Origin of the sequence: Polynucleobacter paludilacus (assembly GCF_018687595.1) — a bacterium.
Classification (GTDB): domain Bacteria; phylum Pseudomonadota; class Gammaproteobacteria; order Burkholderiales; family Burkholderiaceae; genus Polynucleobacter; species Polynucleobacter paludilacus.
In genome coordinates, this window is record NZ_CP061298.1 from 1541812 (window position 1) to 1597421 (window position 55610).

A 55610-nucleotide genomic window follows, 5' to 3' on the forward strand; every position below is an offset into this window, starting at 1 on the left:
TCAGATTGAGCTCATGATAGGCATGGTAGTACTCAAAGGCTTGGAAGCACAAGAAAACAAAGCCGAGGCCTACTGTTGCTGCTAAGCCAACAATAGCTTGCTTCATATGATTCTTCACTAATGCGTGGTGTGCAAATGTGATGGTGACACCAGAACTCAACAACAATAAGGTGTTGATAGTAGGAATTGGCCAAGGACCCATTGTTTCGAATGGAGCAACCAAACCAGCAGGGCCATCATTAGGCCAAACTGCGGTGAAATTGGGCCAAATCAACTTGCTTTCAACATCGCCCATCCAAGGCATCGCGATATTTCTGGCATAGAACAAGGCAGCAAAGAAAGCGCCGAAGAACATGATTTCAGAGAAGATAAACCAGGCCATCGACCAACGATAGGAGACGTCCACATTCGCGCCATTTTTACCGGCATTAGACTCTGCAATCGTATCGCCAAACCAGTTGTAAAGCACATACAAAACCCACACAATGCCAGCGATTGACAAGGGGCCGCCCCAAGCTGCGTGATTGACCCATCCGACCATGCCGAAGCCAAAACCGATCAGGCCGATCGCAGCCATCACCGGATGTCTAGATAGGCCGGGAACGAAATAATAAGGGGTTGAATTGGATGACATCTGATTCTCTCTATTCAATCAAAAAATTATTAATGGGATACCACTGCTTTCACAATTAACAAAAGGGTACCCATGAAAACCAAAGCCCCAAGCACACCCGCAATGATAATGTGAACAAAACTTATTGAAGCAACATCATCTTGAAGGCCTGCTTTTTTGCGGACCCCCAAAAAAGCCCATAAAACTGCTTTCATGGACTTCAAAAAACTACTCTTTTTCATATCGTCGTCTTTGATTTTGGCGTTGTCGCTCCTGGAGCTGCTGGAGGCACACCAACTTCAAAGAAGGTATATGACAAAGTAATGGTTTTGACATCGTCCGGCAACCCAGAGTCAATCACAAATACCACTGGCATTTTTCTAGTTTCGTTAGCAGCTAAGGTTTGCTGTTGAAAACAAAAACACTCCAGCTTGGTAAAAAATTCTGTGGCGATTTTTGGTGCATAGCTGGGAATGGCTTGGGCTTGCACTGCACGATCTAATCTATTAGAGACCTCATACACAATTTCAGTCATCTCGCCTGGATGAACTTCCAAATAATTCTTCATCGGATGAAAACTAAACGGCCCCCGGCTGTTGGAGTCAAACTCAACAGTCACTTTACGTGAGTAATCCACTTGAGTGTTGCCTACTTTATTAGCGCTATAGGCTCTGACACCATAGTCATTCTTGCTAGTAACCACATTGATACCTGTTACTTCGCATAATGCTTTGTATAGGGGAACTAGCGCATACCCAAAACCAAACATCAACACGGAAGCGATTAAGAGCTTCAGCATGATTTGGCGGTTGAGATTTTGAGAAATGGACATTGAGCAGCGTAGGTTTAACTTAAGAGGCTATGTTTAAGCACGATGCCAATGAAGAAAACAATAGCAATACTTAAAAGTACAAACCCCAACCGCCGGTTATTGGCAACTGAGGTTTGTTGTTGAGCAGATTTAAATTCCTGCTTCATGTAATTGTTCAGCGTTTGGAGGAGTCTCAAAAGTATGATGAGGCGCTGGGGAAGGAACTGTCCACTCTAGGCCTTTTGCACCATCCCAAGGCTTCATTGGCGCCTTTTGACCTTGGCCACGATAAGCAGGCAATGCTACGAAGAAAAGGAAGTAAACCTGGGACAAACCAAAACCAAGCGCGCCAATTGAGGCAATCATATTGAAGTCCGCGAACTGGGTTGGATAGTCAGCGTAACGACGTGGCATACCTGCTAAACCCAAGAAGTGCATTGGGAAGAAGGTGATGTTGAAGAAAATCATGGAAGCCCAGAAGTGAATCTTGCCACGCGTTTCGTTAGCCATCATGCCGGTCCACTTTGGACACCAGTAATAGAAACCAGCAAACATTGCAAATAAAGAACCTGCGACCAATACATAGTGGAAGTGAGCAACAACGTAATAGGTATCTTGCAAGCCAATATCGATTGGCGCCATTGCCAAAATTAAGCCAGTGAAACCGCCCATGGTAAATACGAAGATAAAGCCAACGGCCCACAACATTGGTGTTTCAAAGGTCATCGAACCCTTCCACATGGTTGCGACCCAGTTAAAAATCTTTACGCCAGTTGGTACGGCAATCAACATCGTGGCGTACATGAAGAAGAGTTGGCCTGTTACTGGCATGCCCGTTGCAAACATGTGGTGTGCCCATACGATGAAGGACAAGATAGCGATCGATGAAGTTGCATAAACCATCGAGCTGTAACCGAACAAGGTTTTTCTGGAGAAGGCTGGAACGATTTCACTAATGATTCCGAAAGCAGGAAGAATCATGATGTAAACCTCTGGGTGACCAAAGAACCAGAAAATGTGCTGGAACATCACTGGATCACCACCGCCAACTGCGGAGAAGAATGAAGTGCCGAAGTGACGATCAGTTAAGACCATCGTAATCGCGCCGGCTAAAACAGGCATCACAGCAATCAATAAATAGGCTGTAATCAACCAAGTCCAGCAGAACATTGGCATCTTCATCAGCGTCATGCCTGGAGCGCGCATATTCAAAATGGTGACAATGATGTTGATCGAACCCATGATGGAAGAAGCACCCAGCAAGTGGAGGGCAAAAATTGCCATATCCATACCAGGACCCATTTGCGAGGTCAATGGTGCATAGATGGTCCAGCCGCCCGCAGGAGCACCACCAGGAGCCAAGAATGAGCTCAATAATAAAGTTGCAGCTACCGGCAGAATCCAGAAGCTGAAGTTGTTCATCCGAGCAAATGCCATATCAGATGCGCCAATTTGCAATGGCACCATCCAGTTAGCAAATCCAACGAAAGCAGGCATGATGGCACCAAACACCATCACCAATCCGTGCATGGTGGTTAACTGATTGAAGAACTCAGGGCGGAAGAATTGCAAACCAGGCTGGAACAACTCCAAACGAATACCCAAAGCCATCGTTCCGCCAGCCAGCAAGCTAACGAAAGAAAAAATTAAGTACATCGTGCCGATGTCTTTGTGGTTAGTAGCAAACAACCAGCGACGCCAACCATGTGGCGTGTGATCATCATGCGCATGATCATGTGCGTGATCGAGAGAGCCAGTAACTGTGTTCATGTTTACTCCGGTTTCGTTTTTTCTGTATTGATAGATTAATTACTTACTTACCACTATGTGCCGTAACAATGTCTTGAGTCTGAATTACCTCACCAGTATGGTTGCCCCATGAGTTTCTGGTGTAAGTAATAACAGCAGCAATATCAGCGTCTGATAAAACACCGCCCCACTTTGGCATTGCATTTTTACCGTTGAGCAGGATATAAAACTGACCCGCTTTAGGTCCATTGACAACCTTGCTTCCATCAAGAGCAGGGAAGGCGCCAGCACCTTTACCATTAGGCTGGTGACATGCTGCGCAATTCGCTGCATACACCTTTTCACCGCGAGCTTTTTGTTCTTCAAGGGTATAAACCTTGGATGGATCTTCTCCACCTGCAGCCATGGCTTTTTGTTTCTCAGCAACCCAGGCGGTGTAATCCTCAGCAGAAACTACCTTTACAACAATAGGCATAAATGCGTGCTCTGCGCCACAGAGCTCAGAGCATTGACCGCGGAAAGTACCGATCTTGTCTGCACGGAACCAGGTATCACGCACAAAGCCAGGTATCGCATCTTGCTTGACGCCAAATGCAGGAATAGTCCAGGAGTGAATTACATCATTCGCAGTAGTGATCATGCGAATTTTTTTGCCGACTGGTACGACCATTTCATTGTCGACTTCCATCAAATAGGTATTTGATTTTGGTGCCAAGTTGTTAATGGCTTCGCGTGAAGTTGAGAGCGTGGAAAGGAAGTTAATACCTTCGCCTTCGCCTTTAATATAGTCGTATCCCCATTTCCACTGATAGCCAGTGACTTTGATAGTGATATCAGAGTTGGTGGTGTCTTTCATTGCTACAACAGTTTTGGTAGCTGGCAAAGCCATGCCAATCACAATTAATAATGGCACTACAGTCCAGATAATTTCAACAGTAGTGCTTTCATGGAAAGAGGCTGATTTGTGACCGAGTGATTTACGGTGCTTAAGAATGGAGTAAAACATCACTCCGAATACGCCAATAAAAATGACCGCACAAATGATGAGCATCATGATGTGCAAACCATGAATTTGCTCCATGATTTTTGTTGCAGGTACAGCAAAATTGATTTGATTTACGGCTGGGCCGCCAGGCATGTTTTCTGAAGCGTTTGCAAGCGTTATGCCCAAACTCGCTAAAAGTGTTAGCGCAGCCTTAGTGACTTTTCCAAATAAATTCATCTTATTCTCTATTTATTGTCCCTAGCAAATTGAACAATCTTGCTTGGGATGCTCAAAAAGCGGTATCTAGCCAATACATCCAGCGGTAATTATAGGGTGAATTAACAGCTTCAACAATTGAGCCCCTCGAAGAGCAAAAGGATGATTAGTGGCTCAAAATGATAGTAAGCACTTACATTTAATTAGGATCACGCCTTGTCTTGCGCTGAATTTGCCGGGGATCAATATAAGCCAGCTGATCTTTGGCTCTAGTGAGGTGCTTACCGATAGCCCACGCATGTCCGTAGACCACCTCAAGTGTCATTTTTTTTGGTAAATCTGGAGAAGCCGCCTGCATTTGAGGTGCTTGAGTCATTAATTGCAAAGCAACAGAGTCTGCGATCAAAAGAGTATTTGATTCGTATTCCAAATGAACATACTCCATGTCCATCACCGGCTCTGAAAAGCCTTCTGATAGCACTGCGTCACCCATATCGTGCATATCCCAAGGACTCGCCAACTTTTGTAGAACCCCCTCTAGCCCAGGTATGCCAATCAACTCTTTACCAGTATCAGGGCCTAAGTAGGCAAAGGTCAGAAGCCCACCCTCCCGCAGCACTCTCCAACATTCCTGTAAAAAATGTTTTGGGTCAGGAAGGTTTTGTAGAAGCAAATCGCTAAAGACCACATCAACCGAATCATCCGGAAGATCAATGTGCCCAGTCTGTCGATAACGCTCTAAAGAAAACTGATTTCCTCCGCAAAATATTGCGCGCGATTTTCGAAACATCTGAAAGCACCACGAATCCCAAGCACTCATGGTGGGTTCTGAAGCGCTATTGATACTCACACCCGGAAATCGCTTAGCTAAAAGTGCAGCATGCTTCCCCGGAAAATCCGGAATCACCAGCAGATCATTTACATCAAGCTTAACGATTTCTAGCTTTTGCATCATCCGACTTGCAATTTCGGATTGAAGCCATCTTAAGGGTCGGGTCATGTGCTCAGTATACTCAGCGGCCCATGTTTTCAATAGCAAAACTATTGCCCAACGCTTGCATTATTTGCGAGTCTTTTCAGGATGATCTCGTTTGCCTAGGATGCTTGAAAAAACTCTCTGATGAGGCTCTTTGTCATTATGAATGTTGCAGACAATGCGGCATCTGCTTAACTGCAGTCGAACTTAGTGCAGGCAAGTGTGATGAATGTCGACTAGAACCACCCCACTTTGATGAGAGCGTTTGTCTTGCATCTTACGAAAGCGGTTTGCAAAAATCCCTACATAATTTGAAATACACCAAGCGCATCAGTGTGGCGCATGGCTTAGCCAGCACTTGGAATCACATTCTGGCATCGCGCTTAGATTATGTTGAAATTGACTTAGCAATGCCTGTGCCGCTGAGTCAGAAAAAATTATGCGAGAGAGGTTTCAACCAAAGCTGGGAAATTCTGCGTCGCATACAAGTACCCAAAACCATTCAAAAATTAGCGTGTGTGCTGCAAAGACATCATGCGCCACATGACCTTGTAGGATCTGACAGCACTTCACGAGCAGAAACGGTCAAAGATATGTTTTATCTCAATCCCCGCTTTAAAGATTCCATCAAAGGCCGGCACGTGGTGATTTTTGATGATGTGATGACAAGCAAAGCCACTTTGAATGAAATTGCTGCTGTTCTGAAGGACAATGGAGCTTCACGAGTTCTGAATTGGGTTTTACTCAGAACCCCAAGATACATGACCAAAAGATTGCAGCATGTTTAATATTGTTTTATTCCAACCTGAAATCCCACCTAACACTGGCAATATCATCCGCCTGTGTGCGAACACTGGAGCATCGCTTCATTTAATTGAGCCTCTAGGTTTTCCGATGGAGGACGCAAAGCTTCGGAGAGCGGGTTTGGATTACCACGAATTTGCTAGCGTCAAAGTACATCAAAACTGGCAAGTTTTTCTCATGAATGAACAGCCCAAAATGGAGCGGGTGTTTGCGCTGACCACGAAAGGCTCTGGGCATTTTCATGCTGGCCATTATCAGCCAGGCGATTATTTTGTCTTTGGCTCTGAAACCAAAGGCATTACTGACGAAGTGAGAGATTCCATTTCTGCCCAAAACCGGATGCGCCTAGCGATGCAAGAGAGCAGTCGCAGTCTTAATCTTTCCAATACGGTTGCCATTGTTGTCTACGAAGCCTGGCGACAAAATGGTTTGCAAGGCGGTAGCTAGAAAATGAGCTGAATCAGACTTCTGTTGTTGGATCGCGACCCATTAATTTCTGCAAAGCTTCTTGCGCACCAACATGACCGGATAAAACTTCCGTCATCGCATTCGTAATAGGCATTTCTACCCCCAGGCGCGCCGCCAAATTGCTCACTGCCGAGGCACATAAAACGCCTTCAGCTACATGCCCTAGTCTATCTAATATTGTTTGTAGTGGCTGGCCAGTAGCAAGCGCTAAGCCCACTTGTCGATTTCTTGAAAGGTCACCGGTAGCTGTCAAGATCAAATCGCCAACACCCGTTAATCCCATACAGGTTTCTGAGCGTCCGCCGGCTGCTTTGACCAAACGCATCATTTCTGCCAAGCCTCGCGTGAGAACTGCTGCACGCGCATTCAGCCCCAAATTTAAGCCATCACTAATACCTGCCACAATCGCTAGTACATTTTTAATTGCGCCACCCAACTCAACGCCGATCAAATCATCGCTCGCATAGATTCGCATATTGCCATGATGAAAAGCGGTTTGCACAATCGTACATAGTTCATCTGATTGACTGGCCACCGTCAAAGCACAAGGCATTCCATTGGCTACCTCTTTGGCAAAACTGGGTCCAGACAACACACCGTATGCATGCTTAATACCTTTGTTATGCAAACGATCTTCTCGCTCTACGACTTGATGTGGCAAAAAGGTCGAGCTTGACTCTAAGCCCTTACAAAGCCAAACAATGTTTAAAGCATGTTTTGCAACTTGCAATACTTGAACAAGTGTCTCTGCTAAACCAGCCATCGGTGTTGCAATCACCAATAGATCATGCGAGCCTAAGCGATGAATCGCCTCAGAAAAGTTGGCTTCTAGACGAAGGCTCTTGGGTAATGTGAAACCAGGTAAGTAGGTGCGGTTCTCACCCTGTTTTTGGATATGCTCAATCTGCTCCAAGGAGCGCGACCATAAACAGACTTTGTCATGCTCAAGAAAACGAGCAGCCTGAACGGCCATCGCCGTTCCCCAGGCTCCAGCTCCAAGCAGCGTCACTTTCATGATCTGTTGGCCTTTTTAAGCAGCTTAGTTAGGAAGAATGATTTTGCTTTCTTCGGCGGAACTATCTTCTGAGCCCGCAGCAGCCTGTTGAGCCTGCATTAAGCGATGCTCATACATTCCGTGGAAATTGACTTCATTCAAATGAATTGGCTGGAAGCCAGCGCGGCTGATGGTGTCAGCAATATTGGAGCGCAAATAAGGATACAAAATCGTTGGGCAAGCAATGCCTAACATGGGATCAATTTGCTCAGGAGGGATATTGGCAAATTCAAAAATACCGGCTTGATTGGCTTCAATCAGAAACAATACTTTGCCTTCAATGCGAGCGGTAACAGTCCCAATAACGCAGACCTCAAATAATCCATCTGAAAGACGGGTGACTGCAATATCGATTTCCACTTGAACTTGTGGTTCTTTTGGAATCAATAATATTTCTGGCGCATTTGGCTGCTCCAAGGAAAGATCTTTTAGATAGACACGTTGAATCCGAAAGCTCGGGGCCTGATCTTGATCCAAACCGTCTTGAGTTGAAGTGGCTTTATCGCTCATGAAAATTCTCTCTATTGAATATTTACGCTAAAAGAAGGTCTAACTGTCCAGCACGATCTAGGGCTACCAGATCATCATATCCACCAACATGGGTATCGCCAATATAGATTTGTGGCACGGTTCTACGACCCGTTTTTGTCATCATGATTTCGCGCTGAGCTGGATCTTTGTCGATCAAAATCTTCTCTAGATTGCTTATACCTTTTTTCTGCAAAAGCTTTTCGGCCATCACGCAGTAAGGGCAAACTTGGGTGCTATACATCAAGACTTGTGGCATATTTTTTACTTAACTAAAGGCAAAGCGGCTGCTTTCCAAGCAGCGATTCCGCCGTCTAAGACGGCTACTTCAGCAAATCCAAGCGTTTTGACCACTGCAACAGCCTTGCGGGAGTCGCTACCATTCTCACAAATTAAGACCACTGGATGCTTGCGATCCAGCTTGAGCTTACCCATCTCAGCCCCCAAGGTGGCTGCAGCGACGAATTTCGCCCCAGGCAAGTGACCTGCTTTAAAGGCATCTTCAGAGCGCAAATCAAAGACATAGGCCTTACGACGATTGATCCAAATCGTCGCCTCGGTTGGAGAGAGGCCCTTTCCACTGATAAGCGTAGATAATGTGGGTAGGAAGAGTGCGATACCTGAAACAGCTAGTAAGGCAATCAGCGCTAAATTGTCAATTTGAGTGAAAAAGTTCATCACCAGATTATAGAATGGCTCTATGAAACAACTTGTTCTTATTCGTCACGGCGAATCCGCTTGGAATCTTGAAAACCGCTTCACCGGCTGGGCCGATGTTGATTTGACCCCAAATGGGGCAAAACAAGCGCATGCTGCAGGTGAAAAGCTTCTCAAAGCGGGTTACGTATTTGACATCGCCTATACCTCCGTTCTCAAGCGTGCGATCCGAACCTTGTGGGGCGTTCAAGATGCTATGGACCTCATGTGGATTCCGGTGGTCCATAGTTGGCGTTTAAATGAGCGTCACTATGGCGCATTAACGGGTTTGAATAAAGCAGAGACTGCAACTCAGTATGGTGACGAGCAAGTCCATATTTGGAGAAGGTCATATAACATCCGCCCTCCTCTATTAGAGACGCATGATGAACGCAATCCCCAAAAAGATCGCCGCTATGAAAAACTCCACCCCTCTGAAGTGCCGCTTGGAGAATGCCTGGAAGACAATGTCGAGCGGGTCCTACCATTGTGGAATGAGTCGATCGCCCCTGCACTCAAGGGTGGCAAGCGAATTGTCTTGGTTGCACACGGCAATAGCATCCGGGCACTCATCAAATACTTAGATCAACTTTCTGATGAAGCCATCATGGAAGTGAACATTCCCAATGGTATGCCCTTGGTATATGAGCTTGATGACAATCTCAAGCCCATTCGCCATTTCTATTTAGATTAAAAAAGAAAAAATATGCGCCAATTTTTAAAGAATTTTGCCCTCATTGCAATTGGCTTAATTGCTGGAGTTGCAGCAACGATTCAATTGTCGGCAACTGCCCAACAAAATACAACTCTGCCTTTAGATGAGCTTCGCACCCTCTCTAACGTATTTGCCCAGATCAAACGTGAATATGTTGAACCAATCGAAGATAAGCAATTATTAACAGATGCAGTAAAGGGTATGGTCAGTAGCCTTGACCCTCACTCCACATTTCTAGATAAAAAAGATTTTGAAGAGATGCAGGAGCTAACTACAGGTAAGTTTGCTGGTCTCGGAATTGAAATCACCTCTGAGGATGGCTTGGTGAAAGTCTTGAATCCCATTGAAGGCAGTCCCGCAGAGCGTGCTGGCCTTCAGGCTGGGGATTTAATTACTCGCTTAGACGACAAGCCTGTCCGTGGCATGTCTCTTGATAAAGCCGTTCGAACCATGCGTGGCACTCCTGGTACAAAAATTACTTTGACCATTTATCGCAAGAGCGAAGAACGGACATTTCCTGTCACAATCACTCGCGCAGAAATTAAAGTGCAATCAGTCAAAGCCAAGATTTTAGATAAGGATATTGCTTGGGTGCGCGTCACCAGCTTTCAAGAGCGAACCGTTCCAGATCTTGCTAAAAAACTGACTGAGTTGGCAGCGCAAGATCCCAAGCTAAAAGGGATTATCTTGGACCTTCGCAATAATGGTGGTGGCCTCTTACAAGGTGCAGTCGGTGTTGCAGCGGCATTTTTACCAAACGATGCAGTGATTGTTTCTACCAAAGGTCAAACGCAAGATTCAAAGCAAGTATTTAATGCCACTCCAGCCATGTATCGATTAAATGAGCCTGGCGATCCCCTTGCTGGCGTCCCTGAAATCTTTAAGAAACTTCCGATGGTAGTTTTGGTAAACGCCTACTCTGCTTCAGCCTCTGAAATTGTGGCAGGTGCTCTACAAGATTACAAACGTGCAACGATTATCGGTAAGACCACCTTTGGTAAAGGTTCCGTACAAACTGTGCGCCCCCTCACCAATGACAGCGCCCTCAAGATTACGACTGCTTACTACTACACACCTAATGGCAGATCTATTCAAGCTTTTGGTATTAAGCCTGACATTGCGGTAGATCAAAGTAAAGATGGCGATCCAGATGATGTCCTGATTACTCGCGAGGTAGATAGCGAGAAACATCTTCGTAATAAACAGGCATCTGAAGAAAAATTAATTGCTGATCGTGAAAAGCGTCGTTTAGAAGAGATGCAGCGCATTGAAGAAAAAAATGCAAAGAAGACCGATCAAGAAAAAGAAGCTGAAAAGGCTAAGGCTAAAAAGCCTATCGAACTTGGTAGTCCTGATGACTTTATGCTCGAGCAAGCTGTCTCCTACTTAAATGGTGGCACTGTTAAGCGTTCTGCTTCCAAACTCGAATAAATCCGTTAGCACCTCTCGAGATAGAAAATGAATGATGAACAGCTACTGCGCTATTCAAGGCACTTGCTTCTCGAAGAGATTGATGTTGCTGGCCAAGAAAAACTGCTTGCCTCACACGCAGTCATTATTGGTGCAGGAGGACTTGGCAGTGCTGCAACCCCCTACCTAGCTGCAGCAGGTATCGGCAAACTGACTTTGGTTGATCATGACCAGGTTGATTTAACCAATCTTCAACGGCAAGTGATGCACTCCCACAAAACGATTGGGCAAAATAAAGCTGCATCTGGAAAACAATTTCTGGAGCAGCTGAATAGCACGATTGAACTCATTGCTGTTGAGGAAAGGGCAAGCGCCGAGTTGCTGAATCTACTTCTGCCAACAGCACAGATTGTCTTGGATTGCACTGATAACTATGCGACAAGACAGCTCATCAATCTCGCTTGTGTCGAGCACCAGTTGCCCTTGGTTTCAGGAGCTGCGCTTCGCTTTGACGGCCAGGTGAATGTCTTTGATATTCGTAGTCCTGAATCACCCTGCTATGCCTGTATCTTTTCTCCAGAGGAGCAGTTTGAAGAAACAAATTGTGCAAGTATGGGTGTCTTTGCCCCACTAGTAGGCATCATTGGGAGCATTCAAGCAGCCCAAGCCCTTCAACTCCTGATCGGCTTTGGTGATCCATTGATCGGCAGAATGCTGCTTTGGAATGCGCTCACCACCCAAATCGATGAAATTCGCTTAAAACGCAATCCTGAATGCTCAGTTTGTGGCAATCGTCACTAAACCGATTTACTAAGTGAATCTAACTCGCTAAGAGGTGCTCAAGCGCGATCGCCTGAGCCTCTGGCTCAACTGCTTTCAGTATTTCAGGGAGGTGAGATTTGAGCTCACTGACATTGGCCTTCAGTATCTCACGCTTCACCAGTAAAAGTTGACTGAAGTGCATGGAGAAGTCAGTTAAGCCCATTGCCAGTAATAGCTTAGTCAATGTAGGGTCGCCAGCCATCTCACCACAAATAGCAATCGGTGTCTTCGCTTCATTTGCCTGGGTGATGATGGTGTAAAGCAAACTCAAGATGGCGGGATGCAAAGGGTCATACAAATGTGCCACGGCATGATCAGCCCGGTCAATTGCTAGAGTGTATTGAATTAAATCGTTTGTCCCAATCGATAAAAAATCAAAGTGGTGAATGAATAAAGGAAGCGTCAAAGCAGCCGCAGGGATCTCAATCATGGCTCCAACTTGGATGTTGGGATTAAATGATTGGCCTCGTTGATGCAACTGCAGTTTGGCCTTTTCAATCAAGCGAAATGTTTCATGAATCTCTTTTGCATGCGCCAGCATCGGAATCATGATCCGAGCCTGTCCATGAGCTGATGCCCGCAAAATTGCTCTTAATTGCGTTAGGAAAATTTCTGGTTCAGTGAGGGACCAACGAATCGCTCGCAAGCCTAATGGTGAAGTTCCTGTTTGCGATAAATCACTGCCAGCCCCAAGGGCTTTATCTGCGCCCACGTCTATCGTCCTGATATTCACTGGCAAGCCATGCATTAATTCGATAACGCGCCGATATTCCTCGTATTGTTGCTCTTCATCTGGCAATGCCTGATTACGATCCATGAATAAGAATTCAGAACGAAATAAACCCACACCGACCGCCCCAAACTCAACAGCCTGAATAGCATCTTCAGGAAGCTCAATATTGGCAAATAATTCAATGGCTACTCCATCTGCTGTACAGGTTTTGGAGTGCTTCAGATTCTGTAACTTACTAGTTTCTTCGATTGCTTTGACTTGAAGAGCGCGATACTCAGCTAATAATTGCTCATCTGGAGCAACGATCACTACCCCATGCTCTCCATCCAAAATGAGCCAATCGCCATGCCGAATCATTTCACTAGCGTGTCGCACGCCAAGCACTGCAGGTATTTCCATACTGCGCGCCACAATGGCGGTATGCGAGGTCTTACCTCCGAGATCCGTTACAAAGCCCGTGAAAGCATGTTCTTTAAAACGCAACATATCATGCGGAGCAATGTCATGCGCAACGATAATGGCATCTGCTCCAAGCTCGCTCGTTGGTAGAGCATCGGGTTCTTGTAAAGAATCGGATTGCTGATTACTAAGAGCCTTTAAAACACGCTCAGCCACCTGACGAATATCATTTGCACGCTCTTTGAGATAGGCATCCTCAATCTCAGAAAACTGCTCGAGTAAATCATTCAATTCGGTTGTCAGGGCCCAGGCTGCATTTAAGCGCTCAGTCCGAATCAGCTTGAGTGGTTTTTCAGCAAGTGCAGGATCGGCCAGAATCATGCCATGAACATCCAAGAAAGCCGCCATCTCCTGAGGGGCATCTTTAGGCAGGCCTTTGCGCAACTGATCTAGCTCTAAACGAACTTGCTCAAAGGCATCTAATAATTTTTGCGCTTCCGCTTCTTCTTTGCCCGGCTCAATCACATGGTGACTGACCTCTAATGCCGCACGCGAAATCAACACTGCCTTGCCAATTGCAATACCCTTCGATACCGGAATACCGTGCAAGGCAAATGTCATGGTTATTCAGCCTCACCAAAACGATTATTAATCAGCTCGGTTAAGGCCTGCATGGCCTCATCCGCTTTATCACCAATCGTTTCAAGCGTCACAGTACTGCCAATACCGGCGGCTAACATCATGACACCCATAATACTTTTTGCATTAATTTGACGTCCATTGCGTGATAGCAATATTTCACAGGGAAACTCAGCCGCTAGTTGAGAGAGCTTAGCAGAGGCCCGAGCATGTAATCCAAGCTTATTCACAATCTGAATATCGGCAACTGGCATTTATGTTTGCTCCTGAATTTTTTCTGTGGCAACTTTATTTCCCAAGCGAAGGATTCCGTTTTGACCGCCTTGCAAGGCCTTGAGGGCCAAAGAATCTAGCCCATCTTCTCGGTGTGAAATACAACGCATCAACATTGGCAGATTTAAGCCTGCCAAAACAATGACTTTTGGATGCAGACCAGATGACGAGCCACTGGTCTCTAATTTAGTGGCCACATTAGCAGGAGTGGCGCCCATCACATCGGTTAGTACTAGAACTCCATTGCCATTATCAACTTCATTCGCCGCTTGTAGCACCCGCTCAAAACTGACCTTTGTATCCTCATAAGGTGGAATATCAATTGCCCTGACTCGCTCAGGCGATTTACCAAAAATGTGCTCTGCAAACCCGTACATGGCACTTGCTACCGGAGTATGCGCAACAATAATAATTCCAGCCATTTTTATTTCAATGCTTTCTCTAAAGCCTCTAGCCAAAACTGAGCTACATCAAAGCCACTTTGCTCAGTTATCTCAACAAAACAAGTCGGGCTTGTGACATTGATTTCAGTCAAATACCCGCCAATTAAATCTAATCCTACTAAAAATAAACCGCGTTGATTCAGCAATGGGGCCAACTTTTGTGCAAGGCCTAATTCTTGAGGAGTGAGCTGCATTGCCACCCCCTTACCTCCAGCAGCTAAGTTACCCCGAATCTCACTCCCCTGCGGGATACGGGCCAAGGCAAAAGGCACTACCTCACCGCCAATCAAAAGCACCCGCTTGTCACCCTGCGCAATCTCTGGCAAGAAACGCTGAATCATTAAGGTTCTAGAGCCATTCTCTCCCAGCGTTTCAACAATACTTGCCAAGTTGAGGCCATCAGCCCCGACACGAAACACACCCATTCCACCCATACCATCCAATGGCTTAATGACAATATCGCGATGCGCTTCATGAAACTTCACTACGGCAGAAAGTTCACGAGTCACTAAAGTTGGGGGGGTAAGCTCAGGAAATTCAGTGATCGACAACTTTTCTGAATGATCACGAATGGCGTTTGGGTCGTTGAATACCTTCGCACCTTGACGTACAGCCGCCGACAAGAGCCAAGTGGTATTCAGGTATTCAATATCAAAAGGAGGATCGGTACGCATCAGTACTGCAGAAAAATCTTTTAGAGCACGTGCCTCGGTTTTGCTCAACTCAAACCAAGAATGTCCACTGGGCTTGATTGCTAGCGCTTGGCAATCAGCAATGACTGTCTCGCCGCTCCAAAGAATATTGCGACTTTCTGCAAACCATAATTGATGCCCTGCTGTCTGGGCAGCGCGCATCATCGCCAAGGTGGAGTCTTTCGAGACCTTAAAACTCTCGAGTGGATCGGCAATAAATAAAAAATCCATTCATCTACCTCTATATCGCCATTAGCAATGCAGGCACATTAAACGACTTCAGCATCAGGATCGGTCCGCTCCAACTCCAGAGAGGCGGCCAATAAAGCCAGACGAGCAACAACGCCATACAGATAAAAACGGTTTGGTGCTGCGCTACCGGGCTTGGCCTGCAGATCAGGCATTGAGTTTTGCTCAAAAGCCAGTGGTACGAAATGCATTCCAGGGGCATTGAGGTTTTCATCTGGTCCACGATCAGTATGAACACGATAGAAGCCACCAATGACATAACGATCAATCATATAAACCACCGGCTCCGCCACAGCTTCATTAACTTTCTCAAAGGTGTAGACACCCTCTTGGATCAATACATCGTTGACCTCAAGACCTTCCTTGATAACGCTCATTTTGTTGCGATCTTTGCGATTGAGATCTTTTAGCTGCGCAGGATCATGTACCACCATGACTCCCATGCCGTAGGTGCCAGCATCGGCTTTGACTACGACATAAGGTTTCTCTTTAATGCCGTACTCACGATATTTCTTGGCAGTCTTTTTCAGAATCTGCTCAACAGCTGTTTGTAGCTCGTCTTCACCCCTGCGCTCATGAAAGTTCACATTCTTACAGCTCGTGAAAAAGGGGCTAATCATCCAAGGATCGATATCGACCACTTTAGAAAACTTCTTCGCAACCTCTTCGTAGGCTGCAAAGTGATTTGATTTACGACGAGTCTGCCAGCCTGCGTGCAAGCCGGGCAATAAATACTGCTCATAAATATTTTCTAGAACAGGAGGAATTCCTGCAGATAAATCATTGTTGAGCAAAATGGAACAAGGATCAAAATCTTTCAAGCCGAGGCGCTGCTTCTTCAAACCCAAGCGCTCTAAAGGCTCCATCAATAAACGATTGCCGTCGGGCAACTCAATCCAAGTTGGTTTCTGAATCTCGTCTGACAAAGTACCTAAACGGACATTCAAACCTGCTTGACGCAAGATAGAAGATAAGCGAGCAATATTTTGCAGATAGAAGGTATTGCGGGTATGACGCTCCGGAATCAATAATAGATTCTTTGCTTCAGGGCAGATCTTCTCAATTGCAGCCATCGCTGCCTGAACGGCAAGAGGCAACATCTGGGGCGATAAATTATTAAATCCGCCTGGGAATAGATTGGTATCTACTGGCGCGAGCTTGAAACCCGAATTTCGGAGATCAACTGAGCAGTAAAACGGAGGGGTGTGCTCTTGCCACTCCAGCCTAAACCAGCGCTCAATTGTTGGGGTTGCTTCTAGAACCTTGGACTCGAGCTCGAGCAAGGGACCGCTAAGGGCTGTGATGAGATGTGGAACCATTTCACCATTGTAAGATTATTAAAAGAAAGACGCGGAATCCAAGGATTCCGCGCTTAAAAATCAGGCAACCTGAAGGCCGCCTGATTGAGGGGTAATGAACTAATTAAGACTCGTAAGCTGATTCTTCGTGGGAAGCAATATCCAGGCCTTCGCGCTCTTCTTCTTCCTTAACACGCAGACCAATAACCATATCGATCAACTTAAAGGCGATGAAAGAAACTACGCCAGACCAGATCAAGGTAGTAATCACGCCTTGAGCTTGGATCCACAATTGGCTGGCAATAGAGTAATCAGGGGCAACTGCATTAGCAACATAATCCCAGATACCTGTGCCACCCAATGCTGGGTCAGCAAACACACCGGTTAACAAGGCGCCCAAGATACCACCAACGCCGTGTACACCGAATACATCTAAGCTATCGTCAGAGCCCAAGATTTTCTTGAGTCCTGTTACGCCCCACAAGCAAACTACACCTGCAGCAACACCGATAGCGAGAGCACCCATTGGGCCTACAAAGCCAGCAGCTGGAGTAATAGCAACCAAACCTGCTACGCAACCAGATGCGCCACCTAACATGGATGGCTTGCCTTTGAGAATCCACTCAGCACATGACCAGCCGATAACAGCTGCAGCAGTTGCCAAATAGGTGTTAACGAAAGCCAATGCAGCACTACCGTTAGCCTCAAGAGCTGATCCAGCATTAAAGCCAAACCAACCGAACCACAAGAGTGCAGCACCAGACATAACGTAAACCAAGTTATGTGGCTTCATTGGCTCTTTGCCGTAACCCAAACGCTTACCGATAACGAAGGAGCCAACCAAACCAGCGATAGCAGCGTTGATATGAACAACGGTGCCACCAGCAAAGTCGAGAATACCCTTCTGCCACAACCAACCAGCACGAGCTGTAATAGCGTCGAGTGATGCGGCATCTTTGATGTCATCAGGACCAGGCCAGAACCAAACCATGTGTGCGATTGGCAAGTAGCTGAATGTGAACCAGAGGATCATGAAAATCAAAATTGCAGAGAACTTAGCGCGCTCAGCGAATGAACCAATGATCAAACAGCAAGTAATTGTCGCGAACACAGCTTGGAAAGCCATGAATACGTACTCAGGAATACCAACACCCTTTGAGAAGGTTGCTGCAATAGAGTCTGGAGTCAAGCCAGCCAAAAAGAGTCGATCTGTTCCACCGATGAATGCTCCGCCTTCCGTGAACGCCAAACTGTATCCATAAAGCGACCAGAGTACCGTTATCACTGAGAAGATCATGAAGCACTGCATACAAATAGACAGTACGTTTTTGCTACGTGTCAGACCGCCGTAGAACAAAGCCAAACCAGGAAGGGTCATCAACAGCACGAGTGCTGTAGAAATCAACATCCAAGCGGTATCGCCTTTGTTTACTGTGTCGGCAGGAGCCGCAGCAGCTGGAGCGGCAGCAGGCGCAGAAACAGCAGGCTTCGCTGTATCAGCAAATACTGGTGCGCTAACCATGACACCGGTTGCGCCGATAGCCATAGCCATCGCGCTACCAGCGATAAGTCGTTTCATCCAAGTTAACATTTTCAACCTCTCTTTAAAGTGCTGACGCGCCGGTTTCACCGGTACGAATGCGAATGACGTGTTCAACAGGGGAGACGAAAATCTTGCCGTCGCCAATCTTGCCAGTTTTGGCGGACTTCTCAATCGCCTCAATAGCTTTTTCTAAGATGCCATCTTCAACAGCAGCTTCGATCTTTACCTTAGGCAAAAAGTCGACAACATACTCAGCGCCACGATACAACTCTGTGTGGCCCTTTTGACGACCGAAACCTTTAACTTCAGTAACGGTAATGCCCGAAACTCCCACTTCTGAGAGAGCTTCGCGCACTTCGTCAAGCTTGAATGGCTTGATGATTGCGGTGATTAATTTCATGCGTTTCTCCGTTCAGGGAAAGAATTAGAAAGTTTTTGTCAGAGCTACAACTGCGTTACCGCGACCTTGGTTACCACCGTTAGGAGTGGCATAAATGTAAGTGCTTCCAACCTTCTGAGCACTTGTACCAGTGTAGTAAGCAGAACCAGATAAGCCACCACCGAAGTCTTTAGTCAAGCCAAGCTTCCAGTCAGCGTAGCTTGAATTCCAAGTACCGGCATATGCACCGCTATTAACAACGATGTTATTTGGTACATATTGGTAACCAACGTGTGCATTTACAGTTACGCCGAACATGCCTGTGTCATAGTTTGCTGTCAAGTCTGGGTAGAAAGACCCGCTTGAATTGTAGATACCGAAGAGGTTAGTTACTGCATAGGAAAACTTCAAGAATCCAGTTGCAGGGCCAAATGTAAAGTTTTGCGCTGCATATAACTCAGTAGTGCTGGGATTTACACCGGCAGCTTGACGTGCTGTTGGATTTGCATTAACGGTAGCACTTGACTGAATTCCTGGCAGGCCAGATGTTGAGTAGTAATACTGCAAGACGCCGACGTCAGACGCAAAACCTTCACCGATCAATTCCTTCTTGAAGCCAGCATAAAAGTCCATCTCAATTGGTGCTGATACTCCAGCGACAGTTTTTGGATTACTAGAGGCACCATAACCATCATTGATCCAGCTAATGTTCGAGTTCCAGTTACCAATATATAAACCACTCTCATGAGCGTAATCAAATCCGCCCTGAATAGCTGGTTTGTTATTGGTTTGTGTCAAGCCACGATAAATATAGTTGCTTGCGACAGTCACGTTGGCAGTGATTGGGCTGACTTCAGGCGCATCAGCTGCTGGTGCGTCTTCCGCGAATGCTGATGCACACGCCAAGCCAGTCAACAAGCCTACAGCTACTGCAGAGATTGCTTTCTTTTGTAAAGATTTCATAAAATTACTCCTACTGGTTGTAAATAAAAAAGGGGTTAATGCATATTGCATGGTGCAATCATGAGGGTTTGTCATGAGACTGAAACTTTAGAATTCACCAATTCAATGCATATGCACCAAAATGGGACATAAATTACATTGAAAACTGCCATTTAGGCCAGTTTTAGGGTCTTTTTAGGCACGGCCACCTTAAATTCCCATCCAAATTAAAATGAATCCTGTGACTTTTAAGCAACATTAACCAATTTGGGCCCTTTAGATCATGCAAAAACCCGGTGAAATCCTCGAGCAAATTCAACGTATCGCAGGTGATATGCAAAACAAAGTGAGTGAGGCGATTAAAAATTCACCGGCGCAAGAGATCGAAAAGAATGTGCGCGCCATGATGAATCAAGGTTTTCAAAAAATGGATCTGGTTACTCGCGAAGAGTTTGAATTGCAATCCAAAGTACTTGCAAAGACTCGTGAGAAATTAGAAGCACTCGAAGCTAAAGTGGCTGCCCTGGAAAAGGCTTAATCGAGTTTGAACTCTTCAAAAAACGGTGAGAATGCTTCATTCGTTAAAACTGTTTTTGGATCTTCTTTGCTAGCGCCAGTTCTTAATACAGCCAGCTGATAAATCCATACGCCATTATTTTCAACAGCACTCTCAACCCACATTACGCGCATGAGTTGATGAGTTGGATTATTTTTTTCGCTTGATGGAAATTCTAAAAAATAATTCTTTGCCGCAATACGTTGTTGATTTGCATTGCGATAGTAGCTCTCTTGAGTCACTGCATTTTGCAGATTAACCCCGGCTCTGTTCAATACATTATTTTGCAGTTGCTCCAAAATCTTTGGCAAGAACTCTACTTGCTTTCCAACCAGATGAATACTGCTAACCGAGTAGATATCGTCACCAACTTTAGCAGCTTGGAGCACCTGATGAATCTCTTGATCTTGAAACGGAAGATTTCTTTCTAGCTTATCGGGCTTCGCTGGAAATAAAGTCGAATAACTTTCTTCAGGGGCTTGAACAGTGCGCCAATTCAAGCTTGGACTGCAAGCCAGCATTCCAAACGTTAATGCAATGCTCAATAGGGCTTGAGCAATCTTTGCTCTAAACAAGCCCAGCCTCGTGAGCTTGTTGATCGGCATGATAACTAGAACGTACCATAGCGCCAACAGCCGCATGGGAGAAGCCCATCTTGTAAGCTTCTTCTTCAAAATGCTTAAAGACATCAGGGTGCACATAGCGCATGACAGGCAAGTGGTGACCTGAAGGCGCCAAGTACTGACCAATCGTAAGCATGTCAATATTGTGCTCGCGCATATCGCGCATCACTGCCAAGATTTCTTCATCGGTTTCACCGAGACCCACCATCAGACCACTCTTAGTGGGAATATGGGGGAAGCGAGCCTTGAAATCTTTTAATAACTTTAGCGAGTGTAAATAGTCTGCGCCAGGACGCGCTTCCTTGTATAGACGAGGAACTGTTTCTAAATTGTGATTCATCACGTCAGGCAGACCCATGGGCGCATGCTCTGAAAAAATATCCAGGGCTTTATCTAGGCGCCCCCGAAAGTCTGGCACCAACACTTCAATGCGGGTCTTCGGTGAGAGCGCTCTACTTTGAGTAATGCAGTCAACATAATGCATCGCACCACCATCACGTAGATCATCACGATCCACGCTAGTAATCACGACGTAGTTGAGCTTGAGTGCAGCAATCGTCCTAGCTAAATTGTGAGGCTCTTTCTGGTCAAGTGGATCCGGCCTTCCATGACCGACATCACAAAATGGGCAACGGCGTGTGCACTTATCACCCATGATCATGAAAGTTGCAGTACCTTTACCAAAGCACTCGCCAATATTCGGACAGCTCGCTTCTTCGCAAACGGTTACCAACTCGTTCTCACGTAAAATCTTTTTGATCTCTGAAAAACGAGAATTGCCAGAGGCTGCCTTAACTCGAATCCAATCTGGCTTTTTTAGCATCTGCTCGAGCGGGACAATCTTGATCGGAATACGCGCCGTCTTCTCGCTCGACTTTTGCTTGCGAGAGGCGTCATAGTTCAGATCTTTGCGCTCTTCAATCTGGGGGTCGTTTTTATTGGTAGTCATTGATGAAGTCATTACTTCTGTAGGTGTCGCTTTAAGTTCTCCACTAACTTTTGGGAAACATTCTCTATATTGTCCTTGATCCCTAAGGTTTGCATATCCACTGTCCGCAAACCCTCATATCCACAAGGGTGGATACGGCCAAAAGCCGCCAAATCAGTCGATACATTTAAGGCTAAGCCATGATAAGAATAGCTTTTGGAGACTTTCAGACCCAAGGCAGCAATCTTCGCGCCTACCCACTCCTGTGGCACTTTTTCTTGCGCTGCTATATAGATACCGGGGGCGCCTGCCTGGCGCTCTGCTTGCAGTCCATATTCAGCCAGGGTATCCATCAGGGCTTGCTCAATCCTCGAGACTAGCTCTTTCACAAATATCCCAAGACGCTTCAGATCCAGAAGTAAATAGATCACGATTTGCCCAGGGCCATGATAGGTAATCTCACCACCTCGATCGACTTCAACCAGAGGTATATCAGCACTAGGCGAATGCAGGTTCTGTGGATCACCCGCGAGACCTAAAGTAAAGACAGGGTGATGCTCTAGCACCCAAATCTCATCAGAAGCATCGGCTGTTCGTTTCTGGGTAAATTCACGCATCGCTTCATAGGTTGCGGAATAGTCTACTAAGCCCAATTGCTTTACAAGAATACGCATTGATAAGATTAATTGCCGGTACTTGGCTCTTACAACACCATACTCACGAGGGGATGGGTTGATAGCGTTCTATATAACTCATCGAGTTGCTCACGACTTGTTGCATTAATAGGCAAAGTAATACCTAGGTAATTACCATCCTTAGAAGGCCTTTGCTCAACCTTGCTCTCATCAAAAATGGGGTCGAATTGTTTAGCGATGTGAATAATCGCTGGCAAATATTCAGGAACTGATTTACCCATCACCTTAATCGGAAAAACAGATGGGTATTCAATCAGGGATTTTTCTTCAGCCATTATTGACTCCGGTGATCAGGCATACCTAACCAGGCGCCTGTAATGATGTTACGAATCAAGTGAAGGCGCCGATGAAAAAAATGATCTGCTCCAGGAACCACTTGGACAATGAGCTCTTGAGGGCGCGCCCAATTTAAAACATCGATTAGGGGGATCGTTTCATCTAACTCGCCATGAATCAAAATCGTATCCGCCGGGACAGGAGCTAGCTCCCATTTGCCCGCAGCACTACCCACCATCACCAGGCGCTCGGCCGGACGCCCCAAGTCAATGAGTCGTTGGATTAAATGGCTACCTACAAAGCTCCCAAAGGAAAAGCCTGACACCACAAAAGGCAAATCATTCGCAGCGTTTACCCAATTCTGAGCTTGCGTCACTGGAAGGTTTGCCCAAGAAGATGGGGTTCGCATCCAGTCACTAATATGCAACAGGTCTTCCAGCTCACCGCGACCATCATCATGCACGCCAGCCGTTTCACCAACCCCCCGAAAGTTTGGGCGGACGCTAACATAGCCGAGCTGATTGAAGGCGCGCGCCATCGTTTGCGCAACCTTGTTGTCCATTGTGCCGCCCAGTAAGGGGTGAGGGTGTGCCACCAAAGCCAAGCCCCTGACAGGAAATGCGGGGTCAACTTTGAGCTCATCAGGCAGATCAATCGAGATTTGAATCGGACCAACAAGGCCGGCAATCGTCATCACTTGGGTGCGACTATTCATAAAAATATTCTTTAAATTAATTGCAAACGTTCAACTACACGTCCTTCAATTAGATGAGACTGAATGACCTCTTCAACATCTTCAGTATCTACAAAGGTGTACCAAATTCCTTCTGGATAAACGACCATCACAGGACCATCATTGCAACGGTCTAGGCAGCCGGCTTTATTCACACGAATCTTTCCAGGCCCGGCTAAGCCCAATTCTTTTACTCGGTTTTTGGCATATTCAAATAGTGCGAATGCATTGTGTTGAGCACAACAATTGTCACCGTTGCTACGCTCATTGAGACAAAAAAATAGATGGTGTGAGAAGCTCATAAGAAATTATATCGATCAATATTTCAGGCGAATGCTCAATTTATCCCACAATAGCCAAACTAAGGCTAGGGGTAGCCATGCTATGGAGACCCATTGCATTAAATCATTAAAGTGCAGTAAGCGTCCTTGATACCAATGGCGCAAGGTCAAAATAAAATAGGGGTTATCAGGTAATACATACATTGCTAAAGAACTCCCGAGTAAGCAGACCAAAGCCAGCCACGTTTTGAGAACTTTCGGTAACTGCAATGCCCATTTCAAAGTTACGCTAGCGATCAGCATCCCCCAGAGTGCGCCATCGGTCAACCAAAGCAAGCTGTACTCAGCGCCAAACTGTAAGGCGGTGAAGAGCGTCTTAATGAGAATAGTCAGCAATAGCAAGCCATTGAGGATGCGCCACTGTGGCGCCTTTGGTCTCATCCCCAGGGAAAGGAGTAAAGCAGCGCCCAGCCAGCAGATTGAGGTAATCAATGTCTCCTGCAAAAAATGGTTAACCACCGTCGTGCCCCAATCAATCGAGCCAAAAATGGCTTGCCCCCATACCCCAGTACCCAGCCAAGAGCTTTGCGGGTAAATCTGAGCCCAAGGAAAAAGCAGCAGTAAGGCACAAGCAATCCAATTCAGACCAAACCATTGGTCAAAACATCGCCTAATGACGCTTCCGGAAAGCCATTCTGGCCCCAAGGGGATAGCTAGCAAGCCTCCCAAGACACCACCCAGGATATTTGCCCACCAATCCATCTGACTCGGAATACGGGTCGGCAACCAGGTTTGAAGAGATTCCACGAGGAATGCCAATCCAGCGCTAGCCAAGAGCGCTAATCCCAAGGCTACAAAATTGCGCCAACGTGGATAGGCAGCAAAAACCAGCAAAAATCCCAGCGGGATATAAGCCAGGATATTGACCGAAACATCAAAGAGGGTAATGAATCGGGGTAATGGGGCATCCAACCAGGCCCAGGGGGCTAGGCTAGTTTCAAAGTCAAAATCAAAGGGATTCAGGCTCACATACAGAATTAATAGTGCATAGGCCAAACTCAATACCCTAGCCATAGGCATGGCCTGTACTGGCCAAACCAACTTCCGGGGTCTTTGATCTTGAGCTTGCATTCCCCCAATTCTAGGCTAGACCTTTCTACAATAGCCTAATGAGTAGCCATTGCATCCTTGAACGCGTCGCAGAGACCGAATCCACTAATGATGATCTTATGGCGCGCTGGCGTGCTGGTGAGTTAATTGATCCAATTGCGCGTCTGGCTCAACATCAGACCGCCGGCAAAGGTAGAGCAGGGAGATCTTGGTTAGCCAGTCCAAAGGATTCACTATGTTTTTCCTTGGCATACCCCTTCCACAGAAAACTCGCAGACCTCTCTGGTTTGAGCCTACTGGTCGGATTAGCAGCAATCTCAGGGATTTCGAAAGCACTAAATCTTTCAGAAGATATTCTCTACCAAAGGGGATTACGCCTCAAATGGCCAAACGATTTATTGCTAAATCAAGGAAAGCTAGGCGGCATTTTGATTGAAGGTGGTCAAACAAAAATCGGTGATCCAAGCTGGATGATTATTGGCATTGGGATCAATCTACAAAATGCGCATGCTTTTAATGAGGCATTGCAGCAAGAATATCCCATTACCGCATTAGATCAACTCCTCAATCCGCAAGAAACAGTGCCCGATGCAGAATGGATTTGGTTAAAAATGGTTGAGGAATTGGAATTTGTACTGTCTTATTTTGATCAAGCAGGTTTTAGCCAATATCAAAAACTTTGGATGCATTGGGATGCTTACCAAAATCATCCTGTCCGCATTACTGGAGCAGGCCAAGAAGTGATTGAGGGCATTGCGCGAGGAATCGATGCTTCTGGCGCTCTTAGATTAGAGACTGAAGAAAAAATGATCAGCATTCATGCGGGAGATGTTTCCTTGAGGATTACAAAATGAGTCTCTACTTATTGTTTGATATTGGCAATACCCGAATGAAATGGGCTGCGATTGAATCCACTCATAATCCCTCTGATCGTCAGAAAAAATTATGGGCTTACTCTGGTTCAATCAGTAGTAAATCTTTAGAGTCTGCTGAACATCGGGCTGAACTTGCTGACTACATTGCTAAGACCCTTCCCAAACCTGATGCCATTGCTTTTGCTTGCGTCGCCGGCGACAAAGCAATCGCCAATCTGAAAACGCTGTTTCCGCAATGGGATGATCTGGTCTGGCAAGAACTCACTGGCAACACTACATTCAATGGAATGCGGACGCTGTATCAAGAGCCTAAGAAGCTTGGGGCAGACCGCTGGGCTGGCCTCATCGGTGCTCGCGCACTATCCAGCGCCAATACTTTAGTGGTCAATAGTGGAACGGCAACGACGATTGATTTACTGGGAGCGAATGGCATACATTACGGCGGCTGGATTCTGCCAGGCTTAGATTTGATGCAATCCGGGCTGCAAGTAAATACTGCTCAGCTACCTCTAGCTATTCGTTCAGCCGAGCACTCCGGCTTTGGACTCAATACAAATGATGCAATCATTTCTGGCTGTGATGCAGCACAGCTTGGCGCAATTGAATATGCTGCACAGATTGCTAAGTCAATCAATCATCCAATTGAGCGGATTTATTTAGATGGCGGTAATGCCAAAATTTTGCATCAAGCGATTCAAAAAGGCTTAACGCCAAGCTTAGGCCTTGTTGAATGCGTTGATGGTTTGGTACTGCGCGGACTATGGTCCTGGCTACTGCAGTCTCAAAAGTCTTAAGACCGAATACGCCCTAATAAGGTAGTGGTTGAGCGCTCATACACGAAAGGGATCGCAATCGCTTTGCCACCCCAAGTCTTAACCAGTTTTGTCTCATCGAGCGTATCAATTTCATAATCACCGCCCTTGACATAAATATCGGGACGAATCTGCTCAATGAGCTTCACAGGGGTTTTCTCAGTAAAGATCACTACCAGATCTACGCTTTCTAATGCTGCTAATAAGGCTAAGCGATCGGCTTCACTGTTAATCGGACGATCATCGCCTTTGCCCAACATCTTGACAGAGGCATCTGAGTTGACTCCAACCACCAAACTAGCGCCCAAGGATTTTGCTTGCGCAAGGTAGCTTGCATGGCCGCGGTGAAGAATATCGAAAACCCCATTAGTAAAAACCAGAGATCTGGGCAATTGTGCAATCCGCTCGTGTAACTGCTCAGGCGGGCAGATTTTTTCCTCAAAAGATGGCATTGGCAGCGAAGTCATGACTCAATATTAAAGGCTTTTGATACTGTCAAACGACATTCCCCAGAATGTCTTAGACTTGCACACCTAGACACCTTATTTACAGGCGCACCATGACCCGATTTCATAGATTAATAGCACTTCTGAGCATGACTCCATTTTTACTAGGATTAGGCATGGATTCCGTTAAAGCTGCGCCAGCAAGTTGCAGCCCCTTGCTTTCTCATACCTTCCCTCGCCTTCAGGACGAAGCGCCTCAAAATCTTTGCCAATACCAAGGCAAGGTGCTATTGGTCGTCAATACTGCCAGCTACTGTGGCTTTACGGGTCAATACGAAGACTTAGAGAAGATTTATGCCAAATATAAGGATCAAGGCTTTGTCGTTTTAGGATTCCCATCGAATGATTTTGGCCAGCAAGAACCGGGCAGTAATAAAGAGATTGCCGACTTTTGTAAAAATACCTACGATGTCAAATTTCCGATGTTTGCCAAGAGCTCTGTGAGCGGCTCAACTGCGAATCCTTTGTTCAAAATGCTAATCGCTAAAACTGGTACAACTCCTAAATGGAATTTCTATAAATACTTAATCGATCGTAATGGCAATGTTGTAGATTCTTTTGGGAGCATGACCAAGCCAACAAGTAGCAGTGTGCTTGATGAAATCCAAAAGCTATTAGGGGAAAAGGTTCAGTGAGTAAAAAAAGAATTGCCATCATTGGCGCGGGTATTTCTGGGCTTGGTTGCGCCTATGCATTAAGACAGTGTCCTGAGACTGAAATTACCCTCTATGAAGGCGGCGATCATATTGGCGGCCATAGCAATACGGTAGATTTTTCTTTAGATACGCCAAGCGGCAAAATTCAATATGGCATTGATACTGGTTTCTTAGTTTTTAATCGCAAAACCTATCCTCGCTTACTGCGCTTATTTGAGCAAATCAAAGCACCGATCGCGAATTCTGAGATGTCTTTTTCTGTTTCGATCTCGCCCGATGATCAACACCGCGGTGACCGCAAGATTGAATGGGCTGGCAATGATCTCAATTCCTTTTTTGGACAAAGAGCAAACCTATTCTCTAGATCATTCTGGACAATGGCTTTCGATATTTTGCGCTTTAATCGTCTTGCCACTAAGTTGGCTCAGAAACAAATTCTTGCTGGGCAAGAATATGCAGAACCCGATGAGCCTATCGCTGATTTTTTAAATCGCAATCGCTTCAGCCAAAGCTTTAGAGAGAATTATTTTCTTCCGATGATTGGTGCGATCTGGTCTTGCTCGGTTGAGCAAATGCTGGAGTTCCCAATTCAAACGATGGTGCGCTTCTGTCATAACCATGGACTATTACAAATCCAGAATCGCCCTCAGTGGCTTACAGTCCAGGGTGGATCGAGAGAATATGTAAAGCGTATCGTAGCTGTGCTCGAGCAGCATCAAGTAAAAATTCAGCGGGAAGCAGTGATTCAAGTCAATGCTAGTCAAGATGGTGATTCGCCAGTCGAAGTCATCAGTTTAAATGGCAGCGCTCTATTTGATGAAGTGGTGATGGCCTGCCATAGTGATCAAAGTTTGGAACTCGTCAAAGGGATCGATCAGACTGCACAAAACATTTTGGCTGCCATTCCTTATCAAAAGAACCGCGCCTTTTTGCACACGGATCAGCATTTCCTACCCAAAACACAACGCTGTTGGGCAGCCTGGAATTACACCGCGAAATCTGGCGCAGCACCTTCTTCAAAGAAACACGTGAGCGTGAATTACCTCATCAATCGTTTGCAGCCTTTGCCTGATGCACTTAAAAATACACCCATCATTGTCAGCCTCAACCCATCGACTGATCCGGATCCTCGATTGGTACATTCAGAGATTGAATACTCCCATCCCGTTTTTGATATGGCAGCCATTCAGGCGCAAAAGCAATTACCGTTGATTCAAGGAAATAATGGAATTTGGTATTGCGGTGCATGGACTGGCTTTGGCTTTCATGAAGATGGCTTGCGCTCGGGTGAACTGGTTGCAGAAGACTTACTTGAAAATATTCACTCGCCCTCACAATCTCGTCGGACCCAAGACGCCCAATAAATGAATCAAGCCAAGATCAATTTTGGATTAGTTCAACATCGTCGTTTTAGACCAGCTCAAAATGCGTTTTCTTATGGAGTCTTTACGCTATCTATACCGATGCGCTCCAGAAAACAAGCGCCCCAACTGTTAAGCAAGCATGGGGTTAGCGATAACCAAGCCGGATTATTTGCTTTTCATGATCGAGATCATGGCCTAGGAGGCAGCTGCTCCCTCCAATGGATTGAAAAAATTCTAGAGGTAAATCACATTCCAAATGTTGATGGCGAAATCTGGCTGCAAACCTTCCCCAGAATATTGGGCTACGTTTTTAATCCTGTCAGTTTTTGGCTATGCACTCGCGCCAATGGTGAAGTTCAAGCAGTTCTGGCAGAGGTGAATAATACTTTTGGCGAGCGACATTGCTATCTTCTATTTAAGGATTCTGGTGAACCTCTCTGCTCCGGGGAGACCCTGCTCTCTCAGAAAGTCTTTCATGTTTCTCCATTTTGCTCGGTGAGCGGCGAATACCACTTCCGCTTTCTCTTTCCTAACGATAGCAATAGCAAACATCACTCCCTATACCGTATTGAATTGCATGACGATGGCTTGCCCTTAATCAATACCAGCATCAGCGGGGAGGCTCGCGAGCTGAGTCGAAAAATGCTTTACATAGCATTCTTGCGTTATCCTTTAATGAGCTTAGGTGTAATTTTTAGGATTCACTGGCAAGCATTGAAGTTGTGGCTTAAAGGCGTTCCTTTTCACTCAAAACCCAAACCTCCTGAACTTGAAGTTAGTAGATGAATCGTCCTGGTCAATCCCTTCTCTCTCGTCTGAGCTTCTCGCGTCCTGAGAGAAAAAATAACAAGCCCCATCAGGGAGGCTTTGCTGCAAGCTCATTACTGAAGCTTCTAGAAAAGCTCCAGACTGGGTTTTTGGTGATGCGCCTTCCGGATGGCAGCACTCGCCAATTTGGATCATCGTCGGACATCCTGCATGCTGAAATTCAAATTCTGGATTGGTCTGTATTTAAGGCCACCCTTTCTCATGGCGATATTGGTTTTGCCGAAAGCTATATCAAGGGTCACTGGGATACACCAGATTTAAAAGCAATACTAGATTTGGCTGTTTGTAACCGTGCTTTACTAGAAAAAGTGATCTACGGTAGCTGGTACGGATCTCTGTTTTATCGCATCAAACATTTTCTGCGCGATAACACCAAATCAGGTAGCCGAAAAAATATTCATGCTCATTACGATCTTGGAAATGCCTTCTACACGCTTTGGCTCGATCCAACCATGAGCTATTCCAGCGCATGGTTTGCAAATGACGACAAACAAACATTAGCTAGCGCCCAAAAAGCCAAGATTAAGCGCATTCTTCAATCTCTTAATATCAAGCCCAATAGCGAAATCTTAGAAATTGGCTGTGGCTGGGGTGGCTTTATGGAAGAAGCCATTCATGCAGGCATGAATGTCATCGGGCTGACGCTATCAACTGAACAAAAGCGCTTCGCAGAAGAAAGACTGAAAAACCTTGGTAGTCAGAATCAGTTTGAAGTCCATCTTCAGGACTATCGAGACTGCAAAGAGCGATTTGACGGTATTGCCTCGATTGAAATGTTCGAAGCAGTTGGCGAGAATCACTGGCCTGAATATTTTCAAACGATTGCGGATTGCCTCAAGGTAGGTGGTAAAGCCTGTATACAGACAATTGTGATTGCTGACGAACTCTTTGCACGCTACCGCAATAGCACAGACTTTATCCAGCAATATGTTTTCCCGGGCGGAATGCTGCCATCGCGTTCAGTATTTAAATCCTATGCTGAAAAGGCAGGGTTGAAAATTGAATCTGAATTTGCATTTGGTCTGGACTATGCAAAAACACTTTGTATTTGGCGCGATAGCTTTAATGGCAAGCTACAAGAGGTAAGACGTCTTGGGTTTGATGAAGCATTTATTCGCTTATGGAATTTCTACTTAATGTACTGTGCGGCAGGTTTTGCTCAGGGCAGTATTGACGTCATTCAATTCACACTCAGCCATCAATCCGGGTTAAAAGCCCAAGGGGCCCCTCACTGATGAAGCAAAAAGGCATTGAGCAATTCGCAGGTAAACGAGTCTGGGTCATTGGGGCTTCTAGCGGAATTGGTGAAGCCTGCGCCAAGGCCTTACTTTCACAATCCGCCAAAGTCGCCTTATCTAGTCGTCGTGTTGAGCGACTGAATACGATTGCAGCGGAATATTCCCAATCTCAGAGCTTGGTTCTTCCTCTAGATGTTACTAATACAGAGCAAATGCAAGCTGCCTATCAAACCATCTCGAATCAATGGGGAGGAATTGATTTACTCCTCTTTGTTTCGGGCCTATATATTCCACTAAGAGCGGATCAATTTGGGATAGATGCTGCTGAAAAAACAATCGATGCGAATTTACTAGGCCCGATGAGGGCCGTATCGATTGTCTTACCTGCTATGCTCAAGGCACATGATGGACATATCGCAATTGTGGGGAGTGTAGCGGGCTATAGTGGCTTACCTAAAGCACTAGCTTATGGTCCAAGTAAAGCGGGCATCATCAATTTTTGCGAGACCCTCTATTACGACTTGCTTCCTGATGGAGTGAGCGTGCATATGATTTCCCCTGGATTTGTCGCTACCGAGGCTACAGCCCAAAATGATTTCGAAATGCCTGCACTCATCACTGCTGAAAAGGCTGCCCAAGAAATCTTATCTGGCATTCAAAAGGGGGAGTTTGACATTCACTTCCCAAAGCAATTCTCAGGTTTTTTGAAGTTCCTCAGAATTTTGCCCTACCCTATTTACTTTTGGATCGTCAGACGCTTCGTGAAGATTTAATATCACCTCTAGCAAGAGCTAGATTATTTGTAACGATCCTTGCGAATCTTGTCTTCCAAGAAAGTTATCACTTCGATTGCCTTTGCTTTGGAGCCAGCAATAGAAGGTGAAGTAACGTAGCGACCTTGCATCACAATCGTTGGCACACCATCAATGCGGTATTGCATCACCAATTGGTTGGCCGCTTTTGCTTTTGAAACCACTGCAAACGAGCGATAGTTCGTTAAAAACGCATTTCGATCGATGCCCTGTGAGGCTACCCAATCTGCAATTTCATTTTCAGTTAAGAGGCGTTTATTTTCTTTATGAATTGCATAGAAAACTTTGTCATTCAGAGCATCGGCCTTACCCATGGCCAATAGCGCATAGTAAAGCTGGCTATGCGGTAAAAAATCCTCTCTAAAGGCAACTGGTACCCTATGAAAAGCAACATCTTTGGGCTGGCTCTTAACCCAGGCACTTAATTCAGGTTCAAAGTCATAACAGTGTGGGCATCCGTACCAAAAGAATTCGATAACCTCAACCTTTCCCTTTGCAGTAACTGGCTGCGCATCAGGCAATACTCGATATTCAAATCCTTCTTCAATTTTTCCGCCAGGTATTTTGCCTTGCGCGTTTGCTACCCCAACTAATAGTAAGCAGGAAATAAAAAGGATTGCTCTTCTATTGAATGTGATCATGATTTATTGGATTTAATCAGAGTAGTTTTGATGCCCATTTTACTTAGCTTATCGCTGACCGCTTTACTGTCATCGGCTGAGTTGAATGGACCAACTCTGACGCGCCACACCGTATTGCCATCAGTTGTGAGCTCGCTGAGCTGCGATTGCACTCCCTGAATCGCTAAGTTTGCTTTTTGAGCATCTGCATCTGCTTGCTTACTAAAAGCGCCGACTTGCAAAAAGAATTCAGCCTCTGCTTTGGCCGCTGGGGCCGGATCAGGAGCCTTCTTGCCACTAACTAAATCCCCAATCGGATCTAAAGCCGGTGCAGTCGTTTTACCTTGCAAGGGTTTATTTAAATCTAGTGGCGCTGGCGGTGTTGAATCCTGGCCATCCGAGCTTGGAGCAGATTTGATATTTAAGGGGAGATTTGGGGCGCGTACTCCAGGTCTTTCCTGGGGTGTATTTTTGGACAAGTAAAACGCAATCAAAAGAGCGGCCCCAAGACCGACTGCGAGACCAAGCACGAATCCGATGAGAGTCCCACCATGTTCAGAATGGTCTTGAGTTGTGAAGCGTGACAATTGATTCGATTTTTTCATCATATCCTCATCTTACATTTTCACTGCAAGCCTTGCTCACATCTTAGTGGGTGCTGAAACCCCTAGCAATTTCAGGCCATTTTGCAGCACTTGCCGCGTTGCAGAAAGCAAAGCGATGCGCGCTAACTTTAAGGCTGGATCATCGACCAAGACCCGGTCAGCATTGTAAAAAGTATGGAAATCTCCTGCTAAATCTCGCAGATAAAAAGCGAGGGCATGAGGTGCTAGCTCTGTTGCTGCCGTTGCCAGCATTTCCGGATATTCGGCCAAGCGCCTTAAAAGATGATCAGAAGCTTTGCTATTGAGTAAAGATAAATCTGCAGTCATCAACTCACTAGGCTGACCACCCCACTGTTGGAGGATCGAACAAATCCGTGCGTGGGCATATTGCACATAAAACACAGGGTTCTCATCATTTTGTTGCAGAGCTAAATCAATATCGAATACGAATTCAGTATCAGCTTTGCGCGAAATTAAGAAGAAACGCACTGCATCACGACCACGCTGCAAAGCAAGGGCACGATCTGCCTCGTTCATCTCATCACTAACACCACCAGACCATTCAACCAGATCTCGGACGGTGACATAAGATCCTGCGCGCTTAGAAATCTTGACTTCCTCGCCATTGCGCATCACGGTTACCATCTTATGCAAGACATATTCAGGATAGGTTTTGGGAATAGTCCATCCCCGCTTTTGTGCTACACCCTGAAGACCTGAGCGAACTCGTGCGATCGTACCGTGGTGATCGCTTCCCTGAACATTAATCACCTTCTCAAAGCCACGTTGCCACTTGCTGGTATGGTAGGCAACATCAGGCACAAAGTAAGTAAAACTTCCATCAGACTTGCGCATCACACGATCTTTATCGTCTCCATCCGAAGTCGTATTGAGCCATAAGGCGCCCTCAGACTCATAGGTCTTTCCGACCTGACTTAAGTCTTGCACGATTTGAGCAACACTGCCATCGGTATATAAAGAAGATTCAAGATAGTAACAATCAAATTGCACACCAAACGTTTTAAGATCAATATCTTGTTCATTGCGCAAATAGGCAACTGCAAACTGACGAATTGCCTCCAAGCGATCTTCTGTGGAAGCGCTAGATATATCTGCTGCAGACCCTTTAAATGCCTGTGCAATATCAGCAATATATTCACCGTTATAAGCCTGCTCCGGCCACTCTGAATCGCCAGGCTTTAGTCCATCAAGACGTGCCTTAACTGATAGCGCCAGATTGGCGATTTGTACGCCTGCATCGTTGTAATAAAACTCTCGATGTACACGTATACCTTGGGTAGCCAATAAATTAGCCAGAGCATCACCAAGTGCGGCCTGTCTTCCATGTCCAACATGCAAAGGTCCCGTTGGGTTAGCAGAGACAAACTCGATCATGGCTTTAGGAGAATTTGGGCCAACCGGTACAACTCCAAAAGCTTCGCCAGCAGTCAAGACCTCATTGATCACTGAAGTCTTGGCCGCATTACTCAAACGAAAGTTAATAAATCCTGGACCAGCAATCTCACAAGCTTGAATTAACTCATCATAGCCAGCCTGTATTTTGAGGCGCTCGACTAGAGCTTGAGCCAATTCCCGAGGATTCATTTGCCATGCTTTAGCAATCTGTAGTGCAATATTGCAAGCAACATCACCATGTTCAACCGCTTTAGGCCGCTCTAGGCGTGGCTGAGCCGACTGCGCTTGGCCATGCTCTAGGGCCAAACTCTTTAAAGCGGCGCTCAGCATTGCGACTAAACGATTTTTATTGGTTAGCAACATAGAAGAGTGAGTTTATCAGGTGGTAAGCTATCAGAATGATCTATCAATTTCGCTCCAAGGCGGGCCCCGATGTGATTATGCTCAGCGATTTGACTGAGCGGATTTTTGCTATTCTGGGGCGCCAACTCGAAGCTCAGGGTATCTTTACCGTTGAGCAGCTCCCCAGCTTAATCACTTTGCTAGAAACTGCCATTTTGAATGACCTAGAGGAGCGCAAAGAAAACGATAAACCTAAACAAAGCGATCGCTTGGGGCAGCGCGCCTACCCTTTTTTAGAACTTCTAAAAGAATCGAGCGCTAAAAAAGAGCCGGTAATGTGGGGTGTTTAGGCTAATTTAGCTTAATCAAGTGAGCTGGATAATTGGCGCCGAACATCTTCAATTGCCTCACCACGACGCAGCGCTAAATCAGCTAACTGATCTTCAGAAACCCTACCCACATTAAAGTAACGGGCCTCAGGATGGGCGAGGTAAAAACCGCTCACGCTCGACGCCGGATTCATGGCCATCGATTCAGTCAAAGTCATTCCAATGTCCTCCGAACCCAGAACCCGTAATAAATCCTCTTTTACTTCATGCGCAGGGCAGGCGGGGTAACCAGGGGCCGGACGAATGCCTCGATACTCTTCATCGATCATTTGTTCATTAGTCAAAATCTCATCAGTGGCGTAGCCCCACAAATCGGTTCGTACTCGGTGATGCATTAACTCGGCAAAAGCCTCAGCCAATCGATCCGCCAAGGCCTTCAACATAATTGCGCTGTAGTCATCATGCTTAGCCTGAAACTCAGAAACTTTCTTTTCCACACCATGACCTGTGGTAACAGCAAAGCATCCCAGATAATCAGCAACACCAGAATCCTTGGGAGCAACATAATCCGCTAAACAACGATTGGGGCGACGTACTCCATCGACAATTGGCCGCTCGGATTGTTGGCGTAAGTTATGCCACACGAATAGAGGATGCTCTTTCGACTCATCGCTATATAAAACAATATCATCGCCAACTGTAGCGGCTGGGTAAAACGCTACTACAGCGTCAGCTTGTAACCACTGGCCCTGAATGAGTTTTTTCAATAAGACTTGGGCATCTTCAAAGACTTTGCGAGCCTCAACTCCAACGACCTCGTCATCCAAGATTGCTGGAAACTTGCCAGCTAAATCCCAAGTTTGAAAAAATGGTGTCCAGTCAATGTACTTGGCAATCTCACTGAGAGCAAAGTTCTTAAACACTCTACGCCCAATAAATTTGGGCTTCTCTGGCGTGTAATGCGCCCAATCAATTAATTCACGATTCTTGCGGGCTGCTTCTAACGAAATGGTTGGGGCGGCCTTTCGATTGGCGTGCTGTTTACGAATCCGCTCATAGTCATCGCGCAAATCTTGAATAAACTTTTTGGCACTCTCATCAGAGAGCAGACTAGAAGCAACCGAGACTGAGCGGGATGCATCTGGTACATATACAACTGGACCATCATAGTGAGGAGCAATCTTGACTGCAGTATGCACGCGCGATGTAGTAGCGCCACCAATCATGAGCGGAATCTGCTTCTCACGGAAATATGGATCGCGCTGCATTTCTTGCGCGACATAGGTCATCTCTTCTAAAGATGGAGTAATCAAGCCCGATAAGCCTACGATGTCTGCATTCTCATCTTTGGCTTTCTGTAAGATTTGAGCGCAAGGTACCATCACCCCCATATTAGCTACTTCAAAGTTATTACATTGCAACACTACAGTCACAATATTCTTACCAATGTCATGCACATCGCCCTTGACGGTAGCCATCACAATTTTGCCCTTGGCTTTAGCTTCTCCACCAGCGGCAACATGCTGACGCTTCTCTTCTTCAATATAGGGGATCAGTAAAGCAACAGCTTGCTTCATGACGCGAGCGCTCTTTACGACTTGGGGCAAAAACATCTTGCCTTCTCCAAATAAATCACCAACTACATTCATACCATCCATTAATGGACCTTCGATCACCTCGATCGGTCTACCGCCACCGCCCATGATCTCGGCCCGTAATTCTTCGGTATCTTCTTCAATAAAGCTGGTAATGCCGTTGACAAGCGCATGCGTTAAACGGGATCGCACAGGATCATCACGCCAAACCAAGTTCTCGACCTGTTTTGTGCCATCCCCTTTAAATTGATCAGCGATGGCCAACAATCTCTCGGTTGGAGTCTGACCATCTTTTTCTTTAAAGCGATTGAGAACAACATCTTCAACTCGCTCTTTGAGCTCGGGGTCGAGATCCTCATAAACACCCAACTGACCCGCATTGACGATACCCATGTCCATGCCGGCTTTAACAGCGTGATATAGAAAAACGGTATGAATTGCTTCACGAACCCGTTCATTGCCTCTAAATGAGAAGCTCACATTCGAAACACCGCCACTGATTTTGGCTCCAGGTAAGTTTTCCTTAATCCACCGAGTCGCATTAATGAAATCCACCGCATAGTTATCGTGCTCTTCAATACCAGTCGCAATCGCAAAAATATTGGGATCAAAAATAATGTCTTCTGCTGGAAATCCCACTTCATTGACGAGGATGTCATAGCAGCGCTTACAAATCTCCGTTTTGCGCTCATAGGTGTCCGCTTGACCCTGTTCATCGAAGGCCATTACTACTGTGGCGGCACCATAACGACGAATCAATTTTGCCTGCGCCCTAAAAGATGCTTCGCCTTCTTTTAAGGAAATCGAGTTAACAATTGGCTTGCCTTGAATACATTTCAAGCCCGCCTCAATCACACTCCATTTAGAGGAGTCGATCATGATCGGTACGCGGGCAATATCGGGTTCTGAGGCAATCAGATTGAGGAAGCGGGTCATGGCTGCTTCAGAATCCAACATGGCTTCGTCCATGTTGATATCAATAATCTGAGCGCCATTCTCAACTTGCTGTCGAGCAACCGTTAAGGCCTCATCAAATTGATTATTCAAAATCATCCGTGCAAAAGCTTTTGAGCCGGTGACGTTGGTTCGCTCGCCGATGTTTACAAAGCGTAAGTCTGCTGAAAGATTGAAGGCCTCAAGACCGGAGAGCTTCATCGTCATTCATCTACCTCAACAGTTTCTCGATAAAACGCCCGCGGCTTTCTTTTGGCAACCGCTTGAGCAATTGCCCGAATATGTTCTGGGGTTGTGCCACAGCACCCGCCTACGAGATTGACTAAGCCGTCTTTGGCAAAGCCATCAACCAAACTAGAAGTGATATCCGGCGTTTCATCAAAGCCGGTATCGCTCATCGGATTGGGCAAGCCTGCATTGGGATAGCAAGAGACTGCGGTATTACAGATTTTTGCGAGCTCAGCAATATAAGGGCGCATTAATGCGGCACCTAGAGCGCAATTTAATCCAAAGGTTAAAGGTTGTATATGACGCAGGCTATTCCAGAAAGCTTCAACAGTTTGCCCAGAAAGAATCCGGCCCGAGGCATCGGTCACCGTGCCAGAGATCATGACTGGTAGGCGCTCACCGGTTTCTTCAAAAAATTCATCCAAGGCAAACAAAGCGGCTTTTGCATTTAAGGTATCAAAGATAGTTTCTACTAGAAACAAATCCACGCCACCATCAAACAAGCCCTCAATCTGTTCACGATAAGAAGTGCGTAAGGTATCGAAACTCACATTACGCGCACCTGGATCATTAACATCGGGAGAGATACTAGCTGTCTTTGGTGTAGGTCCAATCGCGCCCGCAACAAAACGGGGCTTATCTGAAGTGCTGTATTTGTCACAAGCTAGGCGCGCCAACTTGGCTGAGACTTCATTCATCTCACGAGCCAATTCTGGCATTTTGTAATCCTCTTGGGCTACCGAAGTAGCGCCAAAAGTATTGGTCTCGATAATGTCTGCGCCAGCCTCCAAGTACTCCTCATGAATCTTCTGAATGATCTGGGGTTGGGTTAAAACCAATAACTCGTTATTTCCTTTAAGGTCGCCTGGGTGATTCTCAAAACGGGTATTACTAGGCAAACCCCGATAATCTTGTTCTGTAAGCTTGTACTGCTGGATCATGGTGCCCATTGCCCCATCCAGAATCAGAATGCGCTGTTTCAACAGCTCAGGCAGCGTCTGGCCACGCGTATAAGATGGAAAATGGGCTTTAGATTGCATTGTTACCAAACGAAGATTAATCTCTAGAATCCCTTATTCTATCGGCTTTAGCCACTTTTATCTGAATCGGAGCATATATGTTCGGAACTATCCCTGAATTTAATCAAAGCCTTGAAATGTTTAAAACCATGTGGGGTCAAAATGCCGCTGGTCAGATGCCGGGGCAATTCCCCTTTACCGCCGATTCCAGCAAGGCTAGCAATGGTTTTGCTGCAGCATTTCCAGGCCTAGATGTCGATGAGCTAGAAAAGCGTATTAAGGACCTCAAGAGCGTCGAAAACTGGCTCAATCTCAATCTCAATATCCTGAAATCAACTATTCAGGGTCTTGAAGTACAACATGCCACCATGATGGCTCTGAAATCTTTTGGAGATGCTGTTTCAGCCTCGACCAACGACCTCAAACAAAAGAGCGCTGCACCTAAGGCTGCGGCTAAACCACGGAAAACCGCAAAACCCCGTCGTCGCAAAGCTGGCGACGCAACTTTCCTCGACGCAGTAGGTAATTCAGATGAGCAATAGATTCACCCATGGCAAAAGTCATTTGGTGAATATCGAGTTCTCGTCTAAATAAGACGGACACGATCTCTCTCGCATGCGCAGGTTTTTGGCATGCGGCCATCGTTTCCGCGAGACGCTCATCGTGATGTTTCTTGAGCTGAGCTACTCTTACTTTGATTCCTGTAAAAGGTTTGCCATGGGAAGGCAAGACTAGCGTTTCATCAGGTAATGGTAAAAATCGCTCCAAAGAATCTAAATACAAACCCAATGGATCGGCATCGGGGTCTGCATCGTAGACACTCACATTGGTGGAGATGCGGGGTAATAACATGTCCCCTGATATTAAAACGCCTAAGTCTTTACAAAAAAGAGATGCATGTTCGGGCGCATGTCCAAACCCCATAATGACTTGCCAATCATGTCCCCCAATGATAATTTGCTCGCCATCAATAATGCGGCGATATTGTCTTGGTACACCAGGAACCATCTTGCTGTAGTAACTTGAGCGTCCCCGAATTTTTTCTAGGTCTTCTGGAGTGGTCAAACCATGTTTCTGAAAATGATCAGCTGAGCCTCCGCTGCCCGCCCTGTTACCATCTGCAGCCCCGCCCTCTTTGTGACTTAACCACTGCGCTGTCAAATAATCCGTCATTGAAATCCACAAAGGAGCATTCCAACGTTCGCATAGCCACTGTGATAAACCGATGTGATCAGGATGCATATGCGTCACGATGACACGCAAGACTGGCAAACCTTTCAACTGAGTGGCAAAGATCTGCTCCCACCCCGCCTGAGTCTCTTCATTAGCGATTCCGCAATCCACAATTGTCCAACCAGCAATACCATCAATTTGATCTTTTAAGAGCCACAAATTAATATGATCTAAAGCAAACGGCAGTCGCATTCTGAGCCAATACACTCCTGTTGCCACCTCAATACATTCGCCCATCTGGGGCAATTGATCGGCTAAGGGATAATGAATGGCGCGCTCTTGATCTGCTTTGCTTTGACTTTGTGTATTCATATTGATTGGTCTTGCTTTGACAACCGTTCCATCACCTTGTAATAACCATTGCAAAATTGACCCTCATAATGGATATTGCCGTGGTTGTTATCGATCGCTTCCAGAAATCACAAGCTGGTCCGTAATGACTGATGAGGAAAAACTTGGGGTCTACGCTCACATCTCTGAACGTAGACCCAAATAAAATTAGCTTACTTATTTACATCCACAATTAAGCGTCCACGCACATTGCCAGCCATCAACTTTTGCGCATACTCAATAGAGTCTGCCAGGCTGATTTCGTGAGAAATCTCATCTAGTGTTTTTAGATCTAGCAACTTGCTGAGTTGCTCGTAAGCAGCAATCCGTTTTCCACGTGGCACAGTAACGCTATTAATGCCATACAAAGTGACGCCACGCAAGATAAATGGCGCAACGGTTGAAGGAAAGTCCATGCCTTGTGCAAGACCGCAAGCGGCTACCGCGCCATCACTCTTAGTCTGGGCGCAAGCATTTGCAAGAGTATGACTGCCCACACTATCAACCACGGCAGCCCAACGCTCTTTAGCCAGTGGCTTGCCTGGGGCAGATAAGCTTGCGCGGTCAATCACTTCAGTGGCGCCCAGCTTTTTCAAGTAATCTGCCTCTGCCATCCGCCCAGTACTTGCAACTACCTTGAAACCCAACTTACTGAGTAAGGCGATCGCAATGCTCCCAACACCGCCAGCCGCACCTGTCACCAAGACCTCGCCATCGCTAGGTTTGGTTCCATGCTTTTCCAGCGCCATGATGCATAACATGGCCGTATACCCAGCAGTTCCAATAGCAAGCGCTTGCTTGGCAGTTAAGCCCTTGGGTATTGGAATCAACCAATCTGACTTCACTCGAGCCTGTTGCGCCAAACCACCCCAATGACCCTCACCTACACCCCAGCCATTCAGAAGCACCATATCGCCCACCTTAAAGTCGGGACTACTGCTCTCCAAGACCTCGCCGGCAAAATCAATGCCGGGCACCATCGGAAAACTTCGCACTACTGGGCCTTTGCCAGTAATCGCTAAGCCATCTTTGTAATTTAGGGTGGAATACAGCACTTTTACCCTGACATCCCCCTCAGGCAGGCTAGATTCATCGACTTGAGCCAACTCAGCCCGATACCCCTGATCATCCTTATTTACTAAAATGGCCTTAAACATATCCTATCCTTATATAAAATCCCGTTTTACGATAAACAAACTGCTTAAAAGGTTTATCCTAGCAAGCATTATTGACGATGGACGTTCCCATGAAAAAAATTCTACTCTTAAGTATTGTTTCAAGCTTCATTCTCACTGGATGCTACCCAGCTTCAGTAGACATGTCCCTGGGTAATATGCGTCTGATTACCTCTAGCGCAGATCCTCAAGATACCGAGAACTTTGCCATGAAGACTTGTAAGAACGATTTTTATGAAGGGGCTAGCTTCTTATCTAAGGCTGGCAAAGAATATCGCTTTAAGTGCGTTAAGGCTGAAGAGAATGAAGTCTTGATTCCGATTCCTGGTACCACCATCAACCCAGAAAACACAGCCGGAGCGAAGTGAGTCCTTTTACCTCACAAGAACTTCGCAAGGGCTTTTCTTCTTTCGCAACTGGGGTGACTGTCATCACCTGTTTAGATGACAGTCATCAAGCTCATGGCATCACCATCAGCTCCTTTAATACGGTCTCTCTTGAGCCGCCACTCATCTTGTGGAGCTTAAAAAAGCATTCTCGTTTAATGCCCTTCTTTGAAGTTGGGCATCTACAGCTAATTCACGTTCTTGCAAGAGGTCAGGAAGATCTTGCGATGCATTTTGCTACTGTCAAAGAAAATCAGTTTGATGGCGTAGCCCACTGTGTCACTGCAAACGGACTGACACAGGTTAATGATTGTGTTGCTTATTATGAGTGCGAGACCATCTCTGTATATGCCGGCGGCGATCACAACATTATTGTTGCTAAAGTACTGCAGCTCCAAAATCATCCGGAGCGTGAGCCCCTCATTTTTGCCAAGAGCAAATTTGTTGGTCTTGATTTAGCAACGAATAACTAAATCGTCGAACCAAGCAGGATTACTCGACAGTTACACTCTTTGCAAGATTGCGAGGTTTGTCGACATCCGTTCCGCGTGCACAGGCAGTGTGATATGCGAGTAACTGCAAAGGTACAACGTGCAGGATAGGGGATAAATTGCCGTAGTGCTCAGGCAATCGAATCACATGAATTTCGTCAGTGTTCACAATATCAGTATCGTGATCAGCAAATACGTAGAGCATTCCACCACGCGCCTTAACTTCTTGCATGTTCGACTTGAGCTTCTCGAGCAATTCATCCTTTGGCGCGATGGTGACTACAGGCATCTTGTCGGTGACTAATGCCAAAGGGCCATGTTTAAGCTCTCCAGCGGGATAAGCTTCAGCATGAATATAAGAAATTTCTTTGAGCTTGAGTGCGCCTTCTAAAGCAATTGGGTAATGCATGCCTCTTCCCAAAAACAGCGCATTCTCACATTTAGCAAAGGCCTCACTCCACGCAATGATTTGGGGCTCGAGCGCTAAAACGGAATGTAGCGCTTTAGGCAAATGCCGCAACTCTCTTAAGAGTTTCTTTTCTTGATCAGCATTTAACTTACCAGCGCGCTTTGCAATCGACAATGTCAGTAGGTAAAGCGCGAGTAATTGGGTTGTAAATGCTTTGGTAGAGGCAACACCAATCTCAGCTCCAGCCTTGGTCAAAAAATGCCAATCGGTTTCGCGCACCATCGCACTAGAAGCGACGTTACAAATTGCCAGAGTAAAGCGATGTCCCAGGCTTTTAGCATGCCGCAGGGCCGCCAAAGTGTCAGCCGTTTCACCCGACTGGGAAACCACAATGACTAGAGTGTTAGGAAAAGATACTGTTTTGCGATAGCGATATTCACTCGCAATTTCTACTTGAGTAGGAATACCCGCAATCTCTTCTAACCAATACTTCGCAACGCAAGCCGAGTAATAACTTGTACCGCAGGCCAAAATCAAAATCTGATCAAAGGTATTCCAATCTGCTGGCTTCGCTCCAAATAATTCAGCTCCAAATTGAGTAATGTTGGCAAGGGTATCGCCGATTGCACGAGGTTGCTCAAAAATCTCTTTTTGCATGTAATGCTGGTATGGGCCCAGATCGACCGCTTCTGATTGAGTAGGCATGGGCTTAGAGGCCCTCTTCACTTCTTGTCCAGCCTGGTCCAGAATCTGGATAGTGCTCGCTTTAATGACTGCTACATCACCCTCTTCTAGATACACCATAGAGTGGGCGCGTCCAGCTAATGCAAGAGCATCTGAGGCCAGGAAGTTTTCGCTCTCACCCAATGCGATGACTAAGGGCGACCCTACGCGAGCCCCGATCAGAAGCTCTGGCTGATCTTGCGCAATGACGCCGACGGCATATGCGCCATGCAATCTCGGTAGTACTGATCTCACAGCGAATCCAAGATCTTTTTGTCCTTCAGCTACATAAGCTTGATGAATTAAATGGGCAATGACCTCAGTATCTGTTTCTGAGGTAAATACGTAGCCTGCGGACTGAAGCTCTGACCTAAGAGCTTCATAATTCTCGATGATGCCGTTATGGACGACTGCAATCAGTCCATTTGAAATATGGGGATGAGCGTTCTGTGTATCAGGCTTGCCATGGGTTGCCCAGCGTGTATGCGCAATGCCTAAGGTGCCAATAAATTGCTTACCTTGCTCAGCCAACTCAGCAACACGCGCAGTGGTTCTAGCACGCTCAATAGGATGTTTGGTGTCAGCACTATTAATAACAGCAAAGCCGCAAGAGTCATAACCGCGGTACTCTAAGCGACGCAAGCCCTCAATCAATACTTCGACAATATTTTTACTAGAGACAGCGCCGACGATTCCGCACATTACTTGCGACCCTTCAGTACCTTCTTGGCTACCTTCTTCACTGCTTGCTTAGTAGCGGCTTTAACGGTGACTTTTTTTGTAGGTCGCTTCCACTCTAAAGAGATTTGCTTCACTCTCGAAATCGTCAATTGATTAGCGGGCGCATCTTTGGTCAGAGTGGTACCGGCACCCAAGGTCGCTCCACGCTTCACCCGAATTGGTGCCACTAACTGAGTGTCGGAGCCAATGAAGACATCATCTTCAATAATCGTTTGATGTTTATTGACGCCATCGTAGTTACAGGTAATAGTACCCGCCCCAATATTGACGCGGGCACCCACAACTGAATCGCCAACATAAGATAAGTGATTGGCCTTACTATTGCTTCCAATCTTGCTATTTTTCACTTCGACGAAGTTCCCGATATGCACTTCATTGGCGAGCTCGGCACCAGGACGTAAGCGAGCATAAGGGCCAATCACCGCATTTGCCCCCACCTTTGCGCCATCTAAGTGGCTGAAGGGGTGAATGGAAACGTCTTTACCAATGTCGCAATCGCGAACGATGCAATAGGGTCCGATCTTCACTCCCGAGGCTAGGCGCACGCTTCCCTCAAAAACACAACCTACATCAATGAAAACATCACTTCCGCAATCGAGCTTGCCACGAATATCAATCCGAGCAGGGTCAGCCAAAGATACGCCGCCCTCCATTAAGTCTTTTGCCAATTGCAGTTGATATACCCGCTCTAGGCTAGCCAATTGCTCACGGCTATTCACCCCAATGATTTCAAACTCACGATCAGCTTGCGCTGTCCGAATGGGAACGCCATCCTTCACTGCCATGGCGATGACGTCAGTTAAATAGTATTCCCCTTGAGCATTATTAGCACTTAATGACTTCAGCCATTTTTTTAGGGGAGTCGTTGGCAACACCATGATGCCGGTATTAATTTCAGTAATCTGCTTTTGTGCAAACGTCGCATCTTTCTCTTCAACAATGGCACATACTGCACCATTGGAACCTCGGATGATGCGGCCGTAGCCTGTTGGTACATCAACATTTTGGGTCAATAAAGCTAGGGCAGATTCCTGACCACGAGCGCCATCTGCTAATTTAGCGAGGATGCTGAGCGTTCTCTTACTAGTCAGCGGAACATCTCCATAAAGAACTAAAGTGGGCTCTTGGGAATCCAGCTTACTCAAGGTCTGCAAAAGCGCGTGGCCGGTCCCTTTTTGCTCTGCCTGCAAAACAGTGCTGACTTTATTAAAGACAGGATGTTGGGCTAAAAACTGCTTGACGTCTCCTGCGCCGTGACCAACAACAACAATCGGGCCTTGTTTAACCTGCTTTCCCAGCAAAGATAAAGCGGTATCCAGCACATATTGCAAGAGGGGCTTGCCAGCGAGATTTTGCAAAACTTTGGGCAATGCGGATTTCATCCGCTTACCCTGTCCTGCAGCCAAAATGACGATGTTCATATCAAAGGATTATAAGTCCCTGGAATCAGGGTTCCACAAGCCAATTCATCCAATTCAGCCTCATCGATCGCCTTGTCTCCAGCCGATCTAGCGGCAATTCCAGACAGAACTGAAGAAATATCAAGGTTTTTAAAATCAAAGGCCTCTGCGTCCATTAAGTGCGAAGGGACGATGTGATGCATTGCTCGAAATATATTCTCTACGCGGCCCGGATATTGCTTTTCCCATTCGCGCAACATTTGTTTCATAGCCTGCCGCTGTAAATTTGGCTGGCTACCGCACAAGTCACATGGAATGATTGGGAAGTTCATATCAGCCGCATACCGCTCTAATAATTTCTCTGGCACATACGCTAATGGACGAATCACAATATGCTTGCCATCATCCGAACGGAGTTTAGGTGGCATACCCTTAAGTTTGCCCGCATGAAATAAATTAAGTAATAAGGTTTGCAAAATGTCATCACGATGATGGCCAAGTGCAATTTTTGTGGCACCCAACTCATCCGCTACGCGGTACAAAATGCCACGACGCAAGCGTGAACATAATCCACAAGTTGTTTTGCCTTCTGGAATCACCCGCTTCACAATGCTATAGGTGTCTTGCTCTTCAATATGAAAAGGCACGCCCAATGCAGACAAGTAATTTGGCAAAGTCTCCGCGGGAAAGTTAGGTTGTTTCTGATCTAAGTTAACAGCGACAATCTCAAACTGAATCGGGGCTCGCTCACGCAACTTGAGCAATATATCAAGCATGGCAAAACTATCTTTTCCACCCGATACACAAACCATGACTTTGTCACCATCTTCAATCATGCCAAAGTCGCCAATGGCTTGACCGGCCAAACGACAAAGCTTTTTCTCTAGCTTATTTTCTTCGAAGGCGACTTTACGAATATCGTTCATAGCATTTAAAAATTAGCCCGGCTTGATGCGAAAAACTTCTACGCCTACTGAATGGCAGTCAGGATAGACATCTGGCTTGGCAGTGCTAACACGAACCGCCAACACTTTTGGGTGAGCCAGCATAGCGGCAACAATATCATCACAAAAAGTTTCTTGTAAGTGGATATGGCCCTGCAAAGCCCTATTCTTAATGGTTTCGCGGATAAAGTCATAGTCAACCACCTCTCCCAATAAATCTTGTTTAGGAGTATTGAGTCCAAGTGGAATATATAAATCCACATTGAGAATCACGCGTTGTTCCGCTTTCTTCTCAAAATCATGAACGCCGATATTGATGTAAATCTCGTAGTCGCGCAAATATAAACGGCGGCAGTCAATCAGACTAGGATGGGAGAGAATGGCTTGCATGAGTTAATTTACCTTGGTCATTTAGTGAGTCTTGAACATCACATCTCGCTCCGATGGCAACAAATGTTGCCCACCATCAACGTAGAGTGTCGTTCCAGTAATTGCAGATGACTCTGCTAAAAATATAGCGGCTTTAGCCACATCGATTGCCTTAGAAGAGCGACCGAGCGGGGTCATTTGATGCGCCTTTGAAAATCCCTCTGCTGTTTGATCGCCAGAAGGGAGCGTAATTCCAGGAGCTAGTCCAATCACGCGGAGTAAAGGGGCAAAATCGACTGCCAAAATTTCGATTGAGCTGAGTAAGGCGCTTTTTGATAGCGTGTAAGACAAGTAATCTGGATTGGGATTAATGAGTTTTTGATCTAGTAGCTGTATCACTGACGGAATACATTCCCCTTGTAACTGATATTGCTTCTGATGTTCAAAAAACATTTGCGAAAGAATGATTGGCGCTGTCAAGTTCACCTGCATATGTGCCAATACATTTTTTCCACTTAAAGGAGTATCTGAATTCGCCCGATCATATTCAAAAATTGAAGCACTATTAATGATGCAGCCTAGATTCGGAAATGCCTTAGCTACAGCTGTAAATAGTTCTTTTGCTTCTACCTCGTTACTCAAGTCAGCCTGAAAAGCTAGCGCCTTGACCCCGAGGGCAAGGATATCGGAAACCGTCTGCTTTGCTTCAGTAGCGGATCGACCATAATGAATAGCAATGTCCCAACCCTGACGAGCAAATTCCAAAGCAATTTCTCGACCCAAACGCTTTGCAGCGCCGGTCACTAAAACGGCTTTATTTGACGTAAATTGGGACGCAGAACTCATGTGCAGTTAAATTCTCTTAGACTAGCGAGCTATGGATATTACCTTGACCAGCCTAGAAGCGGAGCATAGCCAACTGCTCAGCAGCAAAATTCGTGCTGAAATCAATGCTAAAGGCGGCTGGATCCCCTTCTCCCACTTTATGCAAATGGCCCTGTACGAACCCGGCATGGGCTATTACAGCGCTGGCGCCCATAAACTGGGAGCAGGGGGTGACTTTACGACAGCTCCTGAATTAAGCCCATTATTTGGCTCCGCAGTTGCCAATACCCTCTTACCGGTTCTGGAAGGGTTTAAATCAAAAGGTCTGCCAAGCAAAATTTTAGAATTTGGAGCTGGCACCGGAAAATTGGCTGAGGCGATTTTGCAGCACCTGGGCAAACAGGGCTTTAGCCTCGATGCTTACGAAATTATCGAAATCTCTCCAGACTTGGCTGCCAGACAGCAATCGCGTCTAAACCACCTAATCGCTAGTCAAGAGAGCAGCACTACTTGTCACTGGCTAGATGAATTACCCCAAAACTATCAGGGGGTGATTATTGCTAACGAGGTCATCGACGCCATTCCTTGTGAGCTGATTATTTTTGAGAACGGCTTTTGGCATTGGCGCGGAGTCTCTGATGAGAATGGGCAGTTTCTTTGGAAGACCGGTAAACCGGTTAACCAAAATGCATTACCCACAATCTTATTAAATGGAAATTTTCCCGAAGGCTACACGACTGAACTGCATCCGCAAGCTCACGCTTGGATGCGTCAAGTCGCACAGCAACTTCAGACTGGATTATTTCTGACTTTAGATTATGGCTTTCCAGAGTCTGAGTACTATCACGCTCAAAGACAAGAAGGTACTTTGATTACGCATCACCGCCACCATGCAATACCCGACCCCTTTCATTTGCCGGGTCTTTGTGATTTAACGACACATGTGGAGTGGCTTGAGCTTGCTCGTATTGCTCTCGCAGAACAAGCAGATGACGTTTTCCTGACTAATCAAGGGGCTTATCTGCTAGACGCAGGGATCGGTGAACTGGCTTTAGAGCTTGCTGATCCAAAAGACGCTGAAACATTTTTGCCAATCTCCAACGCCTTACAAAAACTACTCTCTGAAGCAGAGATGGGCGAGCTCTTTAAAGCGTTTGCTTTCTCAAAGAATTTGAGTGATCTCATTCCAGGACAACATCTTCAAGACTTGCCCGGTTTGGGTGGTCGTAATCGCCTCTAGCTAAAGAGCTGCAGCAATCGCTGCTAAGCGCGCCTTTTCCACCACTAGCCGAATCTTCTCGCCGTTATTTCTATCGGAGGAGTCAAGATCAGCAATGCATTGCGCTAACTCTAGGGCTTGGGCTTTTTGTAAGGCCTGAATCAGATCGCTCACCTCAAAGCCGATTTGTTTGGCCAGGGTCAAAACCATCATCGCTCGCTCTGGCTTGCGCCACACATCAGCACGATTAAACCAAGCCAGAATCTCTTGAGCAGTATTTTTCTGATCTCCTCTTTGCTTTAACAAGAGATTCAGTTCGCTAAAAATTTCACTGAAGTCGCGAACTTCATTTGGCATCTTTACCGCCTCTGACCATGCTCGAATTTCAGTAGCAGGTAAATTCATGAGCACCACTGCACAACGCTCCTCTAATGTTGGAGGGACAATCCGCAAATAGTCTCGCAAGCTCTCTCGTTGTGGTTCATCGATGAGCTGCGCATTTAGACTGCTTGGTAACAGCAATTTTGCAGCGCCAGCATCCAGTAAGACCTGAAACATCCGCATGGGCTTAGTGGCTGTTAGACCTCTTGATAGCTCTTGCCAAATTCTTTCCGATGAGAGTGCTGCCAGCTCGCCAGATCGAACGATTGCTTGAATTGCGAGGAGGGTTTCCTCGGCTACGATAAATTCAGGAAAGCGGGCGGCAAAGCGGGCCACCCGAAGTAAACGTAGAGGGTCCTCAGCAAAAGCATCGGAGACATGACGCAAAATCTTTTTCGCTAAATCTGCTTGTCCATTAAATGGATCAATGATGGGGCCCACCCACTCGCCATTTTCAGAGAGCTCTTGTGCCATGGCATTGATGGTTAAATCACGACGCTCAAGGTCTTGCTCCAGGGTGACAGAAGGATCTGTATGGAATACAAAACCTTTATACCCAGCGCCTGTTTTGCGCTCTGTTCTAGCCAAGGCATATTCAGCTTGAGTGGCGGGATGTAAAAAAACAGGGAAGTCCTTGCCGACTGGACGAAAACCTTTTGCAAGCATTTCCTCTACAGAACTTCCTACCACCACATAATCGATATCGTGGGCTGGGATGCCCATCAGGGTATCTCGTATTGCGCCACCAACAGCGTAGGTTTTCACGAACTAGCCCATTCCTTCAAGCGTATGGCGACTCATTCCAAAGACATCCACTAAGGCATCTTGACTATTAACAGGCAAAGTATTGGGCAAACTCATCGAAGCAATATTATCTCGAGACATTAGCGTAGGTCCCGGTAAATATTCAAATGCAAGGGCTTGCAAATACCCGACTAGATTGGGCACAGGAATAATTAAACACTTTGTCTTGGCTTTACGAGCCGCAAACTCCACAATGGCCTTCATCGTTAATACATCTGGTCCAACTAAATCATAGGACTGGTGAATTGTCTGGGGCATAGTGAGCGATTTCACAAATGCACTGGCTACATCATCAACGCTGACAGGCTGAAACTGTGCATCACAATGCGCTAAAGGCAAAGCCGGAAATAATGTTGTTAGCTTAGAAAATAAATTAATGAACTGATCGGCCGCACCAAAAATGACAGAGGGTCTAAAGATTGTCCAATCGAGATTGCTCGCCTTCACTGCAGCCTCTCCAGCGCCTTTACTCCGCTGGTACATCGAAGGGCCGTGCTCGTCGGCACCTAAAGCACTCATATGAAGATAGCGCTTCAGGCCATGCAATTGCATTGCGGTAATAATGTTTTTGGGCAGCTCGACATGCGCCGCCTTAAATACTTTGCCATAGGGTTTGTCGGGCTGATCATGCAGAACGCCTACCAAATTAATCACGGCTCCATGAGAGCGCACGCGACCGCATAAATTTTGTAGCTCATCAAAATCATGAATATCAGCATCCTCAAGATGCACCTTAGGTAACATTCTGAGTTCACGAGCCGCGCTTAAATGTCGAGTAGGCAGCAATACTGAATAACCCGCATTTTGTAGTTTTGCCGATAAAACGCGGCCCACAAATCCATTGCCACCGATGAGTAAGATGTCGTATTTCATAAGATTGATTATCTTCTTAAGGTAAATCGCTTTGCGTTGCCGCTTTTGGAGTAATGGTGCCCAAGCGCTGTTTTAAGGATTGTGACTGCCCTTGCATGACAGATGCGTAATAACTGGAATTAGACAATACGTTCTTGACGTAGGTGCGAGTCTCGTTAAAAGGAATAGTCTCAGCAAAAATAGCGCCTTCAACTGGCCCATCCAATTTCTCGCGCCACTGTTTTGAGCGGCCCGGGCCAGCATTGTAGGCAGCCGAGGCTAGCACCCACGAGCCATCCAAATCATTTAGAACCATATTGAGGTAATTGCTACCGAGCGTCAAGTTGGTATTTCTATCTTGGAGCTGTTGGCTGGTATATGAAGTCATCCCGATTTTCTTGGCAACATACTTTGCAGTATTTGGCATGACTTGCATCAAGCCTGCCGCGCCGACATTCGATGAAGCATTCATAATGAAACGGGACTCTTGGCGGATGAGTCCATATGCCCAAGCCAAATTCAAATCAATCTGTTTAGCAATCGGTGCCAAGTCATCCTTAAAAGGGGTTGGGTAGCGCAAGGTGAAATCATGCTCTTGCTTGGTTCGATCAGCAGTATTGACAACACGATCATATAAATTCACCCTCTTTCCATACTCCGCAGCAGCTAACAATTGCTTATCAGACATATTACGCAGCTCCCAATTCCACTCTCGATTGCCTTCAAATCGAAGATTCATTGCGTAAAGATGTTGTGCCCGAATAAAACCATTGCGATTTGCCATCACATCAATTTCTTGCTCAGAAACTTTAGTTCGAGCTGGAGCATGATTCGATTTACCCAACTCTTCGCGCGCTAGTTGTCCGTAAAAATTAAATTGATCCTGAATCAGCTCAAAGGATTCGCGAGCTTTGGCGTCTTGTCCATCTGCCTTCAGTGCACGACCATACCAGTAGGTCCAGGCCGGATCTCGACTGCGGACCGCAGGATTCATGCCCTCGATGGCCTGCTTCACTAAAGTCCAATCTTTCACTCTCAAGCCTGCTCGAACCTTCCACTCTTGACTCTCTGTAGAGAGGAGCTCGTTATAACCTAAAGCCTGCTGCAGTCGATAGGCATCATCGGCATTGGGATCCAGCTTCTTAGCCAAAAATTGGCCGATCACTCCCCAGGCGACAGCCTGGTTCTCTTTGCTGTAGCGATTACCGATTTGCTGAAAATCCTTATATGCTCTAGCTGGATCCGTTTTCGCCATCTTCACCACATCAGCAATGGGATCTTCGCCACCTAAACGACGCGACATCGTATCAAAGCCCATTTCATTAGCAGCGCGACCGATGGCCCTACCCTCGCTTGGCGTCATGCCTCCAGCCTGAACTAGAAGTGGCACCAATTCTTGACAAGATTGCCCAAAGTAACGAGGGTCAATCAAAATGCTGCGCGCATCAAATGCAACCTTGCTAGTATTCTCACCTTGAGCTAAATGCGATTGCAATACATAGCATTTGACCGTTGTATCGTCATCGACTACAAACTTGGCGTACTCAGCATCAAAATTACTCCAATCTTTTCGCTTACCCAATACCAGCAACCAGTCATTGCGCATTCGATCCGCAATCGCACTCCCTTGATACTGATTCAAAAAAGCGTTGACTTGAGTATCTGCACCAGTATCTGCGCGGGCGCCGCCTCCACTATCAAATAATTGGGGCTTAATTCGAAAGTAAGCAACGTAATCGTCGTAAGGGTAATTTGCTAAAGCTGCAGCCAATTGCTGCGACCTGAAGACATCATTTTTTTTCGCGGCTTCCCGTAACTCTATAAAAGTCCGGTCTGCATCGGTAATTTCCTCTGGGGCAAGCTTACTTTCATAAGACTTAGGCAAATGGACTTTCTTTGACTTGTCTGCAAACGCGCCTGGACTCATCAGGGCTGCCCATAGGATCAGGAATCCAGAAAGGATTTTCAATGCTGGTGGTGGGTTTTGGTGCGACTTTCTCACTATGTAACCTTGTTTACTATATTTCTTAATTTTCACCTGATAATGCTCAATATGCACGGTAATTCAACCAAATCTCTCCGCCAAGACTTACTCAGGCAACGCAGTGAGTTTATGGCATCGCCAGACTATGCTCAAACCGAAGCCAGGCTAATTGGGGTATTGAATCAATTTTTGACAAACCATTCTCCAGAACTTAAATCTATCGCCTTATATTGCCCCATCCAAAATGAAATTGATTTACGGCCTACCCTATTGGATTGGGCAAATAATCAGGCTGATCGACAACTAGCGCTGCCATTTGCAAAAGAAGATAAGCATTTGGATTTTTATCTTTGGCAAGCGGGTGATGTTTTAAGCCCAAGCAAGCATGGGGTGCCAGAGCCGATTCCCAGCAACTCTCAAAGACCCCAAATTCTTCCTGACTGTATTTTGCTGCCCTGTGTTGGCTGGTCAGAGTCACAGGACAAGAAAAAGCATTGGCGACTAGGTTATGGTGGAGGCTACTTTGACAGAACCCTGGCTCTTTTGAAAAAACTGGGGCGCCAGCCGATCTGTATCGGCATCGGCTTTGATTGGCAAAAACTAGGTGACACCAAGTGGTCTGCTCAAACCCATGATGAGCCTCTGACCTACATGCTGACCGAGTCTGGCTTAAGACCCTAGACTGAGGTTGTCTGCAATAGCCAAAACGGCTTCTGCCTGGTTCAATGAATAAAAGTGCAATCCCGGGGCGCCGGCTACTAACAGTTGATCACAGAGATCAGTAACCACTTGTTCACCAAAAGCTCGAATCGAGGCTACATCATCGCCATAGGACTGTAGGCGCAATCGAATCCAGCGAGGAATTTCAGCGCCACAGGCATCTGAAAAACGCAGTAACTGCGTACTGTTAGTGATGGGCATAATCCCCGCAATGATAGGCTGCGTAACACCCATTTCGTAGGCTTCATCTACAAAGCGAAAGTAGGCGTCGGTATTGTAAAAATACTGAGTCACAGCAGAATTCGCGCCCGCCTTCATTTTCTGAACAAAAAAGTCAATGTCACTCGCTGGTGATTTCGCTTGAGGATGGGTTTCTGGATAAGCAGCTACATCGATATGAAACCAGTCGCCTGTCTCCGAACGAATAAATTCCACCAGCTCATTCGCATGATGGAACTCACCGTATTGGCCCATGCCCGATGGCAGATCACCACGCAAGGCAACGATGCGCTTAATACCCAGCGCTTGATATTGCTTCAGCATCTGACGCACACTCTCACGCGAACTACCCACACAAGACAAGTGTGGAGCAACCATTGCACCTGCCGCATGAATATCACTAACCACTTTTAAAGTCCCAGACTGGGTAGAGCCACCAGCACCAAAAGTAACAGAATAAAACGCGGGCTTGAGAGTTTCACTCAAGCGCTCGCGTACTAAACGTAATTTATTCTCACCTTCTGGTGTTTTAGGGGGAAAGAATTCAACGCTCAGTTCCATTACCTTAGCCTAGTCTTTTTAGTAGCTTGATTAATAACGATAGTGATCAGGCTTGTAAGGCCCTTGCTTAGTGACGCCAATATAAGAAGCCTGCTGATCACTTAACTCCGTTAACTGTGCATTGAGCTTCTTCAACTGTAAGCGTGCCACCTTCTCATCAAGATGCTTAGGCAAGGTATAAACACCAACAGGGTACTTGTCTGTACCGACCGCATTCCACAATTCAATCTGAGCAATCACTTGATTGGCGAAAGAAGAGCTCATGACATAGGAAGGATGGCCAGTTCCGCAACCCAGATTTACCAAACGACCCTTAGCCAAAATAATGATGCGCTTTTCAGGCACCCCATTAGCGGCCGGGAAAATCACATGATCAACCTGAGGCTTAATTTCTTCCCAACGGTACTTTTCAATACCAGCCACATCAATCTCATTATCGAAGTGGCCAATATTACAAACGATCGCTTGATCTTTCATCTTGACCATATGGTCATGAGTGATGACATGGTAATTGCCTGTCGCAGAAACAAAGATATCTGCCTTATCAGCAGCGTAGTCCATTGTCACAACACGATAGCCTTCCATTGCAGCTTGTAGGGCACAAATGGGATCGACTTCAGTGACCCAAACCTGGGCAGATAAAGCACGCAAAGCTTGTGCAGAGCCCTTACCCACGTCACCATAACCACAAACTACAGCTACCTTACCGGCAATCATTACATCCGTTGCACGCTTAATCGCATCTACCAATGACTCACGGCAACCATAAAGATTATCAAACTTACTCTTGGTGACGGAGTCGTTCACATTGATCGCAGGAAACTTGAGTTCTCCCTTTGCAAACATTTGATAGAGACGATGCACGCCTGTTGTAGTTTCCTCTGTAACACCTTTGACTTTCTCCAGACGAGTTGAATACCAAGTTGGATCAATAGCCAATTTATTTTTAATGGTGGCGAACAGAATGGTTTCTTCTTCGCTGGTTGGATGACTAATACAGGCTTGA

General features: G+C 46.2%; 64 protein-coding genes (2 of these 64 only partly in view). 20 read left to right on the forward strand and 44 right to left on the reverse strand.

Annotated elements, in window-relative coordinates:
- From AOC06_RS08055 to AOC06_RS08085, 7 genes are all read right to left on the reverse strand, one after another.
- On the reverse strand, nt 1-634 hold the 5' portion of the coding sequence (locus AOC06_RS08055; RefSeq protein ID WP_215380061.1) for a cytochrome c oxidase subunit 3. The gene continues 221 nt to the left of window position 1, outside the view; only the first 634 of its 855 coding nucleotides appear in the window; its start codon is at nt 632-634; the stop codon falls past the left edge of the window.
- 29 nt (nt 635-663) lie between these two features.
- On the reverse strand, nt 664-855 hold the full coding sequence (locus AOC06_RS08060; RefSeq protein WP_215271902.1) for a DUF2970 domain-containing protein: 192 nt from the start codon (nt 853-855) through the stop codon (nt 664-666).
- Nucleotides 852-1445 carry a cytochrome c oxidase assembly protein gene (locus tag AOC06_RS08065; protein WP_215380063.1) on the reverse strand — a complete coding sequence of 198 codons (594 nt, stop codon included), beginning with the start codon at nt 1443-1445 and terminating at the stop codon, nt 852-854. The genes AOC06_RS08060 and AOC06_RS08065 overlap by 4 nt, the downstream gene beginning before the upstream one ends.
- A gap of 14 nt (nt 1446-1459) precedes the next feature.
- The gene (locus tag AOC06_RS08070) at nt 1460-1591 is read right to left on the reverse strand and encodes a cytochrome oxidase small assembly protein (RefSeq protein WP_215380065.1); all 132 of its coding nucleotides are present in this window, start codon (nt 1589-1591) and stop codon (nt 1460-1462) included.
- On the reverse strand, nt 1575-3194 hold the full coding sequence (ctaD, locus tag AOC06_RS08075; protein WP_215380067.1) for a cytochrome c oxidase subunit I: 1620 nt from the start codon (nt 3192-3194) through the stop codon (nt 1575-1577). The genes AOC06_RS08070 and ctaD overlap by 17 nt, the downstream gene beginning before the upstream one ends.
- A 43-nt stretch (nt 3195-3237) precedes the next feature.
- Nucleotides 3238-4395 (reverse strand): cytochrome c oxidase subunit II, encoded by a 1158-nt coding sequence (gene coxB / locus AOC06_RS08080; protein WP_215380069.1) that lies wholly within the window; start codon nt 4393-4395, stop codon nt 3238-3240.
- A 178-nt stretch (nt 4396-4573) separates the two neighbouring features.
- Nucleotides 4574-5374, reverse strand: coding sequence for a methyltransferase domain-containing protein (locus AOC06_RS08085; protein ID WP_255879944.1), 801 nt, complete (start codon nt 5372-5374; stop codon nt 4574-4576).
- A gap of 23 nt (nt 5375-5397) precedes the next feature.
- Here AOC06_RS08085 and AOC06_RS08090 point away from each other — a divergent pair, with 23 nt between their 5' ends.
- The gene (locus tag AOC06_RS08090; RefSeq protein WP_215380073.1) at nt 5398-6138 is read left to right on the forward strand and encodes a ComF family protein; all 741 of its coding nucleotides are present in this window, start codon (nt 5398-5400) and stop codon (nt 6136-6138) included.
- A complete protein-coding gene (gene trmL / locus AOC06_RS08095; protein ID WP_215380076.1) occupies nt 6131-6601 on the forward strand; it encodes a tRNA (uridine(34)/cytosine(34)/5-carboxymethylaminomethyluridine(34)-2'-O)-methyltransferase TrmL in 471 nt (156 codons plus the stop codon). The genes AOC06_RS08090 and trmL overlap by 8 nt, the downstream gene beginning before the upstream one ends.
- Before the next feature lie 13 nt (nt 6602-6614).
- Here the strand turns inward: trmL and AOC06_RS08100 are convergent, their stop codons facing one another.
- The 4 genes from AOC06_RS08100 to AOC06_RS08115 are packed head-to-tail and all read right to left on the reverse strand — an operon-like array spanning nt 6615 to nt 8882.
- Nucleotides 6615-7637 carry an NAD(P)H-dependent glycerol-3-phosphate dehydrogenase gene (locus AOC06_RS08100; RefSeq protein WP_215380079.1) on the reverse strand — a complete coding sequence of 341 codons (1023 nt, stop codon included), beginning with the start codon at nt 7635-7637 and terminating at the stop codon, nt 6615-6617.
- 24 nt (nt 7638-7661) lie between these two features.
- Entirely contained in the window at nt 7662-8186 is a 525-nt protein-coding gene (gene secB / locus AOC06_RS08105) for a protein-export chaperone SecB (RefSeq protein WP_215380081.1), read from the reverse strand.
- A 22-nt stretch (nt 8187-8208) separates the two neighbouring features.
- Nucleotides 8209-8463: a glutaredoxin 3 gene (gene grxC / locus AOC06_RS08110; protein ID WP_215380082.1), complete on the reverse strand. Its 255-nt coding sequence runs from the start codon at nt 8461-8463 to the stop codon at nt 8209-8211.
- A 5-nt stretch (nt 8464-8468) separates the two neighbouring features.
- Entirely contained in the window at nt 8469-8882 is a 414-nt protein-coding gene (locus AOC06_RS08115; RefSeq protein ID WP_215380084.1) for a rhodanese-like domain-containing protein, read from the reverse strand.
- Nucleotides 8883-8904: 22 nt separating this feature from the next.
- On the opposite strand from AOC06_RS08115, the gene gpmA reads away from it, so the two are divergent.
- The 3 genes from gpmA to AOC06_RS08130 are packed head-to-tail and all read left to right on the forward strand — an operon-like array spanning nt 8905 to nt 11826.
- Nucleotides 8905-9594 carry a 2,3-diphosphoglycerate-dependent phosphoglycerate mutase gene (gene gpmA, locus AOC06_RS08120; RefSeq protein ID WP_215380086.1) on the forward strand — a complete coding sequence of 230 codons (690 nt, stop codon included), beginning with the start codon at nt 8905-8907 and terminating at the stop codon, nt 9592-9594.
- A gap of 12 nt (nt 9595-9606) precedes the next feature.
- Nucleotides 9607-11046, forward strand: coding sequence for a S41 family peptidase (locus tag AOC06_RS08125; RefSeq protein ID WP_215380088.1), 1440 nt, complete (start codon nt 9607-9609; stop codon nt 11044-11046).
- A 27-nt stretch (nt 11047-11073) separates the two neighbouring features.
- Nucleotides 11074-11826 carry a HesA/MoeB/ThiF family protein gene (locus AOC06_RS08130; RefSeq protein WP_215380090.1) on the forward strand — a complete coding sequence of 251 codons (753 nt, stop codon included), beginning with the start codon at nt 11074-11076 and terminating at the stop codon, nt 11824-11826.
- Between the two features lie 19 nt (nt 11827-11845).
- Here the strand turns inward: AOC06_RS08130 and ptsP are convergent, their stop codons facing one another.
- The 8 genes from ptsP to AOC06_RS08170 all read right to left on the reverse strand — a co-directional run bounded on the left by ptsP (nt 11846) and on the right by AOC06_RS08170 (nt 19458).
- Entirely contained in the window at nt 11846-13600 is a 1755-nt protein-coding gene (gene ptsP / locus AOC06_RS08135) for a phosphoenolpyruvate--protein phosphotransferase (protein ID WP_215380092.1), read from the reverse strand.
- 2 nt (nt 13601-13602) lie between these two features.
- Entirely contained in the window at nt 13603-13872 is a 270-nt protein-coding gene (locus AOC06_RS08140; RefSeq protein WP_215336438.1) for an HPr family phosphocarrier protein, read from the reverse strand.
- Complete coding sequence (locus AOC06_RS08145; RefSeq protein WP_215380095.1) at nt 13873-14313, reverse strand: PTS sugar transporter subunit IIA; 441 nt, start codon at nt 14311-14313, stop codon at nt 13873-13875.
- Between the two features lie 2 nt (nt 14314-14315).
- Complete coding sequence (gshB, locus tag AOC06_RS08150; protein ID WP_215380097.1) at nt 14316-15257, reverse strand: glutathione synthase; 942 nt, start codon at nt 15255-15257, stop codon at nt 14316-14318.
- A 38-nt stretch (nt 15258-15295) separates the two neighbouring features.
- On the reverse strand, nt 15296-16594 hold the full coding sequence (gene gshA, locus AOC06_RS08155; protein ID WP_215380099.1) for a glutamate--cysteine ligase: 1299 nt from the start codon (nt 16592-16594) through the stop codon (nt 15296-15298).
- 103 nt (nt 16595-16697) lie between these two features.
- Nucleotides 16698-18164: an ammonium transporter gene (locus AOC06_RS08160; RefSeq protein WP_215272747.1), complete on the reverse strand. Its 1467-nt coding sequence runs from the start codon at nt 18162-18164 to the stop codon at nt 16698-16700.
- Between the two features lie 13 nt (nt 18165-18177).
- Nucleotides 18178-18516 (reverse strand): P-II family nitrogen regulator, encoded by a 339-nt coding sequence (locus AOC06_RS08165; RefSeq protein ID WP_112205519.1) that lies wholly within the window; start codon nt 18514-18516, stop codon nt 18178-18180.
- A gap of 24 nt (nt 18517-18540) precedes the next feature.
- A complete protein-coding gene (locus AOC06_RS08170; RefSeq protein ID WP_215288664.1) occupies nt 18541-19458 on the reverse strand; it encodes a TorF family putative porin in 918 nt (305 codons plus the stop codon).
- Nucleotides 19459-19720: 262 nt separating this feature from the next.
- On the opposite strand from AOC06_RS08170, the gene AOC06_RS08175 reads away from it, so the two are divergent.
- Nucleotides 19721-19975, forward strand: a complete 255-nt coding sequence (locus tag AOC06_RS08175) for an accessory factor UbiK family protein (RefSeq protein WP_215380101.1) — start codon at nt 19721-19723, stop codon at nt 19973-19975.
- Here AOC06_RS08175 and AOC06_RS08180 read toward each other — a convergent pair.
- From AOC06_RS08180 to AOC06_RS08210, 7 genes are read right to left on the reverse strand one after another with little or no spacing between them, the layout of a single operon-like run.
- The gene (locus AOC06_RS08180) at nt 19972-20598 is read right to left on the reverse strand and encodes a hypothetical protein (protein ID WP_215380103.1); all 627 of its coding nucleotides are present in this window, start codon (nt 20596-20598) and stop codon (nt 19972-19974) included. The two genes, AOC06_RS08175 and AOC06_RS08180, sit on opposite strands and share 4 nt — an antisense overlap.
- Nucleotides 20561-21565 carry a lipoyl synthase gene (lipA, locus tag AOC06_RS08185; protein ID WP_215380104.1) on the reverse strand — a complete coding sequence of 335 codons (1005 nt, stop codon included), beginning with the start codon at nt 21563-21565 and terminating at the stop codon, nt 20561-20563. The genes AOC06_RS08180 and lipA overlap by 38 nt, the downstream gene beginning before the upstream one ends.
- Before the next feature lie 11 nt (nt 21566-21576).
- On the reverse strand, nt 21577-22218 hold the full coding sequence (lipB, locus tag AOC06_RS08190) for a lipoyl(octanoyl) transferase LipB (RefSeq protein ID WP_215380106.1): 642 nt from the start codon (nt 22216-22218) through the stop codon (nt 21577-21579).
- Between the two features lie 29 nt (nt 22219-22247).
- A complete protein-coding gene (locus tag AOC06_RS08195; RefSeq protein WP_215336457.1) occupies nt 22248-22514 on the reverse strand; it encodes a YbeD family protein in 267 nt (88 codons plus the stop codon).
- A complete protein-coding gene (locus AOC06_RS08200) occupies nt 22514-23230 on the reverse strand; it encodes an alpha/beta hydrolase (protein ID WP_215380108.1) in 717 nt (238 codons plus the stop codon). The genes AOC06_RS08195 and AOC06_RS08200 overlap by 1 nt, the downstream gene beginning before the upstream one ends.
- Before the next feature lie 11 nt (nt 23231-23241).
- Nucleotides 23242-23550 carry a (2Fe-2S) ferredoxin domain-containing protein gene (locus AOC06_RS08205; protein WP_215336461.1) on the reverse strand — a complete coding sequence of 103 codons (309 nt, stop codon included), beginning with the start codon at nt 23548-23550 and terminating at the stop codon, nt 23242-23244.
- A 15-nt stretch (nt 23551-23565) separates the two neighbouring features.
- Entirely contained in the window at nt 23566-24660 is a 1095-nt protein-coding gene (locus AOC06_RS08210) for a VanZ family protein (RefSeq protein WP_215380110.1), read from the reverse strand.
- 38 nt (nt 24661-24698) lie between these two features.
- Between AOC06_RS08210 and AOC06_RS08215 the strand changes: the two genes are divergently transcribed.
- Nucleotides 24699-25493 carry a biotin--[acetyl-CoA-carboxylase] ligase gene (locus AOC06_RS08215; RefSeq protein WP_215380112.1) on the forward strand — a complete coding sequence of 265 codons (795 nt, stop codon included), beginning with the start codon at nt 24699-24701 and terminating at the stop codon, nt 25491-25493.
- A complete protein-coding gene (locus tag AOC06_RS08220; RefSeq protein WP_215380114.1) occupies nt 25490-26308 on the forward strand; it encodes a type III pantothenate kinase in 819 nt (272 codons plus the stop codon). Before AOC06_RS08215 ends, AOC06_RS08220 begins: the two co-directional genes overlap by 4 nt.
- Here the strand turns inward: AOC06_RS08220 and rfaE2 are convergent.
- Nucleotides 26305-26793, reverse strand: a complete 489-nt coding sequence (rfaE2, locus tag AOC06_RS08225) for a D-glycero-beta-D-manno-heptose 1-phosphate adenylyltransferase (RefSeq protein ID WP_215380117.1) — start codon at nt 26791-26793, stop codon at nt 26305-26307. The two genes, AOC06_RS08220 and rfaE2, sit on opposite strands and share 4 nt — an antisense overlap.
- A 155-nt stretch (nt 26794-26948) precedes the next feature.
- Between rfaE2 and AOC06_RS08230 the strand changes: the two genes are divergently transcribed.
- The 5 genes from AOC06_RS08230 to AOC06_RS08250 are packed head-to-tail and all read left to right on the forward strand — an operon-like array spanning nt 26949 to nt 31691.
- The gene (locus AOC06_RS08230) at nt 26949-27467 is read left to right on the forward strand and encodes a glutathione peroxidase (protein WP_215380119.1); all 519 of its coding nucleotides are present in this window, start codon (nt 26949-26951) and stop codon (nt 27465-27467) included.
- The gene (locus tag AOC06_RS08235; protein ID WP_215380121.1) at nt 27464-28852 is read left to right on the forward strand and encodes an NAD(P)/FAD-dependent oxidoreductase; all 1389 of its coding nucleotides are present in this window, start codon (nt 27464-27466) and stop codon (nt 28850-28852) included. The genes AOC06_RS08230 and AOC06_RS08235 overlap by 4 nt, the downstream gene beginning before the upstream one ends.
- Nucleotides 28853-29638 carry a DUF1365 domain-containing protein gene (locus AOC06_RS08240; RefSeq protein ID WP_215380123.1) on the forward strand — a complete coding sequence of 262 codons (786 nt, stop codon included), beginning with the start codon at nt 28853-28855 and terminating at the stop codon, nt 29636-29638.
- A complete protein-coding gene (locus tag AOC06_RS08245; RefSeq protein ID WP_215380125.1) occupies nt 29635-30915 on the forward strand; it encodes an SAM-dependent methyltransferase in 1281 nt (426 codons plus the stop codon). Before AOC06_RS08240 ends, AOC06_RS08245 begins: the two co-directional genes overlap by 4 nt.
- Nucleotides 30915-31691 carry an SDR family NAD(P)-dependent oxidoreductase gene (locus AOC06_RS08250; RefSeq protein WP_215380126.1) on the forward strand — a complete coding sequence of 259 codons (777 nt, stop codon included), beginning with the start codon at nt 30915-30917 and terminating at the stop codon, nt 31689-31691. Before AOC06_RS08245 ends, AOC06_RS08250 begins: the two co-directional genes overlap by 1 nt.
- A gap of 23 nt (nt 31692-31714) precedes the next feature.
- On the opposite strand, the gene AOC06_RS08255 is transcribed toward AOC06_RS08250, so the two are convergent.
- Genes AOC06_RS08255 through argS form a run of 3 tightly spaced genes read right to left on the reverse strand, consistent with a single transcriptional unit; the run spans nt 31715 to nt 34734 of the window.
- Nucleotides 31715-32371 carry a thiol:disulfide interchange protein DsbA/DsbL gene (locus AOC06_RS08255; protein ID WP_215380128.1) on the reverse strand — a complete coding sequence of 219 codons (657 nt, stop codon included), beginning with the start codon at nt 32369-32371 and terminating at the stop codon, nt 31715-31717.
- Complete coding sequence (locus AOC06_RS08260) at nt 32368-32958, reverse strand: SPOR domain-containing protein (RefSeq protein WP_255879946.1); 591 nt, start codon at nt 32956-32958, stop codon at nt 32368-32370. Before AOC06_RS08260 ends, AOC06_RS08255 begins: the two co-directional genes overlap by 4 nt.
- 33 nt (nt 32959-32991) lie before the next feature.
- Nucleotides 32992-34734, reverse strand: a complete 1743-nt coding sequence (gene argS / locus AOC06_RS08265; RefSeq protein WP_215380130.1) for an arginine--tRNA ligase — start codon at nt 34732-34734, stop codon at nt 32992-32994.
- A gap of 35 nt (nt 34735-34769) precedes the next feature.
- On the opposite strand from argS, the gene AOC06_RS08270 reads away from it, so the two are divergent.
- Nucleotides 34770-35063, forward strand: coding sequence for a DUF1840 domain-containing protein (locus AOC06_RS08270; RefSeq protein ID WP_215380131.1), 294 nt, complete (start codon nt 34770-34772; stop codon nt 35061-35063).
- 11 nt (nt 35064-35074) lie between these two features.
- Here AOC06_RS08270 and metH read toward each other — a convergent pair whose 3' ends face one another.
- Complete coding sequence (gene metH, locus AOC06_RS08275; RefSeq protein WP_439650703.1) at nt 35075-37792, reverse strand: methionine synthase; 2718 nt, start codon at nt 37790-37792, stop codon at nt 35075-35077.
- A 2-nt stretch (nt 37793-37794) separates the two neighbouring features.
- Entirely contained in the window at nt 37795-38859 is a 1065-nt protein-coding gene (locus AOC06_RS08280) for a homocysteine S-methyltransferase family protein (RefSeq protein WP_215380135.1), read from the reverse strand.
- A gap of 77 nt (nt 38860-38936) precedes the next feature.
- On the opposite strand from AOC06_RS08280, the gene AOC06_RS08285 reads away from it, so the two are divergent.
- Entirely contained in the window at nt 38937-39380 is a 444-nt protein-coding gene (locus AOC06_RS08285) for a PhaM family polyhydroxyalkanoate granule multifunctional regulatory protein (RefSeq protein WP_215380136.1), read from the forward strand.
- On the opposite strand, the gene AOC06_RS08290 is transcribed toward AOC06_RS08285, so the two are convergent.
- Nucleotides 39292-40383, reverse strand: a complete 1092-nt coding sequence (locus AOC06_RS08290) for an MBL fold metallo-hydrolase (RefSeq protein WP_215380138.1) — start codon at nt 40381-40383, stop codon at nt 39292-39294. The genes AOC06_RS08285 and AOC06_RS08290 overlap by 89 nt on opposite strands.
- Nucleotides 40384-40399: 16 nt before the next feature.
- Between AOC06_RS08290 and AOC06_RS08295 the strand changes: the two genes are divergently transcribed.
- The gene (locus tag AOC06_RS08295) at nt 40400-40567 is read left to right on the forward strand and encodes a DUF1289 domain-containing protein (RefSeq protein WP_215380140.1); all 168 of its coding nucleotides are present in this window, start codon (nt 40400-40402) and stop codon (nt 40565-40567) included.
- 7 nt (nt 40568-40574) lie between these two features.
- On the opposite strand, the gene acuI is transcribed toward AOC06_RS08295, so the two are convergent.
- Nucleotides 40575-41558, reverse strand: a complete 984-nt coding sequence (gene acuI, locus AOC06_RS08300) for an acrylyl-CoA reductase (NADPH) (RefSeq protein ID WP_215380143.1) — start codon at nt 41556-41558, stop codon at nt 40575-40577.
- 89 nt (nt 41559-41647) lie between these two features.
- Here acuI and AOC06_RS08305 point away from each other — a divergent pair, with 89 nt between their 5' ends.
- Nucleotides 41648-41944, forward strand: a complete 297-nt coding sequence (locus AOC06_RS08305) for a hypothetical protein (RefSeq protein WP_215380146.1) — start codon at nt 41648-41650, stop codon at nt 41942-41944.
- Nucleotides 41941-42435 carry a flavin reductase family protein gene (locus AOC06_RS08310; RefSeq protein WP_215380148.1) on the forward strand — a complete coding sequence of 165 codons (495 nt, stop codon included), beginning with the start codon at nt 41941-41943 and terminating at the stop codon, nt 42433-42435. Before AOC06_RS08305 ends, AOC06_RS08310 begins: the two co-directional genes overlap by 4 nt.
- A 19-nt stretch (nt 42436-42454) precedes the next feature.
- Here AOC06_RS08310 and glmS read toward each other — a convergent pair whose 3' ends face one another.
- Genes glmS through AOC06_RS08335 form a run of 5 tightly spaced genes read right to left on the reverse strand, consistent with a single transcriptional unit; the run spans nt 42455 to nt 47885 of the window.
- Entirely contained in the window at nt 42455-44287 is a 1833-nt protein-coding gene (gene glmS / locus AOC06_RS08315) for a glutamine--fructose-6-phosphate transaminase (isomerizing) (protein ID WP_215380149.1), read from the reverse strand.
- Complete coding sequence (glmU, locus tag AOC06_RS08320; protein WP_215380151.1) at nt 44287-45747, reverse strand: bifunctional UDP-N-acetylglucosamine diphosphorylase/glucosamine-1-phosphate N-acetyltransferase GlmU; 1461 nt, start codon at nt 45745-45747, stop codon at nt 44287-44289. Before glmU ends, glmS begins: the two co-directional genes overlap by 1 nt.
- Nucleotides 45744-46652: a tRNA 2-thiocytidine(32) synthetase TtcA gene (ttcA, locus tag AOC06_RS08325; RefSeq protein ID WP_215336495.1), complete on the reverse strand. Its 909-nt coding sequence runs from the start codon at nt 46650-46652 to the stop codon at nt 45744-45746. Before ttcA ends, glmU begins: the two co-directional genes overlap by 4 nt.
- 12 nt (nt 46653-46664) lie before the next feature.
- On the reverse strand, nt 46665-47060 hold the full coding sequence (locus AOC06_RS08330) for a dihydroneopterin aldolase (protein ID WP_215336496.1): 396 nt from the start codon (nt 47058-47060) through the stop codon (nt 46665-46667).
- A gap of 21 nt (nt 47061-47081) precedes the next feature.
- The gene (locus AOC06_RS08335; protein ID WP_215380152.1) at nt 47082-47885 is read right to left on the reverse strand and encodes an SDR family oxidoreductase; all 804 of its coding nucleotides are present in this window, start codon (nt 47883-47885) and stop codon (nt 47082-47084) included.
- Between the two features lie 31 nt (nt 47886-47916).
- Between AOC06_RS08335 and AOC06_RS08340 the strand changes: the two genes are divergently transcribed.
- Entirely contained in the window at nt 47917-49104 is a 1188-nt protein-coding gene (locus AOC06_RS08340; RefSeq protein ID WP_215380154.1) for a class I SAM-dependent methyltransferase, read from the forward strand.
- Here the strand turns inward: AOC06_RS08340 and AOC06_RS08345 are convergent, their stop codons facing one another.
- Genes AOC06_RS08345 through AOC06_RS08355 form a run of 3 tightly spaced genes read right to left on the reverse strand, consistent with a single transcriptional unit; the run spans nt 49105 to nt 53047 of the window.
- Nucleotides 49105-50229, reverse strand: coding sequence for a tRNA nucleotidyltransferase/poly(A) polymerase-related protein (locus AOC06_RS08345; protein WP_215380157.1), 1125 nt, complete (start codon nt 50227-50229; stop codon nt 49105-49107).
- Nucleotides 50230-50232: 3 nt separating this feature from the next.
- The gene (locus AOC06_RS08350) at nt 50233-51141 is read right to left on the reverse strand and encodes a complex I NDUFA9 subunit family protein (protein ID WP_215380160.1); all 909 of its coding nucleotides are present in this window, start codon (nt 51139-51141) and stop codon (nt 50233-50235) included.
- A gap of 16 nt (nt 51142-51157) precedes the next feature.
- Entirely contained in the window at nt 51158-53047 is a 1890-nt protein-coding gene (locus tag AOC06_RS08355; protein ID WP_215380162.1) for a lytic transglycosylase domain-containing protein, read from the reverse strand.
- 126 nt (nt 53048-53173) lie between these two features.
- Between AOC06_RS08355 and AOC06_RS08360 the strand changes: the two genes are divergently transcribed.
- Nucleotides 53174-53785 (forward strand): 5-formyltetrahydrofolate cyclo-ligase, encoded by a 612-nt coding sequence (locus AOC06_RS08360; protein WP_255879948.1) that lies wholly within the window; start codon nt 53174-53176, stop codon nt 53783-53785.
- Here AOC06_RS08360 and metF read toward each other — a convergent pair.
- The gene (metF, locus tag AOC06_RS08365; RefSeq protein ID WP_215352102.1) at nt 53774-54604 is read right to left on the reverse strand and encodes a methylenetetrahydrofolate reductase [NAD(P)H]; all 831 of its coding nucleotides are present in this window, start codon (nt 54602-54604) and stop codon (nt 53774-53776) included. The two genes, AOC06_RS08360 and metF, sit on opposite strands and share 12 nt — an antisense overlap.
- Nucleotides 54605-54634: 30 nt before the next feature.
- A protein-coding gene (gene ahcY / locus AOC06_RS08370; RefSeq protein WP_215380167.1) for an adenosylhomocysteinase crosses the window boundary here: on the reverse strand, nt 54635-55610 show its 3' portion. 476 nt of this gene lie beyond the right edge of the window; 976 of the gene's 1452 nt are visible here — the last part of the coding sequence; the start codon falls outside the window, past its right edge — the gene reads right to left on this strand; its stop codon occupies nt 54635-54637.

Bases quoted from the DNA above. Each gene is read 5' to 3' on its own strand.
- AOC06_RS08060 (WP_215271902.1), bottom strand. From the start codon at position 855: ATGAAAAAGAGTAGTTTTTTGAAGTCCATGAAAGCAGTTTTATGGGCT.
- AOC06_RS08065 (WP_215380063.1), bottom strand. From the start codon at position 1,445: ATGTCCATTTCTCAAAATCTCAACCGCCAAATCATGCTGAAGCTCTTA.
- AOC06_RS08070 (WP_215380065.1), bottom strand. From the start codon at position 1,591: ATGAAGCAGGAATTTAAATCTGCTCAACAACAAACCTCAGTTGCCAAT.
- ctaD (WP_215380067.1), bottom strand. From the start codon at position 3,194: ATGAACACAGTTACTGGCTCTCTCGATCACGCACATGATCATGCGCAT.
- coxB (WP_215380069.1), bottom strand. From the start codon at position 4,395: ATGAATTTATTTGGAAAAGTCACTAAGGCTGCGCTAACACTTTTAGCG.
- AOC06_RS08085 (WP_255879944.1), bottom strand. From the start codon at position 5,374: ATGACCCGACCCTTAAGATGGCTTCAATCCGAAATTGCAAGTCGGATG.
- AOC06_RS08090 (WP_215380073.1), top strand. From the start codon at position 5,398: ATGTTTTCAATAGCAAAACTATTGCCCAACGCTTGCATTATTTGCGAG.
- trmL (WP_215380076.1), top strand. From the start codon at position 6,131: ATGTTTAATATTGTTTTATTCCAACCTGAAATCCCACCTAACACTGGC.
- AOC06_RS08100 (WP_215380079.1), bottom strand. From the start codon at position 7,637: ATGAAAGTGACGCTGCTTGGAGCTGGAGCCTGGGGAACGGCGATGGCC.
- secB (WP_215380081.1), bottom strand. From the start codon at position 8,186: ATGAGCGATAAAGCCACTTCAACTCAAGACGGTTTGGATCAAGATCAG.
- grxC (WP_215380082.1), bottom strand. From the start codon at position 8,463: ATGCCACAAGTCTTGATGTATAGCACCCAAGTTTGCCCTTACTGCGTG.
- AOC06_RS08115 (WP_215380084.1), bottom strand. From the start codon at position 8,882: ATGAACTTTTTCACTCAAATTGACAATTTAGCGCTGATTGCCTTACTA.
- gpmA (WP_215380086.1), top strand. From the start codon at position 8,905: ATGAAACAACTTGTTCTTATTCGTCACGGCGAATCCGCTTGGAATCTT.
- AOC06_RS08125 (WP_215380088.1), top strand. From the start codon at position 9,607: ATGCGCCAATTTTTAAAGAATTTTGCCCTCATTGCAATTGGCTTAATT.
- AOC06_RS08130 (WP_215380090.1), top strand. From the start codon at position 11,074: ATGAATGATGAACAGCTACTGCGCTATTCAAGGCACTTGCTTCTCGAA.
- ptsP (WP_215380092.1), bottom strand. From the start codon at position 13,600: ATGACATTTGCCTTGCACGGTATTCCGGTATCGAAGGGTATTGCAATT.
- AOC06_RS08140 (WP_215336438.1), bottom strand. From the start codon at position 13,872: ATGCCAGTTGCCGATATTCAGATTGTGAATAAGCTTGGATTACATGCT.
- AOC06_RS08145 (WP_215380095.1), bottom strand. From the start codon at position 14,313: ATGGCTGGAATTATTATTGTTGCGCATACTCCGGTAGCAAGTGCCATG.
- gshB (WP_215380097.1), bottom strand. From the start codon at position 15,257: ATGGATTTTTTATTTATTGCCGATCCACTCGAGAGTTTTAAGGTCTCG.
- gshA (WP_215380099.1), bottom strand. From the start codon at position 16,594: ATGGTTCCACATCTCATCACAGCCCTTAGCGGTCCCTTGCTCGAGCTC.
- AOC06_RS08160 (WP_215272747.1), bottom strand. From the start codon at position 18,164: ATGTTAACTTGGATGAAACGACTTATCGCTGGTAGCGCGATGGCTATG.
- AOC06_RS08165 (WP_112205519.1), bottom strand. From the start codon at position 18,516: ATGAAATTAATCACCGCAATCATCAAGCCATTCAAGCTTGACGAAGTG.
- AOC06_RS08170 (WP_215288664.1), bottom strand. From the start codon at position 19,458: ATGAAATCTTTACAAAAGAAAGCAATCTCTGCAGTAGCTGTAGGCTTG.
- AOC06_RS08175 (WP_215380101.1), top strand. From the start codon at position 19,721: ATGCAAAAACCCGGTGAAATCCTCGAGCAAATTCAACGTATCGCAGGT.
- AOC06_RS08180 (WP_215380103.1), bottom strand. From the start codon at position 20,598: ATGCCGATCAACAAGCTCACGAGGCTGGGCTTGTTTAGAGCAAAGATT.
- lipA (WP_215380104.1), bottom strand. From the start codon at position 21,565: ATGACTACCAATAAAAACGACCCCCAGATTGAAGAGCGCAAAGATCTG.
- lipB (WP_215380106.1), bottom strand. From the start codon at position 22,218: ATGCGTATTCTTGTAAAGCAATTGGGCTTAGTAGACTATTCCGCAACC.
- AOC06_RS08195 (WP_215336457.1), bottom strand. From the start codon at position 22,514: ATGGCTGAAGAAAAATCCCTGATTGAATACCCATCTGTTTTTCCGATT.
- AOC06_RS08200 (WP_215380108.1), bottom strand. From the start codon at position 23,230: ATGAATAGTCGCACCCAAGTGATGACGATTGCCGGCCTTGTTGGTCCG.
- AOC06_RS08205 (WP_215336461.1), bottom strand. From the start codon at position 23,550: ATGAGCTTCTCACACCATCTATTTTTTTGTCTCAATGAGCGTAGCAAC.
- AOC06_RS08210 (WP_215380110.1), bottom strand. From the start codon at position 24,660: ATGCAAGCTCAAGATCAAAGACCCCGGAAGTTGGTTTGGCCAGTACAG.
- AOC06_RS08215 (WP_215380112.1), top strand. From the start codon at position 24,699: ATGAGTAGCCATTGCATCCTTGAACGCGTCGCAGAGACCGAATCCACT.
- AOC06_RS08220 (WP_215380114.1), top strand. From the start codon at position 25,490: ATGAGTCTCTACTTATTGTTTGATATTGGCAATACCCGAATGAAATGG.
- rfaE2 (WP_215380117.1), bottom strand. From the start codon at position 26,793: ATGACTTCGCTGCCAATGCCATCTTTTGAGGAAAAAATCTGCCCGCCT.
- AOC06_RS08230 (WP_215380119.1), top strand. From the start codon at position 26,949: ATGGATTCCGTTAAAGCTGCGCCAGCAAGTTGCAGCCCCTTGCTTTCT.
- AOC06_RS08240 (WP_215380123.1), top strand. From the start codon at position 28,853: ATGAATCAAGCCAAGATCAATTTTGGATTAGTTCAACATCGTCGTTTT.
- AOC06_RS08245 (WP_215380125.1), top strand. From the start codon at position 29,635: ATGAATCGTCCTGGTCAATCCCTTCTCTCTCGTCTGAGCTTCTCGCGT.
- AOC06_RS08250 (WP_215380126.1), top strand. From the start codon at position 30,915: ATGAAGCAAAAAGGCATTGAGCAATTCGCAGGTAAACGAGTCTGGGTC.
- AOC06_RS08255 (WP_215380128.1), bottom strand. From the start codon at position 32,371: ATGATCACATTCAATAGAAGAGCAATCCTTTTTATTTCCTGCTTACTA.
- AOC06_RS08260 (WP_255879946.1), bottom strand. From the start codon at position 32,958: ATGATGAAAAAATCGAATCAATTGTCACGCTTCACAACTCAAGACCAT.
- argS (WP_215380130.1), bottom strand. From the start codon at position 34,734: ATGTTGCTAACCAATAAAAATCGTTTAGTCGCAATGCTGAGCGCCGCT.
- AOC06_RS08270 (WP_215380131.1), top strand. From the start codon at position 34,770: ATGATCTATCAATTTCGCTCCAAGGCGGGCCCCGATGTGATTATGCTC.
- metH (WP_439650703.1), bottom strand. From the start codon at position 37,792: ATGAAGCTCTCCGGTCTTGAGGCCTTCAATCTTTCAGCAGACTTACGC.
- AOC06_RS08280 (WP_215380135.1), bottom strand. From the start codon at position 38,859: ATGCAATCTAAAGCCCATTTTCCATCTTATACGCGTGGCCAGACGCTG.
- AOC06_RS08285 (WP_215380136.1), top strand. From the start codon at position 38,937: ATGTTCGGAACTATCCCTGAATTTAATCAAAGCCTTGAAATGTTTAAA.
- AOC06_RS08290 (WP_215380138.1), bottom strand. From the start codon at position 40,383: ATGAATACACAAAGTCAAAGCAAAGCAGATCAAGAGCGCGCCATTCAT.
- acuI (WP_215380143.1), bottom strand. From the start codon at position 41,558: ATGTTTAAGGCCATTTTAGTAAATAAGGATGATCAGGGGTATCGGGCT.
- AOC06_RS08305 (WP_215380146.1), top strand. From the start codon at position 41,648: ATGAAAAAAATTCTACTCTTAAGTATTGTTTCAAGCTTCATTCTCACT.
- glmS (WP_215380149.1), bottom strand. From the start codon at position 44,287: ATGTGCGGAATCGTCGGCGCTGTCTCTAGTAAAAATATTGTCGAAGTA.
- glmU (WP_215380151.1), bottom strand. From the start codon at position 45,747: ATGAACATCGTCATTTTGGCTGCAGGACAGGGTAAGCGGATGAAATCC.
- ttcA (WP_215336495.1), bottom strand. From the start codon at position 46,652: ATGAACGATATTCGTAAAGTCGCCTTCGAAGAAAATAAGCTAGAGAAA.
- AOC06_RS08330 (WP_215336496.1), bottom strand. From the start codon at position 47,060: ATGCAAGCCATTCTCTCCCATCCTAGTCTGATTGACTGCCGCCGTTTA.
- AOC06_RS08335 (WP_215380152.1), bottom strand. From the start codon at position 47,885: ATGAGTTCTGCGTCCCAATTTACGTCAAATAAAGCCGTTTTAGTGACC.
- AOC06_RS08340 (WP_215380154.1), top strand. From the start codon at position 47,917: ATGGATATTACCTTGACCAGCCTAGAAGCGGAGCATAGCCAACTGCTC.
- AOC06_RS08350 (WP_215380160.1), bottom strand. From the start codon at position 51,141: ATGAAATACGACATCTTACTCATCGGTGGCAATGGATTTGTGGGCCGC.
- AOC06_RS08355 (WP_215380162.1), bottom strand. From the start codon at position 53,047: ATGAGTCCAGGCGCGTTTGCAGACAAGTCAAAGAAAGTCCATTTGCCT.
- AOC06_RS08360 (WP_255879948.1), top strand. From the start codon at position 53,174: ATGCACGGTAATTCAACCAAATCTCTCCGCCAAGACTTACTCAGGCAA.
- metF (WP_215352102.1), bottom strand. From the start codon at position 54,604: ATGGAACTGAGCGTTGAATTCTTTCCCCCTAAAACACCAGAAGGTGAG.